At 64.9% G+C, this 57,671-nt stretch carries 50 protein-coding genes, 1 tRNA gene and 1 riboswitch (2 of these 52 running past the window's edge); of the genes, 20 read left to right on the top strand and 31 right to left on the bottom strand.

Annotated features, from left to right (window positions below; all coding sequences use genetic code 11):
* The 5 genes from phoR to BMY90_RS00535 form a co-directional block, all read left to right on the top strand.
* Nucleotides 1-1,186, top strand: the 3' portion of a protein-coding gene (gene phoR, locus BMY90_RS00555; protein ID WP_175481463.1) for a phosphate regulon sensor histidine kinase PhoR. Its footprint begins 110 nt before the window's first position; only the last 1,186 of its 1,296 coding nucleotides appear in the window; its start codon lies off the left edge, out of view; the stop codon is at nt 1,184-1,186.
* Between the two features lie 122 nt (nt 1,187-1,308).
* Entirely contained in the window at nt 1,309-3,402 is a 2,094-nt protein-coding gene (ppk1, locus tag BMY90_RS00550) for a polyphosphate kinase 1 (protein ID WP_092701038.1), read from the top strand.
* Between the two features lie 288 nt (nt 3,403-3,690).
* On the top strand, nt 3,691-5,151 hold the full coding sequence (locus BMY90_RS00545; RefSeq protein WP_425438638.1) for a Ppx/GppA phosphatase family protein: 1,461 nt from the start codon (nt 3,691-3,693) through the stop codon (nt 5,149-5,151).
* Between the two features lie 129 nt (nt 5,152-5,280).
* Nucleotides 5,281-6,021 carry a peptidylprolyl isomerase gene (locus BMY90_RS00540; RefSeq protein ID WP_092700386.1) on the top strand — a complete coding sequence of 247 codons (741 nt, stop codon included), beginning with the start codon at nt 5,281-5,283 and terminating at the stop codon, nt 6,019-6,021.
* On the top strand, nt 6,018-6,749 hold the full coding sequence (locus BMY90_RS00535; protein ID WP_092700383.1) for a UDP-2,3-diacylglucosamine diphosphatase: 732 nt from the start codon (nt 6,018-6,020) through the stop codon (nt 6,747-6,749). The genes BMY90_RS00540 and BMY90_RS00535 overlap by 4 nt, the downstream gene beginning before the upstream one ends.
* Nucleotides 6,750-6,767: 18 nt before the next feature.
* Here the strand turns inward: BMY90_RS00535 and BMY90_RS00530 are convergent, their stop codons facing one another.
* The 7 genes from BMY90_RS00530 to BMY90_RS00500 all read right to left on the bottom strand — a co-directional run bounded on the left by BMY90_RS00530 (nt 6,768) and on the right by BMY90_RS00500 (nt 14,224).
* A complete protein-coding gene (locus tag BMY90_RS00530; RefSeq protein ID WP_245734771.1) occupies nt 6,768-8,462 on the bottom strand; it encodes an APC family permease in 1,695 nt (564 codons plus the stop codon).
* Between the two features lie 239 nt (nt 8,463-8,701).
* A tRNA-Ser gene (locus tag BMY90_RS00525) sits at nt 8,702-8,794 on the bottom strand.
* A gap of 69 nt (nt 8,795-8,863) precedes the next feature.
* Nucleotides 8,864-9,064 (bottom strand): carbon storage regulator CsrA, encoded by a 201-nt coding sequence (csrA, locus tag BMY90_RS00520; RefSeq protein WP_008213554.1) that lies wholly within the window; start codon nt 9,062-9,064, stop codon nt 8,864-8,866.
* A 247-nt stretch (nt 9,065-9,311) separates the two neighbouring features.
* Nucleotides 9,312-11,963, bottom strand: a complete 2,652-nt coding sequence (gene alaS / locus BMY90_RS00515) for an alanine--tRNA ligase (RefSeq protein WP_092700377.1) — start codon at nt 11,961-11,963, stop codon at nt 9,312-9,314.
* Nucleotides 11,964-12,031: 68 nt separating this feature from the next.
* Complete coding sequence (locus BMY90_RS00510) at nt 12,032-12,520, bottom strand: regulatory protein RecX (protein WP_092700374.1); 489 nt, start codon at nt 12,518-12,520, stop codon at nt 12,032-12,034.
* Between the two features lie 34 nt (nt 12,521-12,554).
* Nucleotides 12,555-13,592: a recombinase RecA gene (gene recA, locus BMY90_RS00505; protein WP_008213550.1), complete on the bottom strand. Its 1,038-nt coding sequence runs from the start codon at nt 13,590-13,592 to the stop codon at nt 12,555-12,557.
* A 122-nt stretch (nt 13,593-13,714) separates the two neighbouring features.
* On the bottom strand, nt 13,715-14,224 hold the full coding sequence (locus tag BMY90_RS00500; protein ID WP_092700372.1) for a CinA family protein: 510 nt from the start codon (nt 14,222-14,224) through the stop codon (nt 13,715-13,717).
* A gap of 88 nt (nt 14,225-14,312) precedes the next feature.
* Here BMY90_RS00500 and mutS point away from each other — a divergent pair, with 88 nt between their 5' ends.
* Entirely contained in the window at nt 14,313-16,934 is a 2,622-nt protein-coding gene (gene mutS, locus BMY90_RS00495; protein WP_092700369.1) for a DNA mismatch repair protein MutS, read from the top strand.
* A gap of 191 nt (nt 16,935-17,125) precedes the next feature.
* Here mutS and BMY90_RS00490 read toward each other — a convergent pair whose 3' ends face one another.
* Nucleotides 17,126-18,325 carry a trans-sulfuration enzyme family protein gene (locus BMY90_RS00490; protein ID WP_092700366.1) on the bottom strand — a complete coding sequence of 400 codons (1,200 nt, stop codon included), beginning with the start codon at nt 18,323-18,325 and terminating at the stop codon, nt 17,126-17,128.
* A 95-nt stretch (nt 18,326-18,420) separates the two neighbouring features.
* Between BMY90_RS00490 and BMY90_RS00485 the strand changes: the two genes are divergently transcribed.
* Nucleotides 18,421-18,900, top strand: coding sequence for an Lrp/AsnC family transcriptional regulator (locus BMY90_RS00485; RefSeq protein ID WP_008213545.1), 480 nt, complete (start codon nt 18,421-18,423; stop codon nt 18,898-18,900).
* Between the two features lie 43 nt (nt 18,901-18,943).
* Here BMY90_RS00485 and BMY90_RS00480 read toward each other — a convergent pair whose 3' ends face one another.
* The 3 genes from BMY90_RS00480 to BMY90_RS00470 all read right to left on the bottom strand — a co-directional run bounded on the left by BMY90_RS00480 (nt 18,944) and on the right by BMY90_RS00470 (nt 21,013).
* Nucleotides 18,944-19,486: a response regulator gene (locus BMY90_RS00480; protein WP_092700363.1), complete on the bottom strand. Its 543-nt coding sequence runs from the start codon at nt 19,484-19,486 to the stop codon at nt 18,944-18,946.
* Nucleotides 19,487-19,596: 110 nt separating this feature from the next.
* Nucleotides 19,597-19,995: an RNA-binding S4 domain-containing protein gene (locus BMY90_RS00475; protein WP_092700360.1), complete on the bottom strand. Its 399-nt coding sequence runs from the start codon at nt 19,993-19,995 to the stop codon at nt 19,597-19,599.
* A gap of 112 nt (nt 19,996-20,107) precedes the next feature.
* Complete coding sequence (locus BMY90_RS00470) at nt 20,108-21,013, bottom strand: AEC family transporter (protein WP_008213542.1); 906 nt, start codon at nt 21,011-21,013, stop codon at nt 20,108-20,110.
* 165 nt (nt 21,014-21,178) lie between these two features.
* On the opposite strand from BMY90_RS00470, the gene BMY90_RS00465 reads away from it, so the two are divergent.
* From BMY90_RS00465 to pnuC, 3 genes are all read left to right on the top strand, one after another.
* Nucleotides 21,179-22,309 carry a phosphotransferase enzyme family protein gene (locus BMY90_RS00465; RefSeq protein ID WP_092700357.1) on the top strand — a complete coding sequence of 377 codons (1,131 nt, stop codon included), beginning with the start codon at nt 21,179-21,181 and terminating at the stop codon, nt 22,307-22,309.
* Nucleotides 22,310-22,472: 163 nt separating this feature from the next.
* Nucleotides 22,473-22,569: riboswitch (TPP riboswitch) on the top strand.
* Between the two features lie 59 nt (nt 22,570-22,628).
* A complete protein-coding gene (locus BMY90_RS00460; protein ID WP_092700355.1) occupies nt 22,629-24,794 on the top strand; it encodes a TonB-dependent siderophore receptor in 2,166 nt (721 codons plus the stop codon).
* A gap of 1 nt (nt 24,795) precedes the next feature.
* Nucleotides 24,796-25,404, top strand: a complete 609-nt coding sequence (gene pnuC / locus BMY90_RS00455; RefSeq protein ID WP_092700352.1) for a nicotinamide riboside transporter PnuC — start codon at nt 24,796-24,798, stop codon at nt 25,402-25,404.
* On the opposite strand, the gene BMY90_RS00450 is transcribed toward pnuC, so the two are convergent.
* The 9 genes from BMY90_RS00450 to BMY90_RS00410 form a co-directional block, all read right to left on the bottom strand.
* Nucleotides 25,395-27,035: a Na+/H+ antiporter gene (locus BMY90_RS00450; RefSeq protein ID WP_092700349.1), complete on the bottom strand. Its 1,641-nt coding sequence runs from the start codon at nt 27,033-27,035 to the stop codon at nt 25,395-25,397. The two genes, pnuC and BMY90_RS00450, sit on opposite strands and share 10 nt — an antisense overlap.
* A 165-nt stretch (nt 27,036-27,200) precedes the next feature.
* Nucleotides 27,201-28,853 (bottom strand): serine hydrolase, encoded by a 1,653-nt coding sequence (locus tag BMY90_RS00445; RefSeq protein WP_217638541.1) that lies wholly within the window; start codon nt 28,851-28,853, stop codon nt 27,201-27,203.
* 259 nt (nt 28,854-29,112) lie between these two features.
* A complete protein-coding gene (locus BMY90_RS00440) occupies nt 29,113-30,054 on the bottom strand; it encodes a MurR/RpiR family transcriptional regulator (protein WP_008211848.1) in 942 nt (313 codons plus the stop codon).
* A gap of 10 nt (nt 30,055-30,064) precedes the next feature.
* A complete protein-coding gene (locus BMY90_RS00435) occupies nt 30,065-31,387 on the bottom strand; it encodes a peptide MFS transporter (RefSeq protein ID WP_092700346.1) in 1,323 nt (440 codons plus the stop codon).
* A gap of 34 nt (nt 31,388-31,421) precedes the next feature.
* On the bottom strand, nt 31,422-32,450 hold the full coding sequence (locus BMY90_RS00430; protein ID WP_008211851.1) for a dipeptide epimerase: 1,029 nt from the start codon (nt 32,448-32,450) through the stop codon (nt 31,422-31,424).
* Between the two features lie 56 nt (nt 32,451-32,506).
* Nucleotides 32,507-34,525 (bottom strand): serine hydrolase domain-containing protein, encoded by a 2,019-nt coding sequence (locus BMY90_RS00425; protein ID WP_092700343.1) that lies wholly within the window; start codon nt 34,523-34,525, stop codon nt 32,507-32,509.
* A 26-nt stretch (nt 34,526-34,551) separates the two neighbouring features.
* The gene (locus tag BMY90_RS00420; protein ID WP_245734769.1) at nt 34,552-36,897 is read right to left on the bottom strand and encodes a TonB-dependent receptor; all 2,346 of its coding nucleotides are present in this window, start codon (nt 36,895-36,897) and stop codon (nt 34,552-34,554) included.
* Between the two features lie 743 nt (nt 36,898-37,640).
* The gene (locus BMY90_RS00415) at nt 37,641-38,195 is read right to left on the bottom strand and encodes an inclusion body family protein (RefSeq protein WP_037099989.1); all 555 of its coding nucleotides are present in this window, start codon (nt 38,193-38,195) and stop codon (nt 37,641-37,643) included.
* A 128-nt stretch (nt 38,196-38,323) separates the two neighbouring features.
* Nucleotides 38,324-39,046, bottom strand: a complete 723-nt coding sequence (locus BMY90_RS00410; protein WP_008211860.1) for an autoinducer binding domain-containing protein — start codon at nt 39,044-39,046, stop codon at nt 38,324-38,326.
* A 71-nt stretch (nt 39,047-39,117) separates the two neighbouring features.
* Here BMY90_RS00410 and BMY90_RS00405 point away from each other — a divergent pair, with 71 nt between their 5' ends.
* Together BMY90_RS00405 and BMY90_RS00400 are read left to right on the top strand one after the other, a co-directional pair.
* Entirely contained in the window at nt 39,118-39,570 is a 453-nt protein-coding gene (locus BMY90_RS00405) for a DUF4902 domain-containing protein (protein WP_008211861.1), read from the top strand.
* Nucleotides 39,571-39,781: 211 nt separating this feature from the next.
* Nucleotides 39,782-40,381 carry an acyl-homoserine-lactone synthase gene (locus BMY90_RS00400; protein ID WP_092701029.1) on the top strand — a complete coding sequence of 200 codons (600 nt, stop codon included), beginning with the start codon at nt 39,782-39,784 and terminating at the stop codon, nt 40,379-40,381.
* A gap of 106 nt (nt 40,382-40,487) precedes the next feature.
* Here BMY90_RS00400 and htpG read toward each other — a convergent pair whose 3' ends face one another.
* Both htpG and htpX read right to left on the bottom strand, forming a co-directional pair.
* Entirely contained in the window at nt 40,488-42,356 is a 1,869-nt protein-coding gene (htpG, locus tag BMY90_RS00395) for a molecular chaperone HtpG (protein ID WP_092700340.1), read from the bottom strand.
* Between the two features lie 173 nt (nt 42,357-42,529).
* A complete protein-coding gene (htpX, locus tag BMY90_RS00390) occupies nt 42,530-43,423 on the bottom strand; it encodes a protease HtpX (protein ID WP_092700337.1) in 894 nt (297 codons plus the stop codon).
* Nucleotides 43,424-43,643: 220 nt separating this feature from the next.
* On the opposite strand from htpX, the gene BMY90_RS17160 reads away from it, so the two are divergent.
* The 3 genes from BMY90_RS17160 (at nt 43,644) to phbB (ending at nt 46,001) form a co-directional block, all read left to right on the top strand.
* Nucleotides 43,644-44,195: a hemerythrin domain-containing protein gene (locus BMY90_RS17160; RefSeq protein ID WP_217638540.1), complete on the top strand. Its 552-nt coding sequence runs from the start codon at nt 43,644-43,646 to the stop codon at nt 44,193-44,195.
* A 59-nt stretch (nt 44,196-44,254) separates the two neighbouring features.
* On the top strand, nt 44,255-45,118 hold the full coding sequence (gene gluQRS, locus BMY90_RS00380; RefSeq protein ID WP_008211872.1) for a tRNA glutamyl-Q(34) synthetase GluQRS: 864 nt from the start codon (nt 44,255-44,257) through the stop codon (nt 45,116-45,118).
* A gap of 142 nt (nt 45,119-45,260) precedes the next feature.
* Complete coding sequence (gene phbB / locus BMY90_RS00375) at nt 45,261-46,001, top strand: acetoacetyl-CoA reductase (RefSeq protein ID WP_008211875.1); 741 nt, start codon at nt 45,261-45,263, stop codon at nt 45,999-46,001.
* A 230-nt stretch (nt 46,002-46,231) separates the two neighbouring features.
* Here phbB and BMY90_RS00370 read toward each other — a convergent pair whose 3' ends face one another.
* On the bottom strand, nt 46,232-47,017 hold the full coding sequence (locus BMY90_RS00370; RefSeq protein WP_092700334.1) for a tRNA threonylcarbamoyladenosine dehydratase: 786 nt from the start codon (nt 47,015-47,017) through the stop codon (nt 46,232-46,234).
* A 156-nt stretch (nt 47,018-47,173) separates the two neighbouring features.
* On the opposite strand from BMY90_RS00370, the gene BMY90_RS00365 reads away from it, so the two are divergent.
* The gene (locus BMY90_RS00365; RefSeq protein WP_008211879.1) at nt 47,174-47,563 is read left to right on the top strand and encodes a cytochrome c; all 390 of its coding nucleotides are present in this window, start codon (nt 47,174-47,176) and stop codon (nt 47,561-47,563) included.
* A gap of 28 nt (nt 47,564-47,591) precedes the next feature.
* Here BMY90_RS00365 and BMY90_RS00360 read toward each other — a convergent pair whose 3' ends face one another.
* The 6 genes from BMY90_RS00360 to BMY90_RS00335 all read right to left on the bottom strand — a co-directional run bounded on the left by BMY90_RS00360 (nt 47,592) and on the right by BMY90_RS00335 (nt 51,657).
* Nucleotides 47,592-47,894: an Mpo1-like protein gene (locus BMY90_RS00360; RefSeq protein WP_008211882.1), complete on the bottom strand. Its 303-nt coding sequence runs from the start codon at nt 47,892-47,894 to the stop codon at nt 47,592-47,594.
* A 16-nt stretch (nt 47,895-47,910) separates the two neighbouring features.
* Nucleotides 47,911-48,786, bottom strand: coding sequence for a pirin family protein (locus BMY90_RS00355; RefSeq protein WP_092700332.1), 876 nt, complete (start codon nt 48,784-48,786; stop codon nt 47,911-47,913).
* A gap of 35 nt (nt 48,787-48,821) precedes the next feature.
* A complete protein-coding gene (locus BMY90_RS00350) occupies nt 48,822-49,883 on the bottom strand; it encodes an NADH:flavin oxidoreductase/NADH oxidase (RefSeq protein ID WP_092700329.1) in 1,062 nt (353 codons plus the stop codon).
* Between the two features lie 53 nt (nt 49,884-49,936).
* On the bottom strand, nt 49,937-50,857 hold the full coding sequence (locus BMY90_RS00345; protein WP_245734767.1) for an alpha/beta hydrolase family protein: 921 nt from the start codon (nt 50,855-50,857) through the stop codon (nt 49,937-49,939).
* Between the two features lie 94 nt (nt 50,858-50,951).
* Entirely contained in the window at nt 50,952-51,161 is a 210-nt protein-coding gene (locus BMY90_RS00340; RefSeq protein WP_008211891.1) for a cold-shock protein, read from the bottom strand.
* Between the two features lie 286 nt (nt 51,162-51,447).
* The gene (locus tag BMY90_RS00335) at nt 51,448-51,657 is read right to left on the bottom strand and encodes a cold-shock protein (protein WP_008211894.1); all 210 of its coding nucleotides are present in this window, start codon (nt 51,655-51,657) and stop codon (nt 51,448-51,450) included.
* A 320-nt stretch (nt 51,658-51,977) separates the two neighbouring features.
* On the opposite strand from BMY90_RS00335, the gene BMY90_RS00330 reads away from it, so the two are divergent.
* Nucleotides 51,978-52,412, top strand: a complete 435-nt coding sequence (locus BMY90_RS00330) for a hypothetical protein (protein ID WP_092700327.1) — start codon at nt 51,978-51,980, stop codon at nt 52,410-52,412.
* An 18-nt stretch (nt 52,413-52,430) separates the two neighbouring features.
* Here the strand turns inward: BMY90_RS00330 and BMY90_RS00325 are convergent, their stop codons facing one another.
* A complete protein-coding gene (locus BMY90_RS00325) occupies nt 52,431-53,675 on the bottom strand; it encodes a winged helix-turn-helix domain-containing protein (protein WP_092700325.1) in 1,245 nt (414 codons plus the stop codon).
* Between the two features lie 170 nt (nt 53,676-53,845).
* Here BMY90_RS00325 and BMY90_RS00320 point away from each other — a divergent pair, with 170 nt between their 5' ends.
* Nucleotides 53,846-54,193, top strand: coding sequence for an EF-hand domain-containing protein (locus tag BMY90_RS00320; RefSeq protein WP_092700322.1), 348 nt, complete (start codon nt 53,846-53,848; stop codon nt 54,191-54,193).
* A gap of 148 nt (nt 54,194-54,341) precedes the next feature.
* Nucleotides 54,342-55,436: a phospholipase A gene (locus BMY90_RS00315; protein ID WP_092700319.1), complete on the top strand. Its 1,095-nt coding sequence runs from the start codon at nt 54,342-54,344 to the stop codon at nt 55,434-55,436.
* Nucleotides 55,437-55,527: 91 nt separating this feature from the next.
* On the opposite strand, the gene BMY90_RS00310 is transcribed toward BMY90_RS00315, so the two are convergent.
* Complete coding sequence (locus tag BMY90_RS00310) at nt 55,528-56,010, bottom strand: FKBP-type peptidyl-prolyl cis-trans isomerase (protein ID WP_008211906.1); 483 nt, start codon at nt 56,008-56,010, stop codon at nt 55,528-55,530.
* Between the two features lie 120 nt (nt 56,011-56,130).
* On the opposite strand from BMY90_RS00310, the gene dacB reads away from it, so the two are divergent.
* A protein-coding gene (gene dacB / locus BMY90_RS00305) for a D-alanyl-D-alanine carboxypeptidase/D-alanyl-D-alanine endopeptidase (RefSeq protein ID WP_092700316.1) crosses the window boundary here: on the top strand, nt 56,131-57,671 show its 5' portion. The gene runs 25 nt beyond the window's last position; the window shows 1,541 of its 1,566 coding nt (coding positions 1-1,541); its start codon is at nt 56,131-56,133; the stop codon falls past the right edge of the window.

Raw genomic sequence — 57,671 nt, 5'->3', positions numbered from 1 at the left:
GGCTATCGTCGCGGTGGCGGAAATCGTCCTTTTACTGTCGCGACTCCGTCACGGAACACGGAACACCATGGCATCCATGCCCGACACTCCCTTGCTCCGCCACGACCGCTTCATGCACCGCTCGCGCCGCCTTGCCAGCAACCTGCACGACCTGCGCTCCGCCGCCGCCAGCCTGCCGGATGCCATCGTGCTGCTCGACCAGCAGCAGCGCGTGCGCTGGTTCAACCATGCCGCCGAGTCTCTGCTCGGCCTGCGCCGTCCGCACGATCGCAACGCGTTCCTGCAGGCCCGCCTGCACGGCTCGGAACTGGCCAACTGGCTGCAAGGCGATTCCAGTCACCCCCTGCACGACATCGCCGCCCCCGGCCAGCCGAGCCGGCACATCAACGTCGAGATGCTGCCGTTCGGCCACCACCAGCACCTGCTGCTGGCGCGCGACATCAGCCATCTGACGCGACTGGAACAGATCCGGCGCGACTTCGTGGCCAACGTCTCGCATGAATTGCGCACGCCGCTGACCGTCATCCACGGCTATCTCGAATTGCTCGATCCGGAAGACGTGCCCGATCTGGCGCCGGTGCTCGGCGAGATGCGCACTCAGTCCAGGCGCATGGGGCAGATCGTCGAGGACCTGCTTACCCTGTCGCGGCTGGAAACCCAGAACACGGTCTCCGACGAACGCGTGCCCATGGCATCGCTGCTCGCCACCTTGCGCAAGGAAGCCGAGGCGATCAGCCAGGGTCGCCATCGCATCGTGCTGGATGCCACTGCACACGTCGACCTGCTCGGCTCGCCGAAGGACCTGCACAGCGCGTTGTCCAACCTGGTCAGCAATGCGGTGCGCTACACGCCAGCCGACGGCACCATCACGATTCGCTGGGAACGTACCCCGGACGGTGCCCTCTACTCGGTCAACGACACCGGCTTCGGCATCCCCGCCGACCACCTGGCGCGGCTGACCGAACGCTTCTACCGGGTATCGTCCAGCCGTTCACGCGACAGCGGCGGCACCGGCCTGGGCCTGTCGATCGTCAAGCACGTGCTGAACCTGCACCAGGGTCGCCTGGAAATACACAGCACGCCCGGACAAGGCTCCACCTTCGCCTGCCGTTTCGGCAAGGAGCGGCTGCTGCCCGAGCATACCGGCGAAGACGACTTTCCCCCGGACTTTCCGGATACACCTTGAGCCCGGCAGCCCGGCCGGCGGAAAGGTTCACGGCCCGAACGATGGCTACCGCCCAGACTCCACACTGAACCCCAGCCGCGCCGCATCATGCATGCGAGCCCGGCATGGGCGAGAATGTCAGCATGCCTGATCCCGCAACGCCCCAGTCCCAGTCCCCCGACCCGACCGCCGCGCAGTTCTACCTGAACCGCGAGCTGGCCGCACTGGAATTCAATTTCCGCGTCCTCAGCCAGGCCCAGGACGCCCGCATTCCACTGCTGGAGCGATTGCGCTACTTGAGCATCGTCGCCAACAACCTCGACGAGTTCTTCGAGGTGCGCGTCGCCGTGCTCAAGCATCACCACAGCTACGGTTCGGCCGCACCCGGCCCGGACGGATTGAGCTCCGCCGAAATCCTCACCCGCATCCGCCAGCGCGTGCTCGACCTGGTCAGCGCGCAATACGCCACCTGGCACGATGACCTCGGGCCGGCCCTGGGTGCCGAGGACATCCATTTCCTGACCCACGAGCAATGGAGCGACCGTCAACGTCGCTGGCTGCGTGGCTATTTCGAGAACGAGGTGCTGCCGGTGCTGTCGCCGCTGGGCCTGGACCCGGTGCATCCGTTCCCGCGCATCCTCAACAAGACGCTGAACATCGCGGTGGTGCTGCACGGCCGCGACGCCTTCGGCCACGAAGGCCACATGGCACTGGTGCGCGCACCGCGCTCGTTGCCCCGCATCATCCGCCTGCCCGACGAGGTCTGCGGGCCGGGCGACCATTTCGTGTTCCTGGCCGAATTGCTGCAGTCCTTTGCCGACCTGATGTTCCCCGGGCTCGACGTGGCCGGCTCCTACCAGTTTCGCGTCACCCGCAACAGCGAACTGGTGGTGGAAGAAGCCGAGGTGGACAACCTGGCACACGCGCTCAGCGAGGAATTGCTCGGCCGCGGCTACGCGCGCCCGGTGCGACTGGAAATCGGCAATGACTGCCCGCAATCCATCGTGTCCATGCTGATCGCCAACTTCGAGCTGGAGGAAACCGACGTCTACCGCTGCGACGGCCCGGTCAACATCATTCGTGCCGGCTCGATCTGCAACCGCCTCGATCGCCCCGCGCTGAAGTTCCCGCGCTTCACTCCGCGCCTGCCCGGCGGGCTGGATGTCGAAAGCCGCATGTTCGACGTGTTGCGCCAGCGCGACGTCCTGTTGCATCACCCCTACGAGTCGTTTGGCGCGGTGGTGGACCTGCTGCGCCAGGCCGCGCAAGACCCGGAGGTGCTGGCGATCAAGCAGACGCTGTATCGCGCCGATTCGGACACCCCGCTGGTCGACCTGCTGGTGGAAGCATCGCGCAACGGCAAGGACGTCACCGTGGTGATCGAATTGCGCGCCCGCTTCAACGAGGAAGCCAACATCCGCCTGGCCATGCGCCTGCAGGAAGCCGGCGTGCAGGTGGTCTACGGCGTGGTCGGTTACAAGACCCACGCCAAGATGATGCTGATCGTGCGCCGTGAAGACGGCCACCTGCGCCGCTACGTGCACTTGTCCACCGGCAACTACCACCAGGCCAACAGCCGCCTTTACACCGACATCGGACTGATGTCGGCCAACCCGGAAATCGGCGAGGACATCCACAAGGTTTTCCAGCAACTCTCCGGGCTGGGACCGCGGTTGCAACTGAAGCGGCTGCTGCACTCGCCCTTCACGCTGTACACCAGCGTGGTCGCAAAGATCGAGCGCGAAACCGCCAACGCACGGGCCGGCAAGCCGGCACGCATCGTGGCCAAGCTCAACGCGCTGAACGAAGCGCACGTGGTCGAGGCGCTGTACCGCGCCTCGGAAGCCGGCGTGGAGATCGACCTGATCGTGCGTGGCGCGTGCACCTTGCGACCCGGCCTGCCGGGGCTGTCCGAACGCATTCGCGTGCGTTCCATCATTGGCCGGTTCCTGGAGCACAGCCGCGTCTACTGGTTCGCCAACGATGGCAACGCCGAGGTGTACTGCGCCAGCGCCGACTGGATGGAGCGCAACCTGCTGCGCCGCATCGAGGTGGCCTTCCCCATCCTCGACCCGGTACTGGCGCAACGCGTGTACGACGAAACGCTGGCCAATTACCTGGCCGACAACACCCACGCATGGCTGCTCGACGCCAACGGCCGCTACGCGCGGGCCGCGCCTGGCGACGCGCTGGCCCATGACGCCCAGCAGACCCTGCTGGACAAGCTGTGTCCATGATCGTGATGATCCGGCATCATGCATGTACCGAGGCGGGCCGGAACCACCGTCCGCCCAGAGCCTGCTCATGATCTCCGAGCCCGTGAAAACTTCAGCCTCCCACCACCATGGCCGTTGTAGGAGCCCGCTCGCGGGCGATGCTCTCCCGAATCACGGCCAACAGCATCGCCCGCGAGCGGGCTCCTACCCGATCACCCCGGATCTTTCGCAACCTCGCAGGGAAGCCCGCGCTTGAGCCACGGCGATCCGACACCGATCCGCAACGGCGAATTGATCGCCGCGGTGGACATGGGCTCCAATAGCTTCCATCTGATGGTGGCGAGGGTCGAGCACGGCGAGCCACGCATCATCGATCGCCTGCGCGACAGCGTGCGCATGGCCGCCGGCCTGCGTGCCGATGGCTCACTGGATGCCGCGCGCCGCGGGCTGGCGCTCGACTGCCTGGCCCGCTTCGGCCAGCGCATTGCCGGCATTCCGTCCAGCCATGTCCGCGCGGTGGCCACCAACAGCGTGCGGCAGCTGGCCGCACCGCACACCTTTCTCGCTGCGGCCGAGTCGGCACTGGGCCATCCCGTGGAAGTCGTGTCCGGCCGCGAAGAAGGCCGCCTGATCTTCCTTGGCGCGTCGCACGGCCTGCCGGTCTCGCGCGAACACCGGCTGGTGATCGACGTGGGCGGCGGCAGCACCGAATTCATCATCGGCCGCGGCCTCGCTCCGCTGCAGACCGAGAGTGTGCAGGCCGGCTGCATCGCCTCCACACTGCGTTTCTTCCCCGGCGGCAAGCTCACCCGCAAACGCTGGCAGCGCGCCCACACCGAAATCGGCGTGCTGCTGCAGCAGTTTGCCGAGGATTACCGCGAGGTCGGCTGGCTCGATGCCTATGGCTCTTCCGGCAGCGCCAAGGCGATCAGCTCGACGGTACAAGCGATGAAGCTGTCCGATGACGGCATCACGCTCGCCACGTTGGGAGCCCTGCGCGAGGCCATGCTGGAACAAGGCCAGATCGGCGCGCTCAAGCTGCCCGGCCTGGCCGAAGAGCGTGCGCCGGTGATCGCCGGTGCGGTGGTGATCTTCGAGGCTGCCTTCGAGGCGCTGGGCATCGAGCGCCTGCGCGTGTGCGACAACTCCATGCGCGAAGGCCTGTTGTGGGACCTGCTCGGCCGCGCTGGCGGCAGCGACCCGCGCACCGCCAGCATCGATGCACTGGCCAGCCGCTACGGCGTGGATCGCGCGCAGGCGCGGCGTGTCGAATCCACCGCACTGATGCTGTTCGACCAGGTCGCGGCGGCGTGGAAGCTGGACGCCGAAGCGCGTGAATGGCTGTCCTGGGCCGCGCGCGTGCACGAGATCGGCCTGGCCATCGCCCACAGCCAGCACCACCGCCACGGCGGCTACATCCTGCGCCACGCCGACATGGCCGGCTTTTCGCGGCAGGAGCAGCAATTGCTGGCCGCCATCGTCGAGGCGCACCGGCGCAAGCCGGACAAGGCCATGTTCGCCGCCCTGCCGCAACGCTATCGCCAACTGTCCCGGCAAATCACCGCCCTGCTGCGTCTGGCCGTACTGTTTCGCCGTGCCCGACGCGCCGAATCACTGCCCTCCTTGCGGCTGCAAGCCAGCGGCCAGCAACTGCACCTGCAACTGCCCGCCGACTGGCTCGAACACCATCCACTGAGCGAAGCCGACCTCGTGCAGGAGACGCCGCCGATGACCGAACTCGGCCTGGCGCTTGGCGTGTCAACCGCCTGAGCAGCGGCGCCGGCGCCCGTGCGCGTGCGCCATCCACACACGCCGTGCGGCCATGGCATGGCTTCGCGCTTGAGCCATGTTCACCCTCTTTGCGTATCATGCGTGGACGCCCTCGCTGACTTGCCCCTCATGTCCAAGCTTCTGCTCGTTCCGCTGCTCCTGTTCTCGCTGTCCGCTTTCGCCGCCGACACGCCCAAGGTCACCGCATCACCCACCGTGGATCCACAGGTCCTGCTGCATACATCGCAGGGCGACATCACGCTGGAACTGTTTCCGGACAAGGCGCCCAAGAGCGTGGCCAACTTCCTGCGCTACGTGCGCGAGGGCTTCTACGCCGGCACCGTGTTCCACCGCTCGATCCCCGGCTATCTGGTGCAAGGTGGCCTGTACACGCGTGAACTGCAGCCGCGCCGCACGCACTCGCCCATTGCCAGCGAGGCGGACAACGGCTTGTCCAACCTACGCGGCACCGTGGCCGTGGCGCGTGGCGCCGACCCGAATTCCGGCACCTCGCAGTTCTTCGTCAACCTGGTCGACAACCGTCGCCTCGACTACGCCGGCAACCAGAGCGGGCTGACCTGGGGCTACGCCGTGTTCGGCAAGGTGGTCAAGGGCATGGACGTGGTGGACAAGATTGCCGCGCTGCCCACCCGCGCGCTCGGCCCGTTCGCTGCCGACGTCCCCAACCCGCTGGTGGTGATCGAAAGTGCCAGCGTGATCGGCGAGGAGGCACCGGCCTCCGCTGCCAGCAGCGCTGCGCCGGCCGAGGCCGCAACAAGCGCCAAGGCCGCGCCGGCCCAGCCGCAGCCGAAGACCGGCAAGCACACCGCGACGCACAAGAAGCCCGCCAAGGCCGGCAAGCCCGCATGAGCCATACCCTGTTCATCGCCGACCTGCATCTGGACGACAGCCGTCCGCAGATCACCGAACTGTTCGAACACTACCTCGCCGGCGACGAAGTGCGCAGCGCCGACGCGTTGTACATCCTGGGCGACCTGGTCGAAGCCTGGATCGGTGACGACGACGATGCCGAGCTGCCGCGCCGCATCGCCAACGCCACGCACGCGGTACGCGATGCCGGCGTGCCGGTGTACTTCATGGTCGGCAACCGCGACTTCCTGCTGGGCGCAGACTACGCACGCCGCGCCGGCTTCGAACTGCTCGACGACGGCACCGTGCACACGCTGTACGGCCGCCCCACCCTGCTGATGCACGGCGACGTGCTGTGCACCGACGACCTCGCCTACCAGACCGTGCGCAAGCAGGTACGCACGCCCGAATGGAAGGCCCATATCCTGTCGATGCCGCTGGAAGCGCGTCGGGCCTTTGCTGCCAAGGCCCGTGCCGACAGCAAGGCGCATACCGGCAACACCATGGAATCGATCATGGACGTCAACGCCGACGCCGTGGCCGGCACCATGCGCCAGGCCGGCGTGACCCGTCTGATCCACGGCCACACCCACCGCCCGGCCATCCATCGCTTCGACCTGGATGGCCAACCAGCCGAGCGCATCGTGCTGGGCGACTGGTACGAGCAGGGCTCGGTGCTGAGCGTGACGCCTGACCACGTCCAGCTGCGCGGTCTGGCCGTCGGCTGAACGGTGGTGCCCGGTGGGCTATCCGGCCTGCGTCGCGTCGGTCTCGCCCAGATGCGATTCCACCCGTTCGGTCGGCAGACGCAGGCGCATGGCCATCCACATCACCAGCAGCGAAAACACACCGATGATGCCGATGGACTCGGCGAAATTGAACAGGTGCAGATTGCCCGCGTGTTTTCCTGCGGCGGGGTAATCGCCCAGCCAACTGATCACCGCCAGACCTGCCAGCCAGACCACGACCCAGGCACCGGCGCGCCATTCCAGCGGCGGCGTCTGCTTGCGATAGCGCCATTCGTGAATGGCCAGCACGATGTAGCCGATCAGCACCGCCACGAACAGCTTCCAGTCGGTGTCCCAGCCTGACCAATAGACGATCAGGTTCGAGGACAGGAACGCCAGGTAGGCGATCACGTGCACGAACGGCAGCCGGAACGGACGATCCTGCCGCGGCAACTGCCTGCGCATGGCCAGCACCGCCAGCGGCCCCGAGCCGAACGAGAGCACGGTGGCCGAGGTCACGAAACCAACCAGCTTCTGCCAGCCCGGGAACGGCAGGAAAAAGATCAGCCCGACGATGAAAGTGAGGATCACGCTGATCCACGGCACGCCACGTTCGTTCACCTTGGCCAGCGAGCGCGGCGCATTGCCGTTGCGCCCCATCGCGTAGGCAATGCGCGCCGTCACCGTGGTGTAGATCAGCGCCGTGTCCGCTGGCGAGATGAAGGCATCGACGTACAGCAACACCGCGAGCCAGGTCAGCCCCATCACCCCTGCCAGTGCGGCCAACGGTCCATAGGTGGCGGCCACATGATCCAGTCCGCCACTGAAACTGGTGCCGATATGTGCCCAGCCATGCGCCAGCGCCTCGGCCGGCAACGCACCGATGAAGGCCACCTGCAAGGCCACGTAGATCACGGCCGTGATCAGCACCGAACCGATGATCGCGATCGGCACGTTGCGCTGCGGATGGCTGGTTTCGCCCGCCAGCTCCACGCCCTGGCGAAAGCCGAGGTACGAGAACACGATGCCGGCAGTGGCGATGGACGCGAACACACCGCTCCAGCCGAACGGCATGAAGCCACCAACGTGATCCTGAGCGAGCGTGCCGCCATGGAAATTCGCGCCATGGAATGCAGTGAACAGGAACGCGATGATCACCACGCAGATGATGATCAGCTTCCACCACACCAGCGCATTGTTGAGTCGCGCGAACCAGCGAATGCCCACCACGTTGATCAGACTGAAGATGCCAAGCATGGTCGCCGCCACCGCGAAACCCGCGGCGGTCAGTACCGGCACGCCATCCTGCAGGCGTTGCAGCCACGGCAGGTAGTTGGTGGCGTATTGCAGCGCGGCCTCCACCTCGATCGATGTAGTGGAAGCAACCGCCAGCCAACTGATCCAGCCCAGCGTGTAACTGGCAAACGAACCGAATGCGAAGTGCGGGAAACGCACCACACCGCCGGACACCGGAAACATGGTGCCAAGCTCGGCGTAGCACAGACCGATCAGGATGATCATCACCCCGCCAATGCCCCAGGCCAGGATCGACGCCGGCCCGGCGATCTGCGCCGCACTCAACGCCCCGAACAGCCAGCCCGAACCGATGATCGAACCTACTGCCGTGAACAGCAGTCCGACGATGCCGACATCGCGTCGCAACCGCTTGTCGTCGGCAGCCATGCGATGTCGGGTTCGGGCATGTCCAGTCATGCGGCGCTACCTCCGGGCTTGAGCTGCGGATCAATCGATGCAGGCCATCGGACAGCTTTCACCGGACACCAGTCATGCGACTGGTCGGACACCATTCACGTACACATGGGCGCCACCCGTTGCATCGGGCATGTTTGGGCGGATGCTCGCAAAGCTGAAGTGACCATCGTGTGCATGGCGTCCACCACCTCTCTCCGCCAGATACGCAAAACGCCCCACGTGGGGGCGTTTTGCGTATCTGGCGGAGAGAGAGGGATTCGAACCCTCGATAAGGCTTTTGACCCTATACTCCCTTAGCAGGGGAGCCCCTTCGGCCACTCGGGCATCTCTCCGGATTTTCGCCGCATTTCTGCGGAGCCGGCAAGGATACTTGCCGGCGAGGCTAAGGTAAAGCCTAAAGATCAGTGTTCCTCGGATTCATCGGGCGCAGCGGCATCGTGTTCACCCTTGATGCGCTGGTAGATCTCTTCGCGATGAACCGCAACGTTCTTCGGGGCATTGATGCCGATACGCACCTGGTTGCCCTTTACGCCGAGAACAGTGACGGTCACCTCGTCACCGATCATCAGGGTTTCACCGACCCGGCGGGTCAGAATCAACATATCGCTACTCCATTAAATACGAGTGGTCACAGGCCTTCTGCGTAGCGGTGCCTCACCCCTGAGCACGACCACTTGCAGTTCGACTCCAGCATCCGAAAGGCCTTGCCGCCTTCCCGGGCCTCAATGAAGCGAATGCTCCGTAAGACGCCTTTGCCTCCGCACTGCCATCTTGCCGCAATACGACATCCAGCCGATGGTAGCCGAGCGCGCGCCTTGGGTGCAACGCGTTTCGAACGGGACAAACGGCCTACGCATCCGGTTTGGCATTGGACAGCCGATCCGCGACCCAGTTCCGCAGACCTGCCAACAGTTCGGGCAGCTGCGGCGCATCGGCGCCACCGCCCTGGGCCATGTCCGGGCGACCGCCGCCCTTGCCGTCGATCTGGCGCGCCACGTGCGCCACCACGTCGCCCGCCTTGATCCGCCCCAGCGCGGCGCCATGCACGCCGGCAACCAGCGAGACGCGCCCGTCGGCGGCCGCGGCAAGCAGCAGCACGCAATCGCCAAGTTCCTGCTTGAGCTTGTCGATGCTGTCGCGCAAGGACTTGGCATCCAGCCCTTCCAGCCGCGCGGCGACAACCTTGATGCCGTCCACGTCCTGCGCCGAACCGGCCAGGTCGGCCGTGGCCGAACCGGCGGCCTTGCTGCGCAGCGATTCGAGTTCGCGCTCCAGCTTTTTCTGACGGTCGAACAACTGGCGCAGCTTCTCCACCGCATCGTCGCCCGTGCTGGACAGCAGCTGCGAGAATTCGGCCAGGCGACGCTCCTCGTCCGCCACGTAAGCCAGCGCACCGTCGCCGGTCACCGCCTCGATACGACGCACGCCGGAGGCCACGCCCGCTTCGCCGACGATCTTGAACAGGCCGATGTCGCCGGTGCGACTCACATGGGTGCCGCCACACAATTCGGTGGAGAAATCGCCCATCTTCAGCACGCGCACTTCGTCGCCGTACTTCTCGCCGAACAAGGCCATCGCGCCAAACGCGATTGCTTCGTCGTAACCCATCTGGCGCACTTCGGCCTCGGCGTTGCGACGCACTTCGGCATTGACCAATGCTTCCACGCGAGCCAGCTCATCGTGACTCATCGGTTTGTGGTGGGCGAAGTCGAAGCGCAGGCGCTCCGGTGCCACCAGCGAGCCCTTCTGCGTCACGTGTGTGCCCAGCACCTGGCGCAACGCGGCATGCAGCAAATGGGTCGCCGAATGATTGAGCCTGATCGCCTGGCGACGGTCAGCGTCGACCTGCGCCGTGACCACGTCGCCGGTCTTCAGCGACTGCGTGCCGTGCCACGCACCGGCATGCCCGAAGAACACGCCACCCATCTTCAGCGTATCGGCCACGTCGAAACGGCCCTGGTCATTCGCCAACGAACCCGTGTCGCCTACCTGGCCACCGGACTCGGCGTAGAACGGCGTCCGATCAAGTATGACCAGGCCTTCCTCGCCCTCGGTCAACTGACCGACTTGGCGGCCGTCACGGACGATACCGAGCACCTTGCTGCCGCTGGCCGACAGAGCCTCGTAGCCAAGAAAAACCGTCGGCTTGAGCTGGCTGGCCAGTTCGGCCGGCATCTGCCCCTTGGCCTCGAACTTGCCGGCGGCGCGGGCGCGCTCGCGCTGTTCGTTCATGGCCTGCTCGAAGCCGGCCATGTCCACGTCCAGCGCGCGTTCGCGCGCGATGTCGGCGGTGAGATCGACCGGGAAGCCGTAGGTGTCGTACAGACGGAAGGCATCGACGCCGGGAATGGTCTTGCCCGATTTGGCCGCCACTTCATCGAACACGCGCATGCCGTGCTCCAGCGTTTCGCCGAAGCGTTGTTCCTCGGTGCGCAACGCGTCCTCGACAAAGGACTGCTTCTGCACCAGCTCGGGATAGGCCACGCCCATCTCCTCGACCAGCGGCTGCACCATCTTCCAGAAGAAGTCGCCACGCACGCCGAGCATCCAGCCATGTCGCAAGGCACGCCGGATGATTCGGCGCAGCACGTAGCCGCGCCCCTCGTTGGAAGGCAGCACGCCATCGACGATCAGGAAACTGCAGGCGCGAATGTGATCGGCGATCACGCGCAACGACTTGTTGCCCAGATCCCTGGTGGCGGTGAATTCACCGGCCGCGCGAATCAGGCGCTCGAACAGGTCGATCTCGTAGTTGGAATGCACGTGCTGCAGCACGGCGGCAAGGCGCTCCAGACCCATGCCGGTGTCGACGCACGGCGCGGGCAACGGCGACAGCGTGCCGTCCGGTGCGCGATCGAACTGCATGAACACCAGGTTCCAGATCTCGATGTAGCGATCGCCGTCCTCGTCCGGCGACCCCGGCGGACCGCCGGCGATGTCCGCGCCGTGGTCGTAGAAGATCTCGGTGCACGGGCCGCAGGGCCCGGTGTCGGCCATCTGCCAGAAGTTGTCCGAGGCGAACGGCGCGCCCTTGTTGTCGCCGATGCGCACGATGCGCTCGGCCGGTACGCCGACCTGCTTGTTCCAGATGTCGTAGGCCTCGTCATCGGTGTGGTAGACGGTGACCCACAACTTGTCCGCCGGCAGCTTGAACACGCCGGTGAGCAGCTCCCACGCCCAGCCAATGGCATCGCGCTTGAAGTAGTCGCCGAACGACCAGTTGCCCAGCATCTCGAAGAAGGTGTGGTGGCGCGCGGTATAGCCCACGGCGTCCAGGTCGTTGTGCTTGCCGCCGGCGCGCAGGCAGCGCTGCACGTCGGTCGCACGCACGTAGGACAGCTTCTCGCTGCCCAGGAACACGTTCTTGAACTGCACCATGCCCGAATTGGTGAACAGCAGCGTGGGATCGCTGGACGGCACCAGCGAGCTGGACGGCACGACGGTGTGCCCCTTCGAGCGGAAAAAGTCGAGGAAGGTCGAGCGGATGTCGGCCGTTTTCATGCGAGTCTGAGTCATTCGATCGTGGCGTAAGGCTGCGAAAAAAAGGCCACGCCGCAGCGACGCCGCGATCAGTTTTCCTCGTCGGCGTCGTCCACTTCAGCGTGGGTTACTTGCCTTACTGTGGCGGCGGAAAAGCCGCGACGCAAGAGGAACTGCCCACGTCGGGCGCGTTCAGCGTGGTCGGCACTGGCCTTGCCACCGTAACGGCGCCGCAATTGTGTCGCGGCGGAGGCCTCCCAGTCGACCTCTGCCCCGTCCAGCAATTGGCGGATCACGGCATCGGACAATCCATGGGTTTTCAGCTCCATGCGGATGCGCAGCGGGCCATAGCCCTGCCCCGCCCGGTTGCGCAGCAGCATGCCGGCGAAGCGCTCGTCATCCTGGTAATGCTGCTCGCCGAGCCGGTCCAGTGCCGCCGTGGTCTCTTCACCGGCGTAGCCGCGCTGATCGAGCTTGCGTCGAAGCTCGCGTCTCGACTGTTCGCGCCGTGCGAGCAGCCCCAACGCCTTGTCATAGGCGCTGGGAACCGGCTTGTCGCCGCTGTCGCGCCGCTTCATCGCGGCCACGACAGGGCGGGTCCCGCGGTCGGCATCAGGCCTCGGCTTCGGCCGCTGCCGGCTCCGCGGCTGCATTCGACTTGGCGCTGACCAGCAGGCGCGCACGCAGTTCCTTGTCGATCTCGTTGGCAATGGCCGGATTGTCGCGCAGGAACTGGCGCACGTTTTCCTTGCCCTGGCCGATACGGTCGCCCTTGTAGCTGTACCACGCGCCGGACTTGTCGATCAGGCTTTCGGCCACGCCCAGCTCGATGATCTCGCCTTCGCGCGAGGTGCCTTCACCGTAGAGAATCTCGAACTCGCACTTGCGGAAGGGCGGCGCCACCTTGTTCTTGACCACCTTGACGCGGGTTTCCGAGCCGATGATCTCCTCGCCTTTCTTCACCGCGCCGATGCGGCGGATATCCAGACGCACCGAGGCGTAGAACTTCAGCGCATTGCCGCCGGTGGTGGTCTCGGGGCTGCCGAACATCACGCCGATCTTCATGCGGATCTGGTTGATGAAGATCACCAGGCAGCCGGACTTCTTGATGTTGGCGGTGAGCTTGCGCAGGGCCTGGCTCATCAGGCGGGCATGCAGGCCGACGTGGGAGTCGCCCATTTCGCCTTCGATTTCGGCCTTCGGGGTCAGCGCGGCGACCGAGTCGACCACGACCATGTCCACCGCGCCGGAGCGCACCAGCATGTCGGCGATTTCCAGCGCCTGCTCGCCGGTGTCGGGCTGCGAGACCAGCAAGTCGTCCACGTTGACGCCCAGCTTTTCGGCATAGGTCGGGTCCAGTGCATGCTCGGCATCGACGAACGCCGCGGTGCCGCCGGCACGCTGGCAACTGGCGATCGCCTGCAGGGTCATGGTGGTCTTGCCGGAGGATTCCGGCCCGTAGATCTCGACCACGCGACCGCACGGCAAACCGCCGACGCCGAGTGCGATATCCAGCCCCAGCGAGCCGGTGGAAATGGTTGCGATGGCCTCGTTGACGCGATCGCCCATGCGCATGACGGCACCCTTGCCGAACTGCTTCTCGATCTGGCCGAGGGCGGAGGCTAGCGCCTTGCGCTTGTTGTCATCCATCGTCTTTGATTCCGGTTGGGTGGTGATGGGAAGCATGATGCCCGGCTGTCGTCTCACGGGCTGCGATCTGTACCGCCCGATTATCCCACATCGGGCGCCAGGGTCCGGCGGCAGCGGCCGCGTCACTCTGTCAGCGTTTTCCGAAGGCCGATGAGCGCCGCCGCCACGGTTTGTCGGCGTACCGCCTCGCGATCACCCGCGAACTGGTACAGCCGGGCATGGGCGTAGCCACCACGCCGCTTCCAGCCGATCCACACCGTGCCCACGGGCTTTTCGGGGGTACCACCGGATGGCCCGGCAATACCGGTGACCGCCACCGCCACGCCCGCGCCGAAGCGCGCCAGGGCGCCGGAGACCATTTCCAGCGCGGTTTCCTCGCTAACCGCGCCATCGTGTTCCAGCGTGCGCGGATTGACGCCCAGCAACGACTCCTTGGCCTCGTAGCTGTAGGTCACCACGCCGGCATCGAACCAGGCCGAACTGCCCGCCAGGTCCGTCAGCACCTTGGCAATCCAGCCACCGGTGCAGGACTCGGCCGTCACCAGCATCAGCTTCTGCCGCTGCACCTCGTCGGCGGCAAGCCGCGCGAGCCCGGTCAGCTCGGCATCGGTAGGAACGGACAACGACTCCATGCGAGACTCCCGATCTTGAAGCCGGCACGTTAACCCGTAGCGGACACCCTGTTCCACCCCTTTCGAGCACCTCGCCGTCGCACCATTCATGAGCCAAGACGATCTTTCCCAGCACACCCCGTTGATGCGCCAGTTCCTCACGGCCAAGGCCGCCCATCCGGACGTGCTGCTGTTCTTCCGCATGGGCGATTTCTACGAACTGTTTTACGACGACGCCCGCAAGGCGGCGCGCTTGCTGGACATCACCCTGACCCAGCGCGGGCAATCGGCGGGCCAACCGATCCCGATGGCTGGCGTGCCCCACCACGCGGTGGAGAATTACCTGGCCCGGCTGGTGCGACTGGGCGAGTCGGTGGCGATCTGCGAGCAGATCGGCGACCCGGCGCTGGCCAAGGGCATCGTCGAGCGCAAGGTGGTGCGCATCGTCACGCCCGGTACGGTGACCGATGCCGCGCTGCTGGAAGATCGCCGCGACACCCTGCTGCTGGCGATGTCTGCCGGCGCACGTGGCGATTACGGGCTGGCCTGGGTCGATCTTTCCAGCGGCCGCTTCCTGCTCAGCGAAGTACCCAATGCCGAAGCCCTGGCCGCGGAACTGGCGCGCCTGCAGCCAGCCGAGACGCTGGTGGACGAAAACGTGGCGTGGCCGAAACTGGTCAGCGCCCTGCCCGGCCTGCGCAAGCGTCCGCCGTGGCATTTCGATGCCGATGCGGCCAAGCGCGAACTCAACCGTTTCTTCGGCACTCGCGATCTGGGCGGTTTCGGCGTGGAGGGCCTGTCACTGGCCGTTGCCGCTGCCGGCTGCCTGCTCGGCTACGTCGAGGAAACGCAGAAGAGCGCGCTGCCGCACCTGTCCGGCATGGCGGTGGAAGCGGCCAGCGAAACCATCGCACTGGATGCCGCCACGCGCCGCAACCTGGAACTGGACACCCATCCCAGCGGACGCACCGAACACACCTTGCTCGGCGTACTCGACGAGACGGTGACGCCGATGGGCGCACGCGCACTGCGGCGTTGGCTGAACCGTCCATTGCGTTCGCGCGACGTGCTGCGCGGTCGCCACCAGGCCATCGGCGCATTGATCGACAGCCGTCGTTACGAGCCCTTGCGCGACCAGTTGCGCGGCGTGGGCGACCTGGAACGCATTCTGGCTCGCGTGGCACTGCGCTCGGCGCGGCCGCGCGACCTGTCCACGCTGCGCGACGGCCTGCTGGCTGCGCCCTTTATTGGTGCGCTCGTCCATGATCGCGAAGATCAAGAAGCGGCCATCCATGGCCGCACCCTTCAACAAAAGCCCGTTCCGTTGCTGCAATCGTTGGTGAAGCGCATTGGCGACCACGCGGAAACCGCGGCGCTGCTCGCCAGCGCAGTGATCGAACAGCCGCCGGCCTTGCAGCGCGATGGTGGCGTGATCGCCGACGGCTACGACGCCGAGCTGGACGAGCTGCGTCGTCTTTCCACCCACGCCGACCAATACCTGGTGGAACTGGAGGAACGCGAGAAAGCCAGCAGCGGCATCAGCGCGCTGAAGGTCGGCTACAACCGCGTGCACGGCTACTACATCGAGATCGGCAAGGCGCACTCGGACAAGGTGCCCACGCACTACACGCGCCGGCAGACCACCAAGAACGCCGAGCGCTACATCACCGAGGAACTCAAGCAGTTCGAGGACAAGGTGCTGTCGGCGAAGGAGCGCTCGCTGATGCGCGAGCGAGCGCTGTACGAAGCCCTGCTCGACCTTCTCATCGAAAAGCTCGAACCGTTGAAGCAGGCCGCTTCCGCCATCGCCGAACTGGACGTGCTGGCCACCCTGGCCGAACGCGCCGAGGCGCTGGACTGGAGCATGCCGGAACTCACCGATGCACCCGGCATCGCGATCAAACGCGGTCGTCATCCGGTGGTCGAGAAAGTTCGCGACGAACCGTTCGAGCCGAATGACCTGATGCTCGGCAACGACCGCCGCATGCTGGTCATCACCGGCCCGAACATGGGCGGCAAAAGCACCTACATGCGCCAGAACGCGTTGATCGTGCTGCTTGCGCATATCGGCAGCTACGTGCCGGCAACCCGCGCGGTGATCGGCCCGATCGACCGCATCTTCACCCGCATCGGCGCGGGCGACGACCTCTCGCGCGGCCAGTCCACCTTCATGGTGGAAATGAGCGAGACGGCGAACATCCTGCACAACGCCACCGAGCAGAGCCTGGTGCTGATGGACGAAGTCGGCCGCGGCACCAGTACCTACGACGGCCTGTCGCTGGCACGCGCGGCCGCCGTGCATCTGGCGCGTCACTGCCGCGCGTACACATTGTTCGCCACCCACTATTTCGAGCTGACCGAGCTGGCCACGGAATTCCCGGCGATCGCCAACGTGCATCTGGACGCCGTCGAGTACGGCGACCAGTTGGTCTTCATGCACGCGGTGAAGGACGGCCCGGCCAACCAGAGTTTCGGCCTGCAGGTGGCCGCATTGGCTGGCCTGCCGAAAGCCGTTATCGCCGACGCAAGGCGCACGCTGGCCGAACTGGAGCGCGGCATGCACCAGCAGGCCAACGCGCCGACACCGAACGCCGAGGCCTCGCCACAACTCGGCCTGTTTGCCCCGTCGGCACCCTCGGCCGCGGAGCGCATGCTGGACGAGATCGACCCGGACGCGCTGTCGCCGCGCGAGGCATTGGAAGCGCTCTACCGGCTCAAGTCGCTGGGCTGAAAACCCGTCGTTGAACGAATAAAGGCCGGCGCCTCCCGACGCCGGCCTTTATCGGCTTCCCTGCCGGCAATCCGTGCCCTCCGTCGAGACAGGTCGACGGCTCCTTTCCCCGGCATCATCGCCTCCCCAACCTGCAGTGGCGCTTCGTCCCTGCGCCACCCAACGCCCCGCGCAAAAAACGATTCAGTGCATCAGGCGGCCTCGGCCTGGCGCGCTGCGTCCAGCGCCTGCTCCAGGTCGGCCCAGATATCGTCCGCGTGCTCGATGCCCACCGACAGGCGCAGCAGGCCCGGCGTGATGCCATGGCGCCGCTGTGTCTCGGCATCCACCACGCGATGGGTGAGCCCGGCCGGATGCTGGATCAAGGTATCCACCGAACCCAGGCTCACCGCCGGGGTGGCCAGGCGAACGGCGGACATCACCGCGGCTGCCGCCGCATGTCCGCCGTGCATTTCAAAGGCCAGCAGGCTGCCCGGCCCGCGCATCTGCGTGCCGACCAGGTGCGCGTTGGCCACCGTACCCAGCCCCGGATAACAAACCTTGGCCACGGCCGGATGCTTGACCAGTCGTTCGGCCACGTATTGCGCGTTTGCCTGGGCCTGGCGCACCCGCAGGCCCAGGGTCTGCAGACCGCGATGCAACAGGTAGGCGCCCAGCGGATGCAGCAGGCCGCCGGTGGCCGCGCGCACCTGGCGCAAGGCACTGGCCCATTCGGCATTGCACGCGACCACGCCGGCGATCACGTCGCCGTGGCCGCCAATGAACTTGGTTGCGCTGTGCAGCACCAGCGTTGCGCCGAGCGCTGCCGGCTGCTGCAGCACCGGCGTGGCAAACGTGGAGTCGACCAGCACCGGCACGCCGCGCGCCGCTTTGACCACGGCGGCGATATCGATCAGATCGAGCGTGGGGTTGGCCGGCGTCTCGATCACCACCAGCGCGGTGTCGTCATTGATCGCCGCAGCGATCTCGCCCGGTTCCACCCAGTGCGTCTTGATGCCGAGCAGTCCCGAATTCATCAGGTGATCGCTGGTGCCGTACAGCGGACGCACTCCCAGCACGTGCTTGCCGCGCTGACCGGCGGCGAGCAGGCAGGCCGACATCGCCGCCATGCCCGAACCGAAAGCCACCGCATCGCTGGTGCCTTCCAGCGTGGCCAGTGCATCCTCGAAACGGGCCACCGTCGGATTGTGCAGGCGCGCATAGATCGGATTGGCGGCCTTCGCCTCGCCGCCCACCAACGCATCGAAGCTGGCCGTGCCGACGTCGAGATCACGCACCGGGTAGGTGGTGGACAGATCCAGCGGCGGCGCATGCACGCCCAGTTCGGCGAAATCCTCGCGACCGGCGTGGACGCCCAACGTATCCGGGTGCGATTGGGTAGACTCGCGCATAGCGGCAGATCCATTCGTAGAATTGCCTCGATACTAGAATCATCACCAGAATCAAAAGCACAAGACCAAACATTATTTCGAAAAAGGCCCGGATCATGCGTCTCGACCGAATCGACTTCGCCATTTTGCGCGAGCTGCGAAAGAACGCTCGGCTACCGAACAAGACCCTGGCCGAACGCATCGGCGTGGCGCCATCCACCGCGCTGGAGCGCGTGCGACGACTGCGCGAGGACGGCGCGATCCAGGGCTTTCATGCGGAGATCCAGCCGAAGGCCGTGGGCATCGGCTTGCAGGCGATGATCAGCGTGCGACTCGCTCGGCATGCGCGTGGCGACCTTGATGCCTTCCACGCCTATCTGCTCACCCTGCGCGAGGTGCTGGGCTTCTACCACGTGGCCGGCGCCAACGATTATCTGGTGCACGTCGCCGTGCACGACAGCGACCATCTGCGCGACTTCGCACTGGATGCCTTCACCACGCGCGCGGAAGTGGCGCACATCGAAACCAGCCTGATCTTCACCTTCCGGCGCAATCCGGATCTGCCGATCTACTTGGATGGCGCCGACGACGAATAGGCCCGGATGCCGGGCCGTGCTTCAAGCGAACGAATGCGGATACTCAGGCCTGCAGGCTCGGCGCCTGCTTCAACGGAACGGCATCGGCGTCCACCGACAAGGCCACCGGCACCGCAGCACGCCCGGCCAGACGCCCGGCGCGGACCAGCTTGTGGATGCACGCACCCACCTCGACGCGACCGAAAGGCTTCTTGATGAAATCGTCGGCACCGAAGCGCTGCACGTAGAACTGCTCGGTGGCCTGCTGGTTGCCGCTGATCATCACGATCGGGATCTGTGCCGTGCGCGGATCATGGCGCAACGCGCGCAACACCGCGAAGCCGTTGATGCCCGGCAACACGATGTCGAGGAAGATCAGGTCCGGCTGGACTTCGCGCGCCAGTTCCAGCGCACTTTCGCCATCGACGGCCTTCTGCACCGCATAGCCATCGCGTTCCAGCATGCGGCCAAGCACGGCGCAAATGGTGGGCGAATCGTCGACCACCAGCATGCGACTACCCAGCGCAGCCTGTCGCGTGGATTCGTCGTGTTGTTCGTTGGCGGCAGAATGGCCAAGCAGGCGCTTGAAGAAGCCGATTCCGGTCATGGCGCAATCCTCGGGTAATGCACATCGTCCGTGCTGGCATGGCATGAAGCGCCACCCGGCTCTGGTGTCGATGTTCCGGCACTACGCCATGCAAATCTGCGATGCACTGCTCAACCAGCGCCCTTCAACTGCCGCAATTGGCGTCGCGCCTGTTTGTCGGGACGTTTTGCCGGTGCGCCGGTGCCGGTCATCCGACGCGTCGCGATGGCCGCTTCACGTGCCAGGCGACTGCTTTCGGTTTCGCGATAAAGCCCCTGCGCCACGCTGGCCGGGCCACGACGATCGGACAACGCCAGCACCTCGACATCCAGCCGCTCCTCGCCCCGGGCAATCTGCAAACGGTCGCCCACGTGCAGCGTCTTCGCCGGTTTGCAGCCGCCGTCATTGAGGTCGATGTGTCCCCCCACGATCGCCTGCTTGGCCAGGTTGCGGGTCTTGAAAAAGCGCGCCGCCCACAGCCAGATATCGACGCGAACGTCGGCCACGTTGGAATCGTCGGGCGGGTTCATCGGTGGCATGTTGCAAGTCTCCTTTGGTGTGCGTGGGGGTCAGAGTCAGTTTTCTGTGACGCTTGGTGAAAACCCGAAGAATTGGAAAACTGACTCTGACCCCCTGACCCCGTTATCCCGCCGGCAACCACAGATTGCCCAACGGCACCGTCAGCAAGGACAGCACGATGCCCGCGCCCAGCACGGTGTTGGCCAGCGCGGGTTCCAGATCGTATTCATCGGCGAGGATCGCCGCGGACACCATCGGCGCCATCGCCGCCTGCAGCACGCCGATGGTCAGCACCAGCCCGCCCACGCCAGCCACCGCGCCCACCACCCAGCAAAGCAGCGGCGCAGCCAGCAGCTTCCAGCCCAATCCCCAGCCCATCGCCCCCCATTGGCCGCCGTCGGGATGGAAGCGGAACTGCAGGCCTACCGAGAACAACGCCAGCGGGGTCAGTGTTTCGCCGATGGGCGCGAATACCCCATCCAGCCACGCCGGCCAGCCACCCAGCACACCGACCACGATGCCCAGGATCAGCGCGATGAACGCCGGAAAAGTCAGGATGCGCCGCACGATCACGCGCGGCTGTGGCGAACGTCCGGCGTACAGGCAAGCCACCACGATGCCCACCGACGCCAGCAACGGAAAGCAGCCGAGCTGATCAGCCACCACTGCCAGCGACAGACCCGCCTTGCCATGCAACGCCTGCGCCATCGGGTAACCCATGAACGAGGTGTTGCCCAGCCCGCACACCAGCACCAGCGCCCCGATACGCTGGCGCGACCAGCCTCGCCAGCGCCCGACCAGCGCGAACACCAGCCAGCCCCCGGCGAACACCAGCCACATCGCCACCACCAGGAACCACAGCTGCGGGTCGGGCTTCACCTTCGGAATCAGCTCCAGCACCAGCGCCGGCAACGCGATATTGATCACCCACCAGTTGAGCCCATGCACCATCCCACTCGGCGGCCGCGCGAAACGCGCCACCAGCATGCCGAGCACAAGACAGACGAAGAGCAGGACGAGGGCGCTCATCGGCGCGCCGGAAACGTGGATGTCATGCGGCCATTAGACGCGATGCGGGTGGCCAGCGTCATCTCGACCCAAGTCGCATGGTGCCACGGGCGGCCACGCCGGCACCCGACGCAGGCGGCGCTTCGGGGATAATTGACGCCCCCCCCTGTGCGAAACCTGCCCCGCATGACCGATCCCGACCACCGCGTGCACGGCCTCGCCGCCGACGAAGTGCCGCCCGACTGGCCACCGCTCACCAGCGTCGAACTGGCCAGCGTGCTGGATCGTTACCCGGACCTGCGCAGTCCCCGCACGATCCGCTGGCATAGCCCGCGTCCGCTTTCCGCCGCCGCCCTGGTGGACACGGCCGGTGGCCGCGTGTTCGTCAAGCGCCACCATCACTCGGTACGCACCGCCGCCACGCTGGGCGAAGAGCATGCGTTCATGGCCCATCTGCGCAGCAGGGGCATTCCGGTCCCCGCCGTACTGGCCGATGTCGAAGGTGACACCGCCAGCGCGCTCGGCGACTGGACCTACGAAGTGCATACACCGGTCAGCGGCGTCGATGTCTATCGCGAAACCATCTCCTGGACGCCGTTGCGCGACCTCGACCACGCCCATGCGGCTGGCGCCATGCTGGCGCGCCTGCACAATGCCGCGGCGGACTACGCCGCGCCCCAGCGCGACACCCACATTCTGGTGGCTCGCAGCGAGCTGATCGAAGCGACCGACCCGATGGCGACGCTGGAAGCGCAACTGCCCGAACGCCCGGGTTTGACCAGTTATCTGCGCACGCGAGACTGGCGCAGCGAGCTGGCGGAAACTCTCGCGCCCTTCCACAGCATCGCCCAACCGCGCCTGGCCCAACAGCCTTCGCTGTGGACGCATGGCGATTGGCATGTCTCCAACCTGTGCTGGAGCGACACCAGCCCGCACGCCCGTATCACCGACGTGCTCGACTTCGGGCTGGCCGCGCGCAGCTTCGCGCTGTTCGACCTGGCCACCGCGATCGAACGCAACGCCATCGCCTGGCTGGCACTGGATGACGGCCATGCCGCCCATCCCGACACCGCCCGCGCACTGATCGCCGGTTATCGCGAACACCGGCTGCTGGATGACGCCGACCTCGGCCTGCTCGCCGACCTGCTGCCGTTGGTACACGTGGATTTCGCACTGTCTGAAGTGGAGTACTTCCACGCCATTACCCGTTCGAAAGAACATGCCGATGTGGCCTGGGATACCTTCCTGCGTGGCCACGCCGCATGGTTTCGCACGCGCCCGGGGCAGGCATTGCTGGACGCGCTGCGCGGCCCGTAATTCCCCGTACATCAGTAGCTTGCACTGTAGGAGCGCACCCTGTGCGCGAAAAGCTTTTGGCGGAACCGCCCAAGAGCATTCGCGCACAGGGTGCGCTCCTACCGATGAGGCCTGCCCGCAGGCATGGGCCGGACACGGCATGGCCATCCGTGGTTCAATACGCGTCTTGAAGCGGGGGTGCCCGGCGAACGCCGGGCTGAGAGAGTCCCTTGGAACCTGATCCGGTTTGCACCGGCGTAGGGAGCTTGATTCGAGTCGTGCGATCCTTGCCGGACGCGCGGCTCGCCGTCGCTTCGTCACATCCCCAACGACGACGACGATGAATTTTTCCCGCACACCCCTGCTGCTCGCCCTGCTCACCGCACTGTGCCCTGCCGCACAGGCGGCCGACACTGCCACCACGCCACAGACCACCGACCTCGCGCCGGTGCAGGTCAAGGCCAGTACCCACAACGATCGCCACGGCACCGCCATCGATGCCTACGGCAACGCCTCGCTGCACGACACGCCGGCCTCGGTCACGGTGATCGGCCGCCGACAGATCGAGGATCGCCAGATCCGCACGCTGAGCGAGCTGGCGCGCGAGGATGCCTCGCTGGGCGACAACTACGCCCCCGTCGGCTACTACCAGGACATCAGCATCCGCGGCTATCCGCTGGACCCGGCCACCGGTTTTCGCTTCAACAACCTCACCGTCACCGGCGAGCAGGAAATCGCGCTGGAAGACAAGCAGCAGGTGCAAGTGCTCAAGGGCCTGGCCGGCCTGCAGGCGGGCGTGATGGAGCCGGGCGGCGTGGTGAACTACGTGAGCAAACGCCCCGCCAACGTGCGCACCGTCACCCTTGGCACCGACTCGCACGGGTCGCGCTATGGCGCGCTGGATCTTGGCGGCTGGCTCACGCCTGATTTCGGCCTGCGTGCGAATCTTGCCTGGGAAGACACGCACTCCTACGTGCACCATGCCGATGGTCGCCGCAACTTCTATTCCATCGCCGCCGACTGGCACATCACGCCCAAGGCCACGCTTGAGCTGGACAGCGATGACCAGGCCAGCGCGCAGCGCTCGGTCTCCGGCTACCAGTTGCTCGGCGGCAGCGTGATTCCCCCGCACGCCAGCACCTCCCGCATGCTTGGTTTCGAGCCGTGGCAACAGCCGGTGAGCGTGCATACGTCCAATACCAGCGCACGCTTCAACTTCGCCTTCGACGACGACTGGATAGTGCGCCTTGCCGCCGGGCACAGCCGCAGCGTGATCAACGACAACGTGGCCTTCGCCTACGGTTGTTTCTATTCGCCCGATTGCGCCAGCGGCGCCACGCCCGGCAATTTCTTCGCGCCAAACGGCGACTACGACGTTTACGACTACCGCAGCCCCGACGACACCCGGGTCAGCGACGAAGCGCGCGCCACGTTGCAAGGCCACTTCGACACCGGCAGCGTGAGCCACGACATCAGCGTCGGCACCAGCGCGTTCCGCCGCACCATCGATCGTCGCGTGGAGGTCTACGACTACGTCGGCACCGCCAACATCGCCGATGTCGACCCGCCGTATTTCCCGCCCTCGCCCAACCAGCCGGGTGCCTCGCGGCGCCGGCTCACCAGCTGGCAACACTCGGTATTCGCGCTGGATCGCATCCATCTGGGCGATCACTGGCAGGTGATTGCCGGCGACCGCTTCGTGCGCTTGCACGAACGCGCCTGGGACAGCAGCGGCGTGCTGGAACGCGACACCGTGATGAGCAAGGCACTGCCGCAAGCCGCCGTGCTGTGGCAACCCACCGCGCCGCTTACCGCCTATCTCAGCTACAGCGAAGGCCTGTCGCTGGGCGAGGAAGCGCCGTACTGGACCAGCAACAATGGCGACATGCTGGCACCGCGCCTGTCGCGCCAGATCGAGGCCGGGGTGAAGTACGCCATGAGCGATGCGTTCGACCTGACCGGCGCGATCTACCACATCCGCCAGCCCTACCAGTTCGCGCAACCGGACAACTCCGCCGCCGGCTTCACCTTCGTGCAGCACGGCGAGGAAGTGCACACCGGGCTGGAACTGGGCGCGCAGGGCCGCGTGAGCGACAACCTGCATGTCACCGCCAGCGCCAGCTTCATTCGCGCCGAGGCGCAGAACACCGGCACGCCGGCCTACGAAGGCCATCAGGTGGCCAATGTGCCGCACTTCCGCGCCGTGCTGCACGCCGATTACCGCCTGCCCTTCCTGCCCAAGCTCAGCCTGCTCGGCGGCTGGCGCTACGCGTCGCCCAACGTGGCCACGCCGGACGGGCGCGTGCGCGTGAGTGCCTATAACGTGTTCGACGCCGGTCTGCGCTACGCCACGCAGTGGCACGATCACGCGCTGACCTGGCGGCTGAGCATGGACAACGTGTTCAACCGCTTCTACTGGCGCGACACCGGCAGTTCCGGCGGCGACAGCTACTTGTTCCCCGGCGCGCAGCGACTGGCTCGGCTGTCGCTGACCATGGCTCTTTGAAATGACCTGGGTTGAACTGATCGCCGCCATCCTCAGCGTCTGGGGCGTCTGGCTGACCACCCGGCGCCGCATGCTGAGCTGGCCGGTCGGCTTCGCCGCCTGCCTGATCTACGGCTGGGTCTTTCTCGATGCCAGACTGTATTCGGACACGCTGTTGCAGCTGGCGTTCGCGATTTTCATCGCCTACGGCTGGTACCGCTGGCAGCAGAACCTGGGACAGGATGGCCGGGTCCGGGTGACGCCGCTGTCGCGCGCCCGCGCGCTGGTCAACCTGGGCGCCGGCACGCTCGGCGCGTTGTGTCTGGGCTATGCGATGCACGCATGGACCGACGCCACCCTGCCCTGGCTCGATTCGGCGCTGACCGCCTTCAGCCTGGTTGCCCAGTGGTGGCAGGACCGTCGCCACACCGCCGCATGGTGGCTGTGGATCGTGGTCGACGTGATCTATGTCGGCGAATACGTCTACAAGCACCTGCTGATCACCTCGGTGCTGTATGCCGGCTTCGTGGTGCTGGCGATCATCGGCCTGCGCGAATGGCAGCTTGCGGCCAGCGAGCCGGACACCGCACCGGCAAGCCCAAGCCTGCACCCCGGCGAGGTTCAGCGGTAACGCGATTCGGCCAGGTCGATTTCGCGCACCAGCTTGCGTGACATCTCGTCGGAAATCCGCAGATGCCGCGCCATGTGGAAGATCTCGTTGCGCTCGGCTTGCAGACCGGCCAGGCGCAGCGTGCGCTCGGCGGCATCGGACTTGCGCAGCTGCACCGGGTCGACACCTTCCTCGCCGGTGCTGTCCAGATGCCGCTTGTATAGCGCGATGACCCGCGTCGCCGCGTGCGTGTAGATATCCGCATCGGTCGCGGGCGCTTCTTTCAGCAAGGCCTGCTGCGCCTTCTCGACGGCGGCGATGGCCTTGGTGGCGGCCTGCTGGCGAGCCAGGCTTTCTTCCTGCTCCGCCATCGTCTCCGGCGGCATCTCCAGCCCCTTGAGCAGGATCGGCAAACCCACGCTGGCGGTGACCAGCGAAATCAGGATCACCGCCGTGGCGAGGAAGATCGCCAGATCGCGCGCGGGAAACGCCGAACCGTCGCCCAGCACCAGCGGCAGGGTCAGCACGCCGGCCAGCGTGATCGCGCCACGCACGCCAGCCAGCGAGGTGGCCACCACCAGCCGCCAGGGCGGTTTCGGGCGTATCTCGCCGCGACGGCGCGCATGCCACAGGCTCATCCGCAATGACACCTGCACCCATACGTAACGCAGCACGGCCAGCCCCACGTTGATCACTAGCACGTACACCAGCAGCCACCACGGATTGGCCCGACCGCTCTGTTCCACCGAGCGCACCGCGCCTTGCAGAATGCCCGGCAATTGCTCGCCCAGCAGCATGAACACGATGCCATTCAGCGCGAACTGGATCGTGGCCCATACCGCCGAACGCTGGACCCGCGTGCTCGCCAGCACCTTGCCGTTGAGTTCCACGTAACTCATGGTGATGCCGGCCGCCACCGCCGCCAGGATGCCCGAGGCCTGCAGCTTCTCGGCCAGCAGATAAGCCCCGAACGGGATCAGCAGGCTGATCAGGATCGACGAACCGCTTTCCTGCCCGAACCGGCGCGACAACCGCTGCTGCACATAGCTCACCAGCAAGGTGAACAGCGCGCCGACCGCCAGCCCGATCAAGGCGACCCACAGGAACGTCAGCGATGCGGACAGCAACGAAAAACTGCCGGTCACCACCGCGGCTACCGCAAAGCGGAAGCACACCAGGCCGGACGCATCGTTGAGCAACGACTCGCCCTCCAGAATGTGCATCAGCCGGGTGGGAATCGGCACGCGCGCCGCGATCGACGACACCGCCACCGGATCGGTCGGCGACACGATCGCCGCCAGCGCAAAGGCCACCGCCAGCGGCATGCTCGGGATCAGCCAATGGATCAACAGCCCGGCCCCCAGCACCGTGAACACCACCAGCCCCAGCGCCAGTTCCAGGATCACCGCGCGGTCACGCAACAGGCCATTCTTGGGAATGCGCCAGCCGTCAAGAAACAGCAGCGGCGGCAGGAACAGCAGGAAGAACACATCCGGGTCCAGCGTCACGCCATGCTTGAGCACCCCGGAAATCACCGCGCCCAGCGCAATCTGCACCAGGGGCAGCGGCAGCGAGAACGGCAGTACCCGCACCAGATAGCCGCTGGCCACCACCGCCAGCAACATCGCCAAAACCAGTTCGATCGAACTCATGCCACGCCCAGCTCGCCGTCCTTGCCGCACCACGCGGCAGCACGCCCATGATGCATCAAAAACTCGCCAACCCGATTGAACGCGCAGCGCATGCCCATGCATCAGTTCACGTGCGCGCCAGGCAACATGCGGTGGAAGTCCGGCATCAGGAACCGTCAGCGATGGCTAATGCTTCGTTACCGGAACGAAGCGAAGATCCTGGTAATCCCAGCTGAAATCGGCCAGCGGCGAAACGGCCTTCATCGTCATCCGGTCGATGCTGCCATCGGGATTGAGCGCAAAGGTGACGTAGGCATCCTCGACATCGGGCATCGCCCAGTGCGTGCGGAAGGTGTCGTACTGCACGTGCTCCAGCGTGCCGTGCAACCCCGGCGAACGATCGAAGCTGATGTCCAGCGCGCTATGCCGACTCTTGTCCTGACTGATCGTGGCGGTGCCGTACCACGGATCGCGATAGACGCCGGCATAACCGGACAACGGCAGCGACGGTCCGCGTTCCGGATGCGTGGTCGCGCCCTGGTTGTGCAGTGCTGCGATGGCGCCGGCGTGGATGCTGTCGAACATCTGCTTGTAGCCGGCGATCCAGTCCGGCGAAGGCAGGTCCAGCAAGGTATCCAGCAGATGCTCGCGCATCGCGAACAAGGCACCAATGTCTTCGGAATTGAGCATGATGGCAAACGCTGCATGCCGGTCCGGAATGATCACCACCGCCGACACGCCGCCCAGCACGCCGCCGAGATGGGTGATGATCTTGTGGCCGCGATAATCCTGCACTTCGAGACCCAACGCATAGGCATCGAATTGCGGCTGCGCCAGCGCAACCTCGGGTGGCAACGGTGAAATCGGAATCAATGTCTGCGGCGTCCACAACATCTTCGCCGACGCCGCACTGAGCAGCCGTTTGCCATCGGCCATTTTTCCGCGATCCAGTTGCAGCTGCAGCCAGCGGCCCATGTCCACTGCGCTGACTTGCAGCGCACCGGCCGGCGCAAACACATCGCCCGTCATCACCGTGGTGAGCACCGCCTGCTTGCCGACGCCGCGCACCGACGTGGTGTTCTTGGCATGCAGCGCCACCTGATCGGCGGTATGTGCATCGATGCTGGTCCGCGTGTCGTGCATTTGCAGCGGATCGAGGATGTGCTGCTGCACGAAGTCTTCCCAGCGCTGGCCGGAAACGGCCTGGACCAATTGCCCGGCCACGACGTATAGCACGTTGTCGTAGTCGTAGCCGCTGCGGAACGAATACTTGGGTTTCAGGTAGCGAATGTCGTGCACCAGCTCCGCGCGGGTGCGGTTGGAGGTGGGGAACATCATCAGATCGCCCTCACCCAGACCCAGCCCGCTGCGATGCACGAGCAGGTCGGTGACGGTCATCTCGCTGGACGCATAGGCGTCGTACATGCGGAATCCCGGCAGCTTGTCGGCGACGCGGTCATTCCAGTGCAACTTTCCTTCATCGACCAGAATCGCCAGCGCGGCGGCGGTGAAGGCCTTGGTGTTGGAGCCGATCGGGAAGATGGTGTGCGCGTCCACCTTGGCGCTGGTGCCCAGCTTGCGCACACCCCAGGCATAGGTGGTGGTCTTGTCGCCATCGACGATCACCGCCGCCATGCCCGGGGTGCCGAAGGTCTGCATGTCCTTGTGGGCGAACGCATCCAGCGCAGGTGCCGACACGGTTGGGGCCAAGGCCCCGTGAGCCAGCACTGCTTGACCCATCCCGGAGGACAGCAGCATGACCAGCGCGAGCACGAGCGTGGTGTGCCAGCGAATGGCTCCGGCTTGCGGCACGCCATTTTTGCGGAATCGATGGATCATCAGTGCACCTCTTCGATGGCGTTATCTACGCGCCTCCCGTCGCCGGCAATGCGCCGGGAGTCAGGCCATTTTCCTGCTCGTCATTCCAGCGGCTCTCAACAACCGAAGGGCTGGTCAAGCTGGAAGCGCTTTACAACAGACGAATGTCTGGTCATCCAGTGCCTCTGGCCCAGTGACACAAGCCATTGGATCCAGGCCTTCGCCGGGATGACACAAGCCTGACTTCAGCGCATGGCCATTGCAGGCCTGCCCGCAGCCGTCAGGCCCCCGGTTTGCCGTTGCGTTTGCGTGAGCTGCTACCGCTTTTCTTTGCGGTGGACCGAGTTGCCTTCGTGGCAGCTTTTGCATTCCGGTCGATGACAGGCGGCGCCTCGACATAACCCACCAGTTTCTGGCGCAACTGGGTGATGTCGCCGATGCGATCGAACATGTCGCCCTGCGCGCGCGTGACCGCGCCGATCAGCAGGCTGAGCAGGCTCATGGCAGCAGTGAAGTTGTGCCACGGCCGCTCCATCTCGGCCGGCAGCATCAGCACCTTGTCGGTGAGCTGGCGCGCCCAGTAACACTGGCTGTCGGTGATGATGGCCAGCGGGATGCCGCGCGCCACGCATTCCTCGGCCAGAATGCGGAAGTGCCGCGAATAGCGCCGGAAATCGATCAGCAGCACACAGCTTTTTCCGCTGGAATCCAGCAGCAGGTCGGTATAGGCGCCATCCAGGCCTTCGTCGAAACGGGTACGCGGTTTGACGCTCTGCATCAGACTGGCCAAACCCAGCCCGAGGAAGCGCCCCTGATGAAAACTGGCCACCGAAACGCGGTCAGCCTCCACCAGCAGCTTGACCACCCCCTTCCACTCTGCCGTGCGGGTCAGCGCATGCGCCGTGGTGATGCCGCGGATTTCGGCTTTCAGGCTTTCGGACATCGTGGCCGGATCGCCCGCCACGTCCGGGTTCTGGTACAGCTGCAGCCACGGTGCGTCGCCGCGCAACTCTTCCTTCAGTTCATTCAGGCCGGCATAGCCGAGGTTGCGCAGGAAGCGCCCCACCGTCATCGCGCTCACGCCCACGCGTTGGCCCAGCGACGAGGCGGTTTCGAACGGGATGCCGCCCGGGTTCTGCAGCAGGTAGGTGGCAATTTTCTGCTCGGACGTGGTGAAGCTGTCCCAGTGGTCTTTCAGGTTTTTCTGCAGGTCTTTGATCATCAGTGCGCGCTCATCGGGCCAGCACCGCAGTGCCGCCGACCTCTCCCTGTTGTCCCACGCCGCGATGGCGCCGACTGAGCATATACAAAAGCACGGCTGACAGCCCGGAGACCGCACCGATCAGCACGAAGAACAGGCCGTGGTTCATCAGGCTCCACAGCGTGCCCAGCCCGCCGGCCAGCAGGTTGCCGAAGAACCCTGCGAAGAACCACGTGGCAATGCTGGTGGCACGGAAACCCTCCGGCGCCATGCGCCCGAACAACGCCAGCCCGACCGGCAGGATGTACAGCTCGCCGATGGTGAACACCACGAACCAGACGAAAAGCCACACCCAGCTCGCACGCGTGCCATGCGCCTCGCTCCATGCCGCCACCAGGCCCAGGGCCACGTACGACGCACCGACAATCGTCGCGCCGAATGCCATGCGTGCCAGCAGCGGCGTATCCACGCCACGCTTCGCCAGCCGCGCCCAGCGCGCCACCAACACGGGCGTGAAGATGAACACGGCCAAGGAGTTGATCGACTGGAACCAGGTCATCGGTATCGACCAGCTTGCGGTCAGTTGCCGGTCGATGCCGGTGTCGGCCCACAACGCAATGGTGTTGCCGTTCTGCTCATAGGCGCCACGGAAAATCACCACGATGGCGGCGATGCCGATCAGCAAGGCGAAGCGATCACGCGCGGCCCGGTCCATCGGTGGTCGTGCCGCGCGCGCCTCGACACCGCGCTTGGGCTCCGGCGGCAGATAGCGACGGCCGCACAGATAGATCACCAACGACAGCAACATGCCGATGCCGGCGGCCGCAAAACCCCAGTGCCAGCCAAACGCCTCGCCCAGCGTGCCGCACACCAGCGGCGCCAGAAATCCACCCAGATTGATGCCGACGTAATAGATGTTGTACGCGCTCTTGCTGCGCACGTCGCCGTCGCGATACAGCCCTTCGATCTGGCTGGCCAGGCTGGGCAGGAACAGCCCATTGCCCAGCGCAATCATGCACAACGCCGGATAGAACAAGGCTTCCGACGACATCATGAAATGGCCGAGCGCCATCATCGAGCCGCCGATGACCACGGCGCGGCTCTTGCCCAGCCAGCGATCGGCGAGCATGCCGCCGAACACCGGGGTGAAGTAGACAAAGGCCGCGTACGCGCCATAGACCAGCGAGGCGTACTCCTGCTCCATGTCCAGATGCATGGTCATGTAATAGACCAGGATCGCGCGCATGCCGAAGAAGGAGAACATCTCCCACATTTCGGTGAGGAACAGCACGGTCAGGCCACGCGGGTGACCGAACCAGTTTTTCTCGATGGATGGGGCCGCCATGCTGGACATCACGCCGACAGGTCTCCTTGCTGATTGCACGCGCTCACGATGCCGGCACCGCCAGCGGGCCGCCCCATAGCGCGTCGGGGCACCAGATGGTACCGCCCTCGTACACCACCGACGGAACGTGATCGGCCAGCAGGCCAAGCGGCCCGTCAAGATCCACCACGTCGCACAACTGGCCCACCACGAAAGCGGGTCCCATCGCCAGCGACGAACCACCCATGTTGCCGACCATCAATTCGAAGCCCAGCTTGCGTGCTTCCTCGGCCAGGGCCAATCCTTCGGTGAGGCCGCCGCACTTGTCCAGCTTGATGTTGATGACGTCGACGCGACCGACCAACCTGGCCAGGTCACTGCGATCCTGCACGCTTTCGTCCGCCGCGATGCGGATCGGGCGTTCCAGGCCATCCAGCCACGCTTCGTTGCCCACCGGGAACGGTTGCTCGACGACATCCACGCGCGCATCCACCAGCGTCGGCAGTAGGCGCGCGAACGACTCCCGCGTGAAACCCTGGTTGGCGTCGACCATCAGCCATACGTCCGGACGCGCCTTGCGCACGGCCAGCACGCGTTCGGCATTGCGATCATCATCAGTCAGCTTGAGCTTGATCGCCCGGGCCTGCGCGTAGGCACCCGCGCGACTTGCCATCACCTCCGGCTCCTCCGCACTCAATGTATAGGTGGTCAGCAACGGCTTCGGTGCATCCAGTCCGGCAAGCTGCCAGACCGGCTTGTCGGCACGCTTGGCTTCGAGATCCCACAAGGCACAGTCCAACGCGTTGCGCGCGCCGCCGGCCGGCAACAGGGCCTGCAATTCCTCCCGCGTGATGCCGGCTTCGACCCGTGCGCGCAACGCTTCGACCTGCGCCACCATCGAAGCGGATGTGTCCTGGTGGTAATAGACGCCCTGCGCTTCCGCGCGCCCTGTATGCCCTTGTTCATCCGTCAGCTCGACGATCACTGCATCGAACGCGTTGAAGGTGTAGCCGGTGATGTGGAACGGTGCCTCGATCGCCCAGCTCTTGGGTGTCGCTCGCAGGCGCAACCGCCCGCCAACATGGATATTCATGCTTGCTTCCTGGATGAAATGCGCGGCGACGCAGATCCGCCGCCGCGCGAATGAAGTCAGTAGTGGACGTTGAAGCTGATCATCCTGAGCGCCAGGATCAGCCACGCCAGATAGATCGCCGCCAGCGCCAGCAGGGTCTCGCCCACCAGCACCCAGCGACCGCGACGTGGCGTCATCCAGCTGCGCACCGTGTGGTGCACGATCAACACCACACCCAGCAAGGCCAGTACGCCCAAGGCATAGAGCAGATAAAGCCAAGGCGTCGCGCCGCCCTGCAGCAGCAGGCTCTGGTCGCTGGCCATGCTCACCATCAGGATCAGCCAGCCAAGCAGCGTGACAAACAGCGCCAGCACGCCCAGTCGCGACCACAGGCGGAAGCGGCGCTGCTTCGGATTCAGCGCAAGTCCCCGGCCGTAGTGACGACGCACCAGCCAACCGCACAACCAGCTCAGCAAGGTAGCCAGCAGGAGCAGCAACGACAACGTACCCAGCAGTTCGATGCTGCCCAGCGTGTGCAGGCCCGTCACTGTCTGGAAAACCATCACCGGCGGCAATGAGTCGGTGACCCAGTAACGAATGTCGCCATTGGCCGCCGCCACGAAATCCAGATGGTAGGGACCATCCACCTGCTGATATTTCAGCGGCCCCACCTCGCGCCAATGCATCGGTGCACCGGAGGGATTCATGAACGCCGCAGTCTGGATCGTGCCGTCGGGCAAGGCCGATACCTGGGTCTGGGTCAAGGCGTAGAGCATGCGCAGCGCACTGTCGTTGCGGCGACTGGACAGATACCAGCCCGCCACTCGCGCGGCATCGGCCTTGGCTGTCGCAGCGGTGGGCAGCTGCGGTGTCGCGACCGGGAAATAGCGGTCGAGGAATGCGTTGAAGATTCCTGCGCGAATCACTTCGGCACCACCCTCGTTGCCCGCGCTGTTGAACGACATGAACACGCCAACGTCGGCATCCAGCATCAGATGCAGATCGGTATGGAAATAGTCCGTATCGCCGGCATGGCCGATGATGGTCTGGCCGTGGCTGTTCTCCTGGTAGAAACCCAGGGCGTAGCCATTCATCCCCGGCGCATCGGTGCGTTGCGGCGTGTGCATCAAGGCGGTCGTGGCCGGCGACAGGATCGAGTTGCCGTCGTAACTGCCGCCTTGCAGCTGGGCGATCATGAAATGCGCCATGTCCAGCGCCGTCGAGCTCATCGCACCGGCCGGGGCCGGGTCGACGATCTCGAAGGGCTGCAGCTTGCCGTCGGAGGCTTTGTCGTAACTGGCGGCCATCAGCGGCTCGAACTGTGCCGGCAGCGGCTGACGGAAGGTGGAGTGCTGCATGTCCAGCGGCTTGAAGAGGTGCTGCTCGACGTAATCGTCGAAGCTCTGCCCGGACACCCGCTGCACGATATAGCCGGCCAGGCCGCAACCGTAATTGGAGTACGCCACCACATCGCCTGGCGGATAAATCCGCGCCGGCAGGTGCGATTTCAGGTAACGCTCCAGATCGACCGGCTTGCCATCGGTGGAAATCAGGTTGCGCGCGGTATCTTCAAAGCCGGGGCTTTGCGTCAACAGGTTGCGCAACGTGATTGGCTTGCCCTGGAACGGCGGAATCTTGAAGTCGAGATAGTCGTTGACGTCGCTGTCCAGATTCAGCTTGCCCGCCTGCACCAGCTGCATCGCCGCCGTCCATGTAAACAACTTGGACGTCGAGCCGATGCGGAACAGCGTGTCCGCGGGAGACGGCACCGTCCGTTGCTTCAGGTTGTTGTAGCCATAGCCCTTGGCGAAGAGCACTTTGCCGTCTTTCACCACCGAAATCACGCCGCCGGCCACGTCGCCCCGCCGCAATGCAAACGGCACCAACCCGTCGAAGAAGTTCGACAGGTCCGCGCCAGTCAGCGCGTGGAGTTGGCCACTGGCATTCGCGGTGGAATCGACCGCCGCCGATGCAGATGCGGGTACGGCCGCAGGAGTCGTCGATGCCGGCTGCATCGGCGGCGGCACCTGCGCCATCGCCAGACCAGTGATGCAAGTGGCGACCAGCGACGCAAGGCATTTCACATAGCGATTCATGAAGCGCTTACTCCGATGAGTCATAGTCAGAAGTCCAGGCCGACGGTCACGCCGACGGTGCGCGGCGGCACATAGGACGCGGCAAACGGACTCCCGCGCGGATCCTCGGTTTCGGAAGACAGCGAGGTGATGCCGCGGGCGTTGGTCAGATTCTTGACGTACCCCCGGATCGTCCAGTTGCCGACATAGACTCCGGCGTGCAGATCGACACCGTGATAGGACGGCACCGTGAAGCGCGGGCCCGGCTCGGACAGGAAATCCGTCATGCGCGCGCCCACGTAGCGATAGCTGCCGCCGACGAACCCCGACCAGCCACCGCCCAGCGGGAAGTTGTAATCCACGCCCGCGTTGGCATTCCATTTCGGCACCCACGGCAGGCGATCACCGTTGTAGCCGTACAAGCCCGGCGGCGTGTCCTGCGTCAACGTCGCATCGGTCCAGCTGGCGTTGGCCGACAGCACCAGTCCGCGCATGGGCTCGTACTTCCAGTTGGCTTCCACACCCTGACTCTTGGCCTTGCCGCCATTGCCGAGGAAGCTGAAATTGCCCGCGGTGGACGCAAGCTGGATCTGGCTCCAGTCGATGTAGAACACGTCGGCATCGAAGACCATGCTGCGATCCAGCAAGGTGGATTTGAAACCGAGCTCGTAGCTGGTCAGCTTGTCCGGCTTGAATGTTGCCGGCGCGCCCAGCCCGGGCGGCACGCCCACATTCGCGCCACCGGGACGGAAACCCGATGCCACGCGCACGTATGCCATCAGGTTGTCGTTGAACTTGAAACTGGGATTGACCAGGAAGGTGGTGGGCGTATCCGTGCTGCGACTGGTGAACTGGCTGGGCCCGGTCAACAGACCGCTGCCGGTTTGCGTATAAGTGGTGCTGTCATGGGTATAGCGGGCACCCACCAGGACGCTCAACTGCGACGTGGCATGCCAGGTCACATCGGCATAACCCGCCCACTCCTTGAAGATGCCGGGACCGATGGAAATCTCGGCCAGGCTGGGCAGATCGATCAGCGCCCCGGTGGTTGCGTCGAAGACATTGATGGTCTGGTGATTCGTGGTGTTTTCGCGCGTGTAGAACACGCCCGCGCGCCACGCCAGGGTTTGCTCCGTCGACGATTGCAGTCGAAGTTCCTGGGTGAATTTCCCCAACGTGATGGGATCGCTGATCGAATACCCGCCATTGGCCAGACCGAAAGCGGGGTTGAGCATCGGACCGTACGCCATGGTGACGTCCTGGTCCTGATTGACCCGCTGCGTGCCGTAACTGCTCGAAGACACCAGCGTGGCCCAACCGAGGTCCGCATTGATCGAAAGGTCATAGAGACGATATTTGACCTTGAACAGGCCGGTACCCGCGGCGCGGCTCTGCTTCTGGTAACCATAGATGGGCTTGAGCGTGGTCGGATCCACTTCCACGCCGGCATTGGCCAGGCCATCACCACTGAGGTTCTGCGCCAGCGCCGAGAAGCGCACCGAGACCTTGTCGTTCGGCGTCCACAGCACTTGCGCACGGCCACCGCTGACCGTGTCCTCATTGACCTCGGACTTGCCGGTGGCCACGTTGTCGATGTAGCCGGGATCGTCGCGATGATAGGCATTCACGCGCAGCGCGAGCTTGTCCTCGATCAAGGGAACGTTGAACATGGCGCGCTCGGTGAGGCCGCTGCCACCACCGCTGACACTGTCATAGCCGACCGTCACGCGGCCGTAGGCGCGAGTGGCGTCCGGCGGCGTGGTGACGAACTTCACCAGCCCACCCAGCGAGTTCGCGCCATACAGCGTGCCTTGCGGGCCGCGCAGCACCTCGATGCGCTCGATATCCGCCGGATCGATATCCGGCGTCAGCAAACCGCCGATGGCGTACACCGTGCTCGAACCGTACGGCGCATCGTCGATATAGGTACTGACGCTGGCATTGGCCTGCCCGCTGCCTGACGTAATGCCGCGCAATACCAGCTGGGTCTGCCCCGCCGCGGTGGAGATCAGGTTGAGACCGGGGATCTGGGTGGCGTAGTCGGCAAAGCTGTTGGCGCCTTCGCGACGAAGGTCGTCACCGGAAACCACCGACACCGCCATCGGCACGTTCTGCAGCAACTCGCTGCGCTTGTTCGCGGTGACCACGATTGTCGCCAGATCGATCGGCGCGGTGCTGCTGGTCGAGGACTGCGCCTGCTGTGCGTGTTGTGCCCCGACGTCCGCCGCGGGCACCTGGCCTTGCACGGATACGCCACCAACGGCGGCCCCTGCCGCGGGATCACCACCATCAGGCGTGGACGGCTGTGCCACTGCATTGAAGGACCCAAGCAAGGCGATGGCTATCGCCAGACTGAGGCCATGTCGCTTCTGCGGATACTGCTGAAATTGCATGACGTTCTCCCCATGGAATCGCATGGACAACCCTGGGGCACTTTGATATCTCATTAACATTACTGTGTCAATGATATTTTTTTATCATACTTGGCACACAAGAGGCAGCCGTGAGCTCCCCGCACAAAAGCCAACGGTGAGGACAACATCAATTCATACCGCTGTCGCACGACAGGGACAGGCAGCTTTCGCGCAGACACGCGCGTGCGGTTGACTGGTGAGGGCACGTGCAGGTCAACCAACTGACGACGTGGCCGTATGCGCCGTCGCACGCGAACACCAGAGGTCCACGTCACGTGCCCGCCCTTCACACCTGATCGGCGACAACGTTCAGCCGATATCTCACCGTTCGCCCTGAGCGTAGGCCCATAGGCCGGAGTCGAAGGGTGATCGCCCGTGATCGCTTCGACTTCCTCGCTCCTCAAAGTCGTAGCCAACCATGGCTACTCTCCGCGTGCGCTGGTCAACGCAAGCCGCGTTCAGCGCGAATGGCCTTTTTTTGCTGAGCTTCGCCGCCAATCAGGTCATCACGTGAATCCGATGCATCGCGGATCGGCATCAAGGTCAGGCCGCGAACCATCGTGTCCGGCTATCGATGCAAGCGGTGCCGCGGTACCCCGTATCATGCGGCGCTCACGCACGACACAGCGAGGGAGCGCATGACTGCGCGCCCTCGCTGACTGGTTTTCACGAAATTGCGGCATCAAGGCCATGGCAGCCAACACCCTGGCCCTATAAAGCGCTCATGACACGGTGATGGTGGGATCCCAGTAGTAGTAGCCGAAGACTTCCTGGTTCTCGCCGTTGTCGGAAAGCGTGTACAGCGCGAAGACGACATAGAAGTTTTCCGTGCCTCCGTTGCGCACCTTCGAGTCGAAGCTGGAAAAATCGATCTTCGTCTGCAGCGCCGGCAAGCCGTTTTCGGAGTTCGCATCAGGCATCACCGCGCCGTTGCGGGTTACCAGGTTCGGCACGAACTGGTTGAACACCTGATCTCCCTTCCAGTACTGGATGCCATAGACGATCACCGCATCATCGGAATTGTCGTAGATCGACACGCCGGTGAAGGCCACCAGATCACCCGGGTTGGCGCGGAAATTGAGGTCGGCGGACCCTTGCCCACTGACGATGCCGCGTGAACCGGTGCAGATCATGAACTGACTGTTGTGATTGATTCCAGTGGGATGACTGGGGTCTTTGCTGGGGTTCGGATAGTTGGTCTTGACGTACTCCGTGTCGATCACGACCAGTACGTTGATCTGCTGCGCGCTCGATTCCAACATGATCTTCATTGCCATGGTGAATCCCCTTGTGCGTTCGTGACGGAAATTGCCGAAAGACATGCCCAAGCATGTCGACACGAAGAATCGCACCCGGGGTCCCCGCTTCCACCTGCCAATCCTGTCAGGTGGCGAACATCGCCAGCTCAGCGCAAGGGCTGCAGCAGGCCGGTCATGATGGCCTTCACCACCGCCTGCAATTTGTTGACCACTCCAAGCTTCATCATCACATTACTGATATGGAAGTTGACCGTGCGCTCGGCGATACCGAGGATCCGGCCGATCTCGTAGGCTGTCTTGCCTTCGGCGGTCCAGATCAGCACTTCGTGCTCGCGTTGCGTCAACGTCACCTCGCCTGCCGCCGTCATGTCGGGCACCAGAAACTGGCTCATCAGCATGTGGGTCAAGTTGCCCAGCCAATGTACTGACCGTGACACTTCGTCGATCTCCGACGAGGCAAGCGCGCCGTGAGGGCGCGCCAGCGACAACAAGCCGAACACGCCATGCTGCCCCCAGCTGGAGCACGCCACCCCCGTCCGGATGCCGTATTCGCAGGCGTCTGCCCACAGCCGATGCGCTTCGCCGCGCATCGTTTGCGGCCAGACCACGAGCTCATTGCTGAGCAAGCCGGCCTGCACGACCGGATCCACGTCCAGGTAGCCACTGTCCCGATAGTGATCCATCCAGCCAGCGGGGTACGTGTCGAAGATGGCCGTCCTTGGTTTGTGCACAGGATAAGGGACACGCACCCCATAGCAGCAATAGTCGAAACCCAGCTCCCGCGCGATTCCGGCCACGCTGAAAAACAGCTCGTGCTCGTTGCGTGCGGCGCCCAGCTGTTGGTAGACATCCTGCCAATGAAGATCCATTCGCCCCTCCCTGCCATCGCGCTGTCAAAGCCTGCAGGTCCGCACACGCGACAAATCGTTATAGTCCTTCGATGAACACGTCCGCCCCCATCATCTTTCGGGATGCACAAGCCGACGGTTACGTGCGCATCCCCGAGCTGGCAATTCCTCGTCTGGCATTGCGTCACCTTTCTTCCGGCTTGGACACCGCACTGCTAGACAATCTGTGGCGCACGGCCATCAATGCACTCAGCGCCGGTTACACCGAGTGGCTATGCACCGGCTGGATTGGTGGCGTGGCTGACGACATTGTCCAGATATCGGTTGGCTGGGACTGGTACCAGGAGAGCGCCGCAGGGACGCTGCTGCTCGCAGGAGGCGACATCCGCAGCAATGTCATGGCCGTCGACTGCAATGGCCATGACCTTGGCATGATGCGGACGACCTTGGCGCTTGACCGTGGGCTGGCCATGCTGGATTGGCAATGCATTGTGGCCGCAGCCGTCCCGCTCGCGTTTCACCCGCGCGGCTCGTGCCTCAACTAGAGCCACTCCTTGCATCCGGCCGAAGGCCAAGCACGGCTCGCACTCGTGGCGATCGTCGCTCCCGGGCATCCATCGATTCGAACTGCAAGAAAAAGTACGTCACGCCTCACCCCCTCAGACTCCGCTGATGCCTGTCGATTCTGACAGTTATCAATGTCTCGATCTGACGCTGTAGTTCTCACTTCTGCAATGGAAAGCCAGGGGTGGAATGATGCAAGCGACCATGCATGATGGCGGGCGCCTGCCCGCTGAGATCGACGACGCACTCGCGCGCTACCGCTATAGGGTCTTCGTCGAGCAACTGGGCTGGGAACTTCCCGTCGTGGATGGCTGCATGGAGCGCGACCAGTTCGATCGCAACGACACCATCTATGTCATCGCCCGCGACGACAGCGGCTCGATCTGCGGGTGTGCACGGTTACTACCCACCACGCGCCCCTACCTGCTGAAGGAGCTGTTCCCATTTCTGCTGGCCAAACCCATGCTGCCACCCGAGGACGCAGGCACTTGGGAGCTGTCGCGCTTCGCCGCGCATCTGTCAGGTGACGATCCGGAGTGGGCCATCCGGCCAATGTTGGCGTTGGTGGTACGCCAAGCGCTGCGGCTTGGCGCGCACCGGCTGGTTGCGGTGACGTTTCTCAGCATGGAGCGCCTGTTTCGCCGTATCGGCGTCCATGCCCATCGCGCCGGGCCGGCGCGGCGCATCGACAATCGCATGGTGGTCGCGTGCTGGCTCGATCTCGATGCCTGCACCTTGTCTGTGCTTGGCATCCATGGTCAGGAAATGCCTGCACCCACCCTGCCCATGTAAGACCCAGCGCTGCATGCTGGGCATGCAGCGCTGGAGTGCATGCCATACGCCGCTCTGGCCGCAAACGCACGCCGGCACCAACGTTCGTGGCAATTGACCCTGCGGCTTACCCCAGCAACACCCGGTTCATCCGCTGCACGAACGCGGCGGGATCCGGCAGCTGCGCGCCGGCGGAAATCTCTGCCTGCTCCAGCAGCAGCGTGGCCAGATCCTTGGCCTTGGCTTCGTCGGCTTCGGTCTCCACGCGTTTGACCAGCGCGTGAGCGGGGTTGATCTCCAGCGTGGGCTTGGACTCGGGCATGTCCTGCCCGGCTTCGCGCAGCAGGCGGGCAAGGTGCGGTGCCATTTCGTAGTCGCTCAGGGCCAGGCACGACGGTGAATCGGTGAGGCGGGCCGAGACCTTCACGTCACCCACGCGATCGCCGAGCAGGTCCTTGAGTTTCTTCAGCAGCGGCTCGGCTTCCTTGGTTGCCTCTTCCTGCTTTTTCTTGTCGGCTTCGTCCAGCGGCACGTCGCCCTTGGCTACGCTCTTGAGCTTCTTGCCGTCGTACTCGCTGAGGCTGCCGATCATCCATTCGTCGATGCGGTCGGACATCAGCAGCACTTCGATGTCCTTGGCCTTGAACGCTTCCAGCTGCGGGCTGCCGGCGGCGGCGGCGTAGCTGTCGGCGGTGATGTACCAGATCGCGTCCTGGCCGACGGCCATGCGGCCGATGTAGTCGTCCAGCGACACGTTCTGCGCGGTGCCTTCGCCCTTGGTGCTGGCGAAGCGCAGCAGCTTGGCGATGCGTTCGCGGTTGTTGGCGTCTTCGCTGATGCCTTCCTTGAGCGTGTTGCCGAAGGCCTTGTAGAAGGTGTGGAATTTCTCGGGTTCGTCGCGCGCCAGTTTCTCGATCAGGTCGAGCACGCGCTTGACGCAGGCAGCCTTGATGCGATCGAGCTGGCGGTTGTGCTGCAGGATTTCGCGGCTGACGTTGAGCGGCAGGTCGTCGGCATCGACCACGCCGCGCACGAAGCGCAGGTAGTTCGGCAGCAGCTCTTCGGCGGCGTCCATGATGAAGACGCGCTTGATGTAGAGCTTGAGGCCCTTGCGCTCGTCGCGGCCGCCCATCATCAGGTCGAACGGCGGCTGCGACGGCAGGTACAGCAAGGTGGTGAAGCTCTGGCTGCCCTCGACGCGGTTGTGCGTCCACGCCAGCGCGTCGTTGAAGTCGTGGCCGAGCGACTTGTAGAAGCTCTGGTAATCCTCGTCGGAAATCTCCGATTTGGGCTTGGTCCACAGCGCCGAGGCGGCGTTGATGGTTTCGAATTCGTCGGTCGGCTTGTCGTCCTTCTCCTGCGGCATGCGGATCGGGAAGGCAACGTGGTCGGAATACTTGGTGATCAGCGAACGCAGCTGCCAGCGCTTGAGGAACTCGTCCTCGTCAGCCTTCAGGTGCAGGATCACCGAAGTGCCGCGCTGCGGCTGGTCGACCTGCTCCAGCGAATACTCACCCTTGCCGTCGCTCTCCCATTTGACGCCGCCGCTTTCCGGCGCATCGGCGCGACGGGTGATCACGGTGACCTTGTCGGCTACCACGAAGGCGGAATAGAAGCCCACACCGAACTGGCCGATCAGGCGCGCGTCGGCCTTCTGCTCGCCGGACATTGCTTCGAGGAAACGCTTGGTACCGGAGCTGGCGATGGTGCCGATGTTCGCCACCACTTCATCGCGGGTCATGCCGATGCCGTTGTCGTGCACGGTGACGGTGCGCGCGTCCGGATCCCAGCTGACGTCGATATGCAGCTCGCTGTCACCCGCTGACAACGCCGGGTTGGCGATCGACTCGAAGCGCAGCTTGTCGCAGGCGTCGGAGGCGTTGGAGATCAGCTCGCGCAGGAAGATTTCCTTGTGCGAGTACAGCGAATGCGTGACCAGGTGCAGGACCTGGGCGACTTCGGCTTCGAATTTGCGGGTTTCGGCGGGTGCGTTCATGCGTGGATATTCCGAACAGACGTTGACTATGACTATGGACAATAGCTCCTCCCCCTGTCCGCAGGGGGAGGTTGAGAGGGAGGTCGCTTTTCAACCTGGACTTTCAAAGATAAGGGCAAGAGCACCCCGCCCCAACCCTCCCCTACACGCAAGGGCGAGTGAAAAGCGGCGGATCAGCGACCGCTTTGCAGCGCGGCGATGCGCTCATTCAGCGGCGGGTGGCTCATGAACAGACGCTGGAAGCCCTGCGCCAGCGGGCCGGAAATGCCGAAGGCGGCCAGGGTTTTCGGCAGCGTGTTCTCGCCGTGATCGGTCTGCAGCCGTTGCAAGGCGGAAATCATCGCACCGCGTCCGGCCAGTTTCGCGCCGGCGGCGTCGGCATGGAACTCGCGCCAGCGCGAGAAGGCCATCACGATCATCGAGGCGAACAGGCCGAACACCACCTGCAGCACCATCACCACCACGAAATAGCCGATGCCGCCGCCACCGCGGTTGTCGTCGCGACCGCCACTCATCCAGCTGTCCACCATCCGGCCAACGATGCGCGCTGCCAGGATCACCAGCGTATTCAGCACGCCCTGGATCAGGGTCATGGTGACCATGTCGCCATTGGCCACATGACCGATCTCATGGCCGAGCACCGCGGCAACCTGCTCGCGGTCCATCTGCTGCAGCAGGCCGGAGCTCACCGCCACCAACGCGCTGTTTTTCGTCATACCGGTGGCGAAGGCGTTCATTTCCGGGGCGTCGTAGATCGCCACTTCGGGCATGCCGATGCCGGCGTTCTGCGCGTGATGACGCACGGTATCCAGCAACCAGCGCTCGGTTTCGTTCGCGGGTTGCGCGATCACCTTCGCACCGGTGGACATCTTCGCCATCCATTTGGACATGGCCAGTGAAATGAAAGCGCCGCCCATGCCAAACACTGCCGCGAAGATCAGCAGCCCGGTACTGCCGCCAATGCCCTGGACGGAAGCCATCCGATCCACCCCGAACAGGTGGCAAATGATGCTCAGCAGGAGCAGAACGGCAAGGTTGGTGGCAACGAACAGGGCTATGCGGCGCACGGCTGTCTCTCGGGCAGTCGATGAAATGGGAGCGCGACGGGGCGCCAGCAAATCAGTCGGGGCGATCAGGGGTCATTTCAAGAGGGAGAAATCGCCCGCAAATCCATACGATCACGGCGCTGGCGCACCGGTACAACACGATAATTTGCACCCAGCCCGCGTCTTCGCGCAAGCCGTTGCAAGGAGGCAAATGCGCAGTACAGTAATGACTGGTCACGGGATGGACCCGGGCCAAAACAAGGGGGCCACCGTGGGAATTTTAGGCAAGCTGTTCGGCTCAAACGATGCCACCAAGGACACCATCTCCCACGCCGCGCCAACCGAGGCGAGCGGGCCCCAGCGCACCATCCGCTACGATCCAGCCCTGCTCAACTCGCTGCTGCATGACCACGCCGAGCTGGGCGCGCTGTTCGAGCGCATCGGCAAGCTCATGCAAGACGGACGATACGACGAAATCCGCCCCGAGCTGGTCAATTTCAAGACCCGGCTGGAAGCACACATCCTTACCGAGAACGTGCGTTTCTACACTTATCTCGAACAAAGCCTGGCCGGCGACACGCACAATGCCGAGATGATGCGCGACTTCCGTCGCGAGATGAACACCATCGCACGCGGCGTCGTCGTCTTCGTCAAGAAATACCAGTCTCCGGGAACATTCGATGCCACGCTGCAGTCCGAGTTCGCCGCGGACTACCAATCCGTGGGGGCGCTGTTCAAGCAGCGGATCAACCGCGAGGAATCCAGCCTGTATCCGCTCTACCAGCCAGACTGACCAGACACGAGGACACGCTTGCCCCGCCACGTCATCGCTCACGCGAAGCACCGCAATCGATGAGTTGCCGCGGTCGTTTCGCCCCATCACCCAGCGGGCCACTGCATTTCGGCTCGCTGGTGGCCGCTGTGGGCAGCTGGTTGTGCGCACGTCACACCGGCGGCCAATGGCTGCTGCGCATGGAGGATCTCGACCCGCCGCGCGAAGTGCCCGGAGCCGCCGCCAACATCCTCGCCACACTGGACGCCTTCGGCATGCGCGCGGACGCGCCCGTGCTTTACCAGTCGCAACGCCGCGCCGCCTATGACGCCGCTTTCGCGGTGCTGCGGGTGGACGATCACGTCTTTCCCTGCTGGTGCAGCCGCAGCGACCTTGCCGCCACGCATGGCCTGCACCGCGACGGCCGATGCGTCACTCCACCGACCACGGATCGCCCGCCGGCCTGGCGCCTGCGCGCACCGGATATCGACGTCGCCTTCGAGGATGCCGTGCAGGGGGCGTACCGACAGAACCTGCGCGAAGACGTGGGCGATTTCGTGATCCGCCGCGCCAAAGGCATCTACGCCTACCAGCTCGCCTGCGTGGTGGACGATGCCTTCCAGGGCATCACCGAAGTCGTCCGCGGCAACGACCTGCTCGATGCCACGCCGCGGCAGATCTGGCTGCAGCGCCTGCTTGGCCTGCCCACGCTGCGCTACCGCCACCTGCCGCTGGCGCTCGACGCGCAAGGCAGCAAGCTGTCCAAGTCCGACGGCGCCTGTCCCGTCGATGCAGCCCGGCCCCTGCCGGCACTGCGACGTGCGCTGGGCTTCCTCGGGGTCCCGGCGAGCGACGCCGAACAACCGGCTGAACTGCTCGCGCACGCGCTGGCGCACTTCGATCCCGCGCGTTTGCCGCGCGGCGCAGGACGCCATGTCACATAAAGGCAACGCATCCATGCGAAGAAAGTTTCCAAAACCACGCCGCGACGCGCGATGATGGAAGCGGACGTCCGACGCGTTTCGGACGTCCAATCCCGATTCGACACATGCAGACACGAAAACCCGGAAACCCAGGAGAACAGCGATGGCACAGCGCACGGCATTGGTCACAGGCGGCACCGGCGGCATTGGCACCGCGATCGTGCGCTATCTTGCCGGGCATGGACATCGCGTGGCCACCAACTTTCGCGATGCCGCCAAGGCCGAGACATGGCGACAGCAGATGGCACGGGAAGGCATCGAGGTCTGCATGGTGCAAGGTGATGTCTCCGACCCGGAAGCGTGCGCGGCCATGGTTCGCGCCATCGAGTCGCAGTGCGGTCCCGTCGACATCCTGGTCAACAACGCCGGCATCACCCGCGACACCACCTTCCACAAGATGAGCTACCAGCAGTGGACGGAGGTGGTGAACACCAACCTCAACGCCTGCTTCAACGTCACCCGCCCGGTGATCGAGGGCATGCGTGCGCGCAAGTGGGGCCGCATCGTGCAGATCAGCTCGATCAACGGCCAGAAAGGCCAGTACGGCCAGGCCAATTACGCCGCCGCCAAGGCCGGCATGCACGGCTTCACCATCTCGCTGGCACAGGAGAATGCAAAGTTCGGCATCACCGTGAACACCGTTTCGCCCGGCTACGTGGCCACCGACATGGTAATGGCCGTGCCGGAAGACGTGCGCGCCAAGATCGAGGCGCAGATTCCGATCGGCCGCCTCGGCAAGCCCGAGGAAATCGCCCATGCCGTGGCTTTCCTCACCGGCGAGGAAACCGGCTGGATGACCGGCGCCAACCTGGCCATCAACGGCGGGCAATACATGGGTTGGTAATTGCTGCGTTTGCGAGATGCGTTGAAGCGCATCTCGCGCAGCGATTACCAGGTGAGGCATGGATGCCGAACGGGCGGCGACGCAGGGATGCCTGCTTGCCATATCGCCCCACAAGGACATGTAAAGCGCGCTTCGAACCCGCCTGATCGCGAGCACCCACCCCTCATCCGCTCTTCGGGCACCCCGGATCAAATTCGGGCCAGGCTCTTCTCTCCGGAGGGGGGAAGGATTCAGGCTTGCAGCAACTTCTCCATCACCTTGCCCACCGCCGCAAACGCAAACGCGCCGGTGACGTGTGTCGCCGCGCCCAGCCCGCCGCCGCAGGCCAGGTTCAATGCGTCGCCACCCGGCGGGCGGTTGCCACACACGGTGCCATCCGGTTGCGGGTACTGCACGTTCTGCAGCGAATAGACGGCTGACACGCCGAAGTAGCGGTCCGGGTTGCGCGGGAAGTTGAAATCGGTGCGGAGCTTCTTGCGGATCAGGCTGAACATCGCGTCGTGTTCGGTGCGCGACAGGTCGCGCACGCGGATCTGGGTGGGGTCGGTGCGACCACCAGCCGAACCCACGCTGACGATCGGCAACTTGCGACGGCGGCACCAGGCGATCATCTCCAGCTTCACGCGAAAGGCATCGCAGGCATCCAGCACCACGTCGTAGCCGCGGTCGAGCAGTTCGTCCAGCGTCGAGGTGGTCAGGAAGCGTTCGATCGCCTCCAGCCGCAGCACCGGGTTGATTGCATGCAACCGCGTGGCCATCACGCCGACCTTGGTCTTGCCGTACTCGCCGTCCAGCGCATGCAATTGGCGGTTGGTGTTGGATACGCAGATATCGTCGGCATCGATCAGGGTGAGTCGCCCCACCCCGCTGCGCGCCAGTGCCTCGGCCGCCCATGAACCCACGCCGCCGACACCGACCACGCAGACGTGCGCCTGCGCCAGCCGGTCGAGGCTGCCCGTGCCATACAAGCGCTCGACACCGGCAAAGCGCTCGACCGGATAAGTCGCTTCGCTCATGACCGTGCACCTGTTGCGCGAGATTTCCTGCAAAACTTCATGTCGTTCCCGACGATGCCACCGAAAGGCCGACAGTTTAACCAACCGCGCGCATGGCAAGGACACGAGGCTGCGGTATCCTCGGCGGCAATCTTCATTGCCACCCGGATCGTCGACATGCGTGCAGCCCTTCTCATTCTGCTTGGTTTGGTCATCGGCATTCTTGGCACGGTTCCCGTGATGAACACGCTGAGTGAGCGCAATCCCATGCCCAAGGCCGTGATGACCACCATGGGTTATCACATGCACCAATTGAAGGGCGCGCTCAAGTCGCAGCGCTGCGAAGCAGCCGTGAGCCTGGACCAGCTGCAGCACATGCAGGTGATCGCCAGCGATATTCCCGCAGCTTTCCCTGGTGCGCCGCAGCCGTTCGTGGACGATGCCAACCACCTGCGCAGCGCACTGAAGGCCGCCGTATTGGCCGCGCCGGCGGATTGCCCCGCGCTGGCCACCGTGCTGGAACCGGTCGGCAAGGCCTGCCAGACCTGCCACCAGCAGTACCGCTAAGCATCCCGGCCAGCACGACAAGGCGCTCCTAGAACCGCACCTTGCCGCGTAACATTTGCCAGTACATCACCCAGTCGCCCATCAGGCTGTACAGCGGATGGCGGAACGTGGCCGGGCGGTTTTTCTCGTAGGCGAAATGCCCGATCCAGGCGAAACCGTAGCCGACCACCGGCAGCAGCCACAGCCATGCCAACCGCCCGCTGAGCAAGGCCAGCAACACGATCAGCAGCACCAGCGTGCTGCCCGCGAAATGCATTCGGCGACAGCGCCGGTCGCGGTGTTCGCCAAGATAGAACGGATAGAACTCGCGAAAGCTGGTGAACCCGGCCATGTGCGCCACCTCCCGCTCAGCGCGCCGGCAACGGGATGAACTCATCCTCGTCACCGGCGACCTTGCCGAAGCGCTGCTCGCGCCAGTCGTCCTTTGCCTGCTCGATCCGAGCCTGCGTACTGGCGACAAAGTTCCACCACAGGTGACGCTCGCCATCCAGCGGAGCCCCACCGAACAGCATCACCCGACTGGCCGAACGGGCACGCAGCGGTGGTGCCGGCGGTCCGGCCTGCACCGCCATCTGGCCATGGGCCAGCGACTCGCCGCCCCACTCCAGCACGCCATCGACCACATGCACGCCGCGCTCCGCGTGCTCGTGCGGCAGTTCCAGCACGGCACCGGCCTCGAGCCGCGCTTCGATGAAGAACATCGGCGCGAACACCTTCACCGGTGAAGCACGTCCGTAGGCATTACCGGCGATCAGCACCAATTCGGCACCCGGCAAGCGGATGCGAGGCAAGGCATCGGCCTCGTGGTGATGAAACTCCGGTGGCACGTCCTCGTCCGCCTTCGGCAACGCCACCCACACCTGTACGCCATGCATGCGCTGGCCACTGGCACGGGCCTCGGGCGGCGTGCGCTCGGAATGGGCGATCCCGCGGCCGGCCGTCATCCAGTTCACCGCGCCCGGGCGAATGTCGGCCAGGCTGCCCAGCGTGTCGCGATGGCGAATCGTGCCGTCGAACAACCACGTCACCGTGGCCAGTCCGATGTGCGGATGCGGCCGCACATCCATGCCCCGTCCGGGGGCGAGGTCCACCGGCCCCATGTGGTCGTAGAACACGAACGGGCCGACGTGGCGTGCATCGAGCGCCGGCAGCAGGCGACGCACGGTGAAGCCATCGCCGAGATCGTGCAGGCGACCGTCGATGCGTTGCGGCGTGGCGTTCATCGGGACACTCCTTGAGTCGGCAGCACGGAAGCGTGTTACCAAGCCCGCCCATATTGCACCGGTGCGGCGATCTGCGCACCCAGCTCGCTGGCGGCGCGGCGCGGGAAATACGGATCACGCAGGCTCTCGCGCGCCAACGAGATCACGTCCGCGGCACCCTCGGCGAGAATGGCTTCGGCTTGCGCAGCCTCGGTGATCAATCCCACCGCACTGGTGGCGATGTCAGCCTCGCGGCGCACCTGCGCCGCAAAGGGCACCTGGTAACCCGGGCCCAGCGGAATCGTCACGTGCGGCACGAGGCCACCACTGGACACATCGACCAGATCCACGCCCAACGGCTTCACCATGCGCGCCAGGGCCACGCTTTCCTCCGGGGTCCAACCGCCCTCCGCCCAATCGGTGGCGGAAATGCGCAGCCACAGCGGCAGATGCTCGGGCCATACCTCACGTACCGCCACCACCACTTCGCGCAGCAAGCGGGTGCGGTTGTCGAAACTGCCGCCATAGGCATCGGCCCGGCGGTTGCTCAACGGCGACAGAAATTGATGCAGCAGGTAGCCATGCGCGCCATGCAGTTCGATCAATTGAAAGCCCGCGTCCAGCGCCCGTTGCGCGGCCGCGCGGAAATCCGCGATCACGGCACGGATACCGGCCTCGTCCAGGGCATGCGGCACATGCCAGCCGGTATCGAACGGCACAGCCGAGGGCGCAACCACCGTCCAGCCGCCCTTCGCCACGGCCACCGGGCCATGCCCTTCCCACGGGCGCTGGGTGCTGGCCTTGCGACCGGCATGGGCCAGTTGCACGCCGGGGATGGCGCCCTGCGCCGCGATGAAATCGGCGATCGGTCGCCATGCGGCGAGCTGCGCGTCATTCCAGATACCGGCGTCCTGCGGCGAAATGCGGCCCTCGGCCGACACCGCGGTAGCCTCGGCAATGACGACCGCCGCACCACCCACTGCGCGACTGCCCAGGTGCACCAGATGCCAGTGATCCGGCAAGCCGTCGACGGCCGAGTACTGGCACATCGGCGCCACCGCGATGCGATTGCGCAGGGTCAGGCCACGTTGCGACAGGGGTTCGAAGAGCTTGGGCATCAGACGACCTTGTGGAGAGCGATATCTGGAAGTGCCTGCATCCCGCCGCCGCTTCAAGATGAATGTGGGTCCGGCGTGGCGAACGCAGTGTTCCGTCGATCGACCCAATGCGCGATGCGGGCGGCAATTTCCGCCGGCGTCTTCATCCACGTGAAGTGATCGGCAGGGTGGCCCGCGAGATCCGCCGGCTCGATCACGCCGACCTCATGTGCAGACCGTGGCATCTTGCCGAGCAGCCATTCCAGTGAAGCGGACGGCCCGAACCAGTCGTCGCGCAGGCGCAGGGCCATCACCGGCTGCTGCAGCTCGGACAGGCACTGCTCGAAATCCACCGTCATGCCCGCCGCGGCATAACGCCCACTGCGACCGCTGCGCGCCCAGTCGGCAATGACGCCACGTGCTTCGTTGCCGCCGAAACCGATCCGGCGGCCGGGAAGATGACCGCACAACCGGGCCAGCCACGGCGCCAGCACGTAGGCGGAACCGATCGCCGCGCCACGCCGGAAACGTCGCCAGTAAGGTGCGCCACTGGCCACCAGCACGATGCCGGCGAAGGCCGTCGGATGCAGCGCCGCATACAGGCAGGACACTTGCCCGCCCAGACTGTGCCCGCCGATGTGGAACACGGCCTGCGGCCAGCGCGCCCGCGCCGCCGCCAGGCCGGCCGGCAGATCGACCTCCAGCAGTTCGCGATAACCCCAGTCGCAGCGCCGACCCGCACGACGATCACTCGAGCCGATCCCGCGCCACTCATGCAGCACCACAGCCACGCCATCAGCCGCCAGCGCCGTGGCCAGCGGCAGGTAATGCTTCGCCGGCACGCCAAGTGCAGGCAGCCAGTACAGCACATGCCGGGGCGATGACGCCGGCGCGAGCAGCAGCAATTCGAAGCGTGCGCCGTCGCGGGTGGTCACCGGCATGGCATCGGGCTCGGCCAGCGCCTGTGTGTCTGGCGAAACAGGGAGTGCGGTCATGGCCGCAGGCTAGCGAATCGACGCGCGCGACACAAAACCGTCCACGAAAAAGGCCGGCTTGCGCCGGCCTTCTCCGGTCGTGCATCGATGCGGTTCACTCCGGCGCGACTTCATCGGCCTGCAGGCCCTTCTGGCCCTGCACCACCTTGAAGCTGACCTTCTGGCCTTCTTTCAGGCTTTTGAACCCGGTGCCGGTAATGGCCCGGAAATGCACGAAGACGTCCGGGCCGTTCTCGCGGCTGATGAAGCCGAAGCCCTTGGCGTCGTTGAACCACTTGACGGTGCCAACTTCACGATCCGACATGACTCACTCACTCCGATCCGTTTCAACTCTGACTTGAGACCAGTCGACCCGCCCGGGTCGACGGCTTACTGGGCATGCTGAGGATCGAGTGGAGCGACACGGAAACGCAAAACCGCATCGGGGCACGCACGTGACCAAGCAGACACAGTGGCCCGAGGATAACTTATTTTTGAAATGCAAGTGCTGAAAGGCCACACAAGCCAAAATCCGGCCCCAAGTCATTGCCTGCAAACAAAAAAGCCGGGCATCGCTGCCCGGCTTTGCTGGTTCGAGTGCCGCGAGGCAATCAGACTGCAGCCACCTCGTCGGCCTGCAGGCCCTTCTGGCCCTGCACCACCTTGAAGCTGACCTGCTGGCCTTCCTGCAGGCTCTTGAAGCCGTTGCCGGTGATCGCGCGGAAATGCACGAAGACGTCCGGGCCGTTGTCACGGCTGATGAAGCCGAAGCCCTTGGCGTCGTTGAACCACTTGACGGTACCGATCTGACGATCAGACATAAAACACTCCACTAAGGTTTTCACGAAAATACATAGACTCGACGACCGCCATCGGCGGCGTCTGCTTACTGGTGTGCAAGGAACCCTAGGGTGAGCGATGAAACGGATCACGATCAGCAGCATCGGGTCACATGACTCTGGTGACCCCGGCAAACACAGTACTCAAAGCGTAGCCGAAGTTTTTTTCGAATGCGACTCCCTCGCATCGCCGGGCCACGCTTGATTCAGGCCACCGCCAGCCGCCGATTTCAACTTCCTTTTACGCCGGTCGGATTAGGGTGAAGCCATCGCCCGCTTCCTGGACGCCCCGGGAGTCACTCATGAAACATTTCACGGTGCCGCGCTTTGCCACGGCAGCCTGCGCCGGGTGCGCCCTGTTGCTGGCGGCCTGCAGCCAGCAACCTGCTCGCCCGACGTCCTCGGCCCCCGCCCAAACGCACCACCACGTCCACCACCTTTCATCCGCGGCCGAGACCGCCCCCACCCCGTTGCCGTCGCGCACCGGCATCCCGGTTTGCGACGCTTATCTGTCCACCTATATCGCCTGTCACCGTGCGGCCAACATCTTTGCCCCCGACCAGTTGCAAAGTCGCTACGAGACGATGCGCGACAGCCTGTTGCGCGATTCGCAGGACCCGGACATTCGTCCGCAACTGGCCAACCGCTGCGAATCGCTGCAGCAAAGCCTGCACGAGGCCCTGCACGGCAAATCCTGCGACGCGCCACTGCCGATGCCGAGCAGCAGCTCGCACTGAGCGCCGGCCCCGAGATGATCATCCGATTTCGGCAGCGTCCCGCAGTGCCGCCCGCAACAGCGGCGCCAGCGCCGCCGGACGGCAGCGTCCCAGCCGCACTTGTGGCGTTTCGTGCCAGCGCGCAGTGCGGGTGATGGCCATGGCGAGATCTGCCACCAACCGGGAATCCGGTTCCACGCCTTCTTCAAGATACAGCGACTTCACCTCGAATACGCCCTCGGCACGATGCGCCTTGGCATCCAGCCGCCCGGCCAATCGACCGCGATGCAGGATCGGCAGCACGTAATAGCCGTACTGACGTTTTGGGGCCGGCACGTAGCATTCGATGCGGTAGTCGAAATCGAACATCGCAAGCAGACGGGCACGATCCCAGACCAACGGATCGAACGGCGACAGCAAAGCGGTATGCGTCGCACGCAAGCGTCCGGCACATGCCTTCGCCAGCATCGCGGCATGATCGGCATGCACGTAGCCGGGTTCCGTCCAGCCCGCCACCTCCACCGCCAGCAACTCGCCGGAGGCCAGCAACGGTTGCAGTTCCCGCGTCGTCACGCCCGGCTTCAGCCGGTAGTAATCCGCGATCCAGCGCGCCCGGGCCACGCCCAGCGCCCGCACGCTGTCCAGGATGAAACGCCGCCGCAAATCCTCGTGCGACAAGCCCGCGTCCGCCGCATCCAGTGGCGGGTTTAGCCGGGCCAGCACTCGCTCGGCCATATCGTAGACGCGCTGGAACCGGTCGCGCCGCGCCACCATCAACTCGCCCGACGCAAACCATGCTTCCAGCCAGCGCTTTTCCAGCTTCCACTCCCACCAGCCGGAAGCCCCGCGATCGCTGCGCTCGAAATCAGCCGCGCGTACCGGGCCGTTGGCGCGGATGTGCGCGAGCAGCGCATCCATGTCCGCGGCATGCTCGTCACGCATGCGCCGAGCATGCCGATGCGCCCAGTGACCATCGCGCTGCCCGCGCCAGGCGCGATGCAAGGCGACATCCGACGCCGGCACGAAACACGCTTCATGCGCCCAGCACTCGGCCAAACGGCCGCGCTCAAGCGCCTCGTCCAGCCATTCGGGCGGGTAATCGCCCAGACGCGCATGCAACACCAGGTACGGACTGCGCGCGACCACGTGGATGGTGTCGATCTGCAGCAAGCGCATGCGCTCGACGATTGCCGGCACGTCTGTGCGCTTTGCCCGGCGGCGCGGCGGCTGCAACAAACCCTGCGCAGCCAATTGCAGGCAGCGCGCCTGATTCACCGACAACACCCCGGCCGGAGCTGAAGGTTTGCCCAACGTTCGCGCCATCTTCACAAAACTACCGCCGCCATCTTGAGTCCTTGTTGACGGAACGCTTGTTAGCGTACCTGCTGAGTCCGGAGACCTTGCATGGTTCTCGCACCCAGCGCCGTATCCCATATTGGCATGGAGTACCTACAATGAAATTGCGTACCGCTTTCCTCATTCCCCTCGTCGCCGGCAGTCTGCTGCTGGCCGGCAATGCCCTGGCGCAGGATCAGTCCCAGTCGACCCCGACCAGCGACACCACCAGCACCACGTTCAACTCGCCCAAGGGCCAGGTGACGATCAACTCGCAGCCGGCCGCCGTGCCGGATGCCGGCCCGGCTCCGGACTTCGCCACGCTTTCCGGCGGCAAGAAGTCGATCACGGAAGCACAAGCCGCCGCCTACCCGCCGCTGGCGAACGATTTCGAATACGCCGACAGCAACCGCAACGGCTCGATCAGCAAGGCCGAATACCAGCGCTGGGTGAAACAGATGCATTGACGGCACGCCGGAAATTCCGGCTCAGCCTGGGGCCTTTTCAACGCCGATCACGCGCTGCCTGTGATCGGCGTTTTCTTGCCCGTCACGCCCACCCGCTAAAATGGCCGCCCCCCACGCGCCCGGACCGCGCCCTGAGGAGCCCTCCCTGATGAAACAGTCGACCGCCGTGCTTGCGGCCACGATTGCCGGCCTGCTGAGCATGGCCGCCCATGCGCAAAACCCGAATCCGATGGACATCCGTGCCTGCACGGCCATCGAAAGCGATGCGCAGCGCCTGGCCTGCTACGACAAGGCCACCGGCCGCGAAAACCTGCCTGCCGCGGAAAAGCGCAACGCCGAAAACACCGAGGCGCCTCCATCGATGGCCAGCCACGGCATCTTTTCGCACGAACACCGCATCGAGCCCGCTCCCACGAAGGTCGCCACGCCGCTGTCGTTGCTGGACACCCGGTGGGAGCTCTCGCCCGAGAGCAAACTGGGCACCTTCAATATCCGCGGCTACCAGCCGGTTTACGTGATGCCGGTGTTCGCCACCAGCAACCAGAACGACCGCCCCACCAGCCCCAATCCCGTAAACACGGTGCAGACACCGCAGGATCTCGACAACGTCGAGGCGAAATTCCAGATCAGCCTGAAGACCAAGGTCTGGCAGGGCGTGTTCGGCGATGCCGGCGACCTGTGGATCGGCTACACCCAGTCCTCGCGCTGGCAGGCCTACAACTCGAAGCTCTCGCGCCCGTTCCGCGAAACCAATTACGAACCCGAAGCGATGCTGGTGTTCAACACCCATTACCACGTGCTGGGCTGGGATGGCCGGCTGCTCGGCATCGGCGTCGACCACCAGTCCAACGGCCGCTCCGATCCGCTGTCGCGCAGCTGGAACCGGGTGATCGCCGACTTCGGCTTCGAGCGCGCGGGATGGACGCTGATGATCCGTCCGTGGTGGCGCATTCCCGAGTCGCGCCAGGACGACAACAACCCCGACATCAGCGACTACATCGGCCGCGCCGACATGCAGTTGATACATGAATGGCACGGCCAGGAATTCGGCCTGATGCTGCGCCATTCGCTGCGCGGCGGCAGTCGCAGCCACGGCGCCGCCCGCTTCACCTGGAGCTTCCCGGTAGCCGGCAACGTGCGCGGCTACATGGAACTGTTCAAGGGCTACGGCGAGAGCCTGATCGACTACAACCACAACGCCACCTACCTCGGCGTGGGCATCTCGCTGCTCGACTGGTACTGACCCAACATCGCAAATGGCTCTGACGACGAAGGCCCGGGGCTTGCGCTCCGGGCCTTCGGATATCGCACGACGGTGAACCGTCGGGATGCGATCAGTGCTGGTGACCGCCTTCGCCGTGCACGTGACCGTGCTCGAGCTCTTCCTTGGTGGCCTCGCGCACGTCGGCCACTTCGATGGCGAAATGCAGGGTCTTGCCGGCCAGCGGGTGATTGCCGTCGATGTGCACCTTGCCGTCCTCGACCTTGGTGACGGTGACGTTGACCACGCCCTGCGGGCCCTGGCCCTGGAACTGCATGCCGGGCTGGATGTCTTCCACGCCCTGGAACGCCTCGCGCGGCACTTCCTGCATCAACTCGGCCTGGTGCTCGCCGTAACCTTCGGCCGGCGCCACATCGGCATTGAACTTGTCACCCGCCTTGCGGCCTTCCATCTGCTTCTCCAGACCCGGCACGATCTGGCCCTTGCCGTGCATGTAGGTCAACGGCTCGCGGCCATTGGAGCTGTCGATGACCTGACCTGCGTCGTCGGTCAGGGTGTAATGGAAAGCGGCAACGGTGTTCTGGGCAATCTGCATGAAAAATCTCACGGTTCGGTGAATTCGCCGGAGCTCATCCGGCACGAAAGTCCAAGCCTAACAGAGATGTGCCGATGGCACGGCCTGCAGCGGGGGGCCGGATTGGCGATACTGACCGCCATGCGCACGCCTCGTTTTGCCCTCGCCCCGCTGCTGTACGCCGCCCTTGCCGCTTCCGTCGCCGCCGCGCCGGTGGTCGTCCCGCCAACTGCCGCCGTGCCGCCCACCGCGCCTGCGGCCGTCGCGACGCTGGATGCCCGGATCGATGCGCTGATCCATCAACCGCGCTTCGCCCACGCGGCCTGGGGCATCGCCGTGGTGTCGCTGGACAGCGGCCAGACGCTGTACACCCATCGTGCCGAGCACCTGCTGCTGCCTGCCTCCACCGCCAAGCTGTACACCGCCGCGCTGGTGCTCGATACGCTGGGCCCCGACTACCGCATTCCCACCCGACTGCTGGGCACGAAACCTGTGCGACAGGGACGGCTGGACGGCCCGCTGATCCTGTACGGCATGGGCGACCCCACCCTCGGAACGGGCAGCAGCACCGACTGGGCCGATCAGCTGGCGGCACAACTGGCCGCGCATGACGTGCGTCGCGTGCATGGCGACCTGATCGCCGACGACAGCTATTTCACCGGTCCGGCCGAAGGCGCCGGCTGGGAGGCAAACGACCTGCAGAGCTGGTACGGCGCACCCACTTCCGCACTCAGCATTAATGAGAACATCGTCGCGGTGACCGTGCATCCGGCGGCGCATGCCGGCGAACCAGCCCGACTCGATGTCGACCCCGGCGATGCGGTGCCGTCGCTCGTCGACACCCTGACCACCAGCGCCGCCGGCACACCCCCGGACATCAACCTCTATCGCGCCCCGGGCGCCTCCACCCTGTACGCCTTTGGCAGCATGCCCGTGGGCGCCAAGCCGCAACGCTACCGATTGGCGATAGCCGATCCGGCGCTGCTTGCCGGCCAGCGCCTGCAACGCGCACTCGCCGCCCACGGCGTGAAACTGGAGGGCCGCGTACGCACCTTGCACTGGCCGCAGGACGACGCCTACCTGCTCGCCCATGCGCAGCCATTGGGCGAAGTGCTGTCGCCGCCGCTGCTCGACGTGTTGACCAGCGGCCTGAAGCGCTCGCAGAACCTGTACCTGCAGAACCTGCTGCAAATCGCCGGCGTCAAGGCCCGCGCCGAAGCCATGGCATCACCCGATCCCGCATCCCCCACCCCGAGCGGCTTCCAAAGCAGCGAGGACTGGGGCATCCGTGCGCTGTACGCACTGCTCGGCCGCATCGGCATCGCACCCTCCTCTGCACTATTGGAGGAAGGCACCGGGATGTCGCGGCAAGACCTGACCACACCCGCCGCACTGGTGCGCCTGCTGCAATACCTTGCGGCCCAACCCTACGCCACGCAGTTGCGCAGCGCGCTGCCGATTGCCGGCATCGACGGCACCTTGCAGTGGCGCATGCGCAACACCCCGGCCGCCGGCAACCTGCACGCCAAGACCGGCAGCATGACCTACGTCGACTGCCTCGCCGGCTACGTCACCAGCGCGGATGGCGAACACCTCGCCTTCGCCATCATGCTCAACAACTATCGACACCCCGCCGACGCCCCGCGCACCAGCGCCGACCTCGACGCCATCGCCGAGTTGCT

The organism is Rhodanobacter glycinis (assembly GCF_900114325.1).
GTDB lineage: Bacteria > Pseudomonadota > Gammaproteobacteria > Xanthomonadales > Rhodanobacteraceae > Rhodanobacter_A > Rhodanobacter_A glycinis.
Note: the sequence above shows the minus strand (reverse complement) of the source record. Positions and strands in the feature narration are given on the sequence as shown.

Coding starts and splice junctions, on each gene's coding strand:
- BMY90_RS00460 (WP_092700355.1), top strand. CDS start 22,629: ATGAATTTTTCCCGCACACCCCTGCTGCTCGCCCTGCTCACCGCACTG.
- BMY90_RS00480 (WP_092700363.1), bottom strand. CDS start 19,486: ATGACCGGAATCGGCTTCTTCAAGCGCCTGCTTGGCCATTCTGCCGCC.
- BMY90_RS00415 (WP_037099989.1), bottom strand. CDS start 38,195: ATGGCAATGAAGATCATGTTGGAATCGAGCGCGCAGCAGATCAACGTA.
- BMY90_RS00370 (WP_092700334.1), bottom strand. CDS start 47,017: ATGAGCGAAGCGACTTATCCGGTCGAGCGCTTTGCCGGTGTCGAGCGC.
- BMY90_RS00465 (WP_092700357.1), top strand. CDS start 21,179: ATGACCGATCCCGACCACCGCGTGCACGGCCTCGCCGCCGACGAAGTG.
- BMY90_RS00310 (WP_008211906.1), bottom strand. CDS start 56,010: ATGCAGATTGCCCAGAACACCGTTGCCGCTTTCCATTACACCCTGACC.
- BMY90_RS00355 (WP_092700332.1), bottom strand. CDS start 48,786: ATGAACGCCACGCCGCAACGCATCGACGGTCGCCTGCACGATCTCGGC.
- BMY90_RS00445 (WP_217638541.1), bottom strand. CDS start 28,853: ATGATCCATCGATTCCGCAAAAATGGCGTGCCGCAAGCCGGAGCCATT.
- BMY90_RS00540 (WP_092700386.1), top strand. CDS start 5,281: ATGTCCAAGCTTCTGCTCGTTCCGCTGCTCCTGTTCTCGCTGTCCGCT.
- BMY90_RS00420 (WP_245734769.1), bottom strand. CDS start 36,897: ATGCAATTTCAGCAGTATCCGCAGAAGCGACATGGCCTCAGTCTGGCG.
- BMY90_RS00365 (WP_008211879.1), top strand. CDS start 47,174: ATGCGTGCAGCCCTTCTCATTCTGCTTGGTTTGGTCATCGGCATTCTT.
- BMY90_RS00530 (WP_245734771.1), bottom strand. CDS start 8,462: ATGACTGGACATGCCCGAACCCGACATCGCATGGCTGCCGACGACAAG.
- BMY90_RS00405 (WP_008211861.1), top strand. CDS start 39,118: ATGAACACGTCCGCCCCCATCATCTTTCGGGATGCACAAGCCGACGGT.
- gluQRS (WP_008211872.1), top strand. CDS start 44,255: ATGAGTTGCCGCGGTCGTTTCGCCCCATCACCCAGCGGGCCACTGCAT.
- BMY90_RS00500 (WP_092700372.1), bottom strand. CDS start 14,224: ATGGAGTCGTTGTCCGTTCCTACCGATGCCGAGCTGACCGGGCTCGCG.
- BMY90_RS00470 (WP_008213542.1), bottom strand. CDS start 21,013: ATGAGCGCCCTCGTCCTGCTCTTCGTCTGTCTTGTGCTCGGCATGCTG.
- BMY90_RS00320 (WP_092700322.1), top strand. CDS start 53,846: ATGAAATTGCGTACCGCTTTCCTCATTCCCCTCGTCGCCGGCAGTCTG.
- alaS (WP_092700377.1), bottom strand. CDS start 11,963: ATGAAAACGGCCGACATCCGCTCGACCTTCCTCGACTTTTTCCGCTCG.
- BMY90_RS00350 (WP_092700329.1), bottom strand. CDS start 49,883: ATGCCCAAGCTCTTCGAACCCCTGTCGCAACGTGGCCTGACCCTGCGC.
- BMY90_RS00450 (WP_092700349.1), bottom strand. CDS start 27,035: ATGAGTTCGATCGAACTGGTTTTGGCGATGTTGCTGGCGGTGGTGGCC.
- ppk1 (WP_092701038.1), top strand. CDS start 1,309: ATGCCTGATCCCGCAACGCCCCAGTCCCAGTCCCCCGACCCGACCGCC.
- csrA (WP_008213554.1), bottom strand. CDS start 9,064: ATGTTGATTCTGACCCGCCGGGTCGGTGAAACCCTGATGATCGGTGAC.
- BMY90_RS00490 (WP_092700366.1), bottom strand. CDS start 18,325: ATGCGCGAGTCTACCCAATCGCACCCGGATACGTTGGGCGTCCACGCC.
- BMY90_RS00400 (WP_092701029.1), top strand. CDS start 39,782: ATGCAAGCGACCATGCATGATGGCGGGCGCCTGCCCGCTGAGATCGAC.
- BMY90_RS00435 (WP_092700346.1), bottom strand. CDS start 31,387: ATGTCCAGCATGGCGGCCCCATCCATCGAGAAAAACTGGTTCGGTCAC.
- BMY90_RS00510 (WP_092700374.1), bottom strand. CDS start 12,520: ATGAAGCGGCGCGACAGCGGCGACAAGCCGGTTCCCAGCGCCTATGAC.
- BMY90_RS00315 (WP_092700319.1), top strand. CDS start 54,342: ATGAAACAGTCGACCGCCGTGCTTGCGGCCACGATTGCCGGCCTGCTG.
- BMY90_RS00485 (WP_008213545.1), top strand. CDS start 18,421: ATGCGTCTCGACCGAATCGACTTCGCCATTTTGCGCGAGCTGCGAAAG.
- BMY90_RS00475 (WP_092700360.1), bottom strand. CDS start 19,995: ATGAACCCGCCCGACGATTCCAACGTGGCCGACGTTCGCGTCGATATC.
- BMY90_RS00340 (WP_008211891.1), bottom strand. CDS start 51,161: ATGTCGGATCGTGAAGTTGGCACCGTCAAGTGGTTCAACGACGCCAAG.
- recA (WP_008213550.1), bottom strand. CDS start 13,592: ATGGATGACAACAAGCGCAAGGCGCTAGCCTCCGCCCTCGGCCAGATC.
- BMY90_RS00430 (WP_008211851.1), bottom strand. CDS start 32,450: ATGAATATCCATGTTGGCGGGCGGTTGCGCCTGCGAGCGACACCCAAG.
- pnuC (WP_092700352.1), top strand. CDS start 24,796: ATGACCTGGGTTGAACTGATCGCCGCCATCCTCAGCGTCTGGGGCGTC.
- BMY90_RS00345 (WP_245734767.1), bottom strand. CDS start 50,857: ATGACCGCACTCCCTGTTTCGCCAGACACACAGGCGCTGGCCGAGCCC.
- mutS (WP_092700369.1), top strand. CDS start 14,313: ATGAGCCAAGACGATCTTTCCCAGCACACCCCGTTGATGCGCCAGTTC.
- BMY90_RS00410 (WP_008211860.1), bottom strand. CDS start 39,046: ATGGATCTTCATTGGCAGGATGTCTACCAACAGCTGGGCGCCGCACGC.
- BMY90_RS00360 (WP_008211882.1), bottom strand. CDS start 47,894: ATGGCCGGGTTCACCAGCTTTCGCGAGTTCTATCCGTTCTATCTTGGC.
- BMY90_RS00535 (WP_092700383.1), top strand. CDS start 6,018: ATGAGCCATACCCTGTTCATCGCCGACCTGCATCTGGACGACAGCCGT.
- BMY90_RS00440 (WP_008211848.1), bottom strand. CDS start 30,054: ATGATCAAAGACCTGCAGAAAAACCTGAAAGACCACTGGGACAGCTTC.
- BMY90_RS00425 (WP_092700343.1), bottom strand. CDS start 34,525: ATGAATCGCTATGTGAAATGCCTTGCGTCGCTGGTCGCCACTTGCATC.
- BMY90_RS17160 (WP_217638540.1), top strand. CDS start 43,644: ATGGACCCGGGCCAAAACAAGGGGGCCACCGTGGGAATTTTAGGCAAG.
- phbB (WP_008211875.1), top strand. CDS start 45,261: ATGGCACAGCGCACGGCATTGGTCACAGGCGGCACCGGCGGCATTGGC.
- BMY90_RS00545 (WP_425438638.1), top strand. CDS start 3,691: ATGGGCTCCAATAGCTTCCATCTGATGGTGGCGAGGGTCGAGCACGGC.
- BMY90_RS00335 (WP_008211894.1), bottom strand. CDS start 51,657: ATGTCTGATCGTCAGATCGGTACCGTCAAGTGGTTCAACGACGCCAAG.
- BMY90_RS00330 (WP_092700327.1), top strand. CDS start 51,978: ATGAAACATTTCACGGTGCCGCGCTTTGCCACGGCAGCCTGCGCCGGG.
- htpG (WP_092700340.1), bottom strand. CDS start 42,356: ATGAACGCACCCGCCGAAACCCGCAAATTCGAAGCCGAAGTCGCCCAG.